58 protein-coding genes, 3 tRNA genes and 1 other annotated feature (2 of these 62 running past the window's edge) are annotated in these 55973 nt (G+C 57.2%); of the genes, 23 read left to right on the forward strand and 38 right to left on the reverse strand.

What is annotated here, in order from left to right; translation table 11 throughout:
- Window positions 1-1250: the 3' portion of an alanine/glycine:cation symporter family protein gene (locus tag GO007_RS22720; RefSeq protein ID WP_095103899.1), read on the forward strand. Its footprint begins 181 nt before the window's first position; only the last 1250 of its 1431 coding nucleotides appear in the window; its start codon lies beyond the left edge, outside the window; it ends in the stop codon at window positions 1248-1250.
- Window positions 1251-1327: 77 nt separating this feature from the next.
- Complete coding sequence (gene yaaA, locus GO007_RS22725) at window positions 1328-2101, forward strand: peroxide stress protein YaaA (RefSeq protein ID WP_095103901.1); 774 nt, start codon at window positions 1328-1330, stop codon at window positions 2099-2101.
- Window positions 2102-2141: 40 nt separating this feature from the next.
- Here the strand turns inward: yaaA and GO007_RS22730 are convergent, their stop codons facing one another.
- The 7 genes from GO007_RS22730 to yjjY all read right to left on the reverse strand — a co-directional run bounded on the left by GO007_RS22730 (window position 2142) and on the right by yjjY (window position 8909).
- A complete protein-coding gene (locus GO007_RS22730) occupies window positions 2142-2435 on the reverse strand; it encodes a DUF2502 domain-containing protein (protein WP_095103903.1) in 294 nt (97 codons plus the stop codon).
- A 203-nt stretch (window positions 2436-2638) separates the two neighbouring features.
- Window positions 2639-3925 carry a threonine synthase gene (thrC, locus tag GO007_RS22735; RefSeq protein WP_095103905.1) on the reverse strand — a complete coding sequence of 429 codons (1287 nt, stop codon included), beginning with the start codon at window positions 3923-3925 and terminating at the stop codon, window positions 2639-2641.
- Window positions 3926-3928: 3 nt separating this feature from the next.
- Window positions 3929-4858 carry a homoserine kinase gene (thrB, locus tag GO007_RS22740; protein WP_041143968.1) on the reverse strand — a complete coding sequence of 310 codons (930 nt, stop codon included), beginning with the start codon at window positions 4856-4858 and terminating at the stop codon, window positions 3929-3931.
- A 1-nt stretch (window position 4859) separates the two neighbouring features.
- The gene (thrA, locus tag GO007_RS22745; protein WP_095103907.1) at window positions 4860-7322 is read right to left on the reverse strand and encodes a bifunctional aspartate kinase/homoserine dehydrogenase I; all 2463 of its coding nucleotides are present in this window, start codon (window positions 7320-7322) and stop codon (window positions 4860-4862) included.
- Between the two features lie 25 nt (window positions 7323-7347).
- Window positions 7348-7465, reverse strand: a sequence feature (Thr leader region).
- A complete protein-coding gene (thrL, locus tag GO007_RS22750) occupies window positions 7404-7472 on the reverse strand; it encodes a thr operon leader peptide (RefSeq protein WP_071845000.1) in 69 nt (22 codons plus the stop codon). (Overlaps the previous feature by 62 nt.)
- A 212-nt stretch (window positions 7473-7684) precedes the next feature.
- Window positions 7685-8371, reverse strand: a complete 687-nt coding sequence (locus GO007_RS22755; RefSeq protein WP_095103909.1) for a tRNA/rRNA methyltransferase — start codon at window positions 8369-8371, stop codon at window positions 7685-7687.
- Window positions 8372-8768: 397 nt separating this feature from the next.
- Window positions 8769-8909, reverse strand: a complete 141-nt coding sequence (gene yjjY / locus GO007_RS22760; protein WP_049268126.1) for a YjjY family protein — start codon at window positions 8907-8909, stop codon at window positions 8769-8771.
- Window positions 8910-9004: 95 nt separating this feature from the next.
- On the opposite strand from yjjY, the gene arcA reads away from it, so the two are divergent.
- The gene (arcA, locus tag GO007_RS22765) at window positions 9005-9721 is read left to right on the forward strand and encodes a two-component system response regulator ArcA (RefSeq protein ID WP_002887843.1); all 717 of its coding nucleotides are present in this window, start codon (window positions 9005-9007) and stop codon (window positions 9719-9721) included.
- 283 nt (window positions 9722-10004) lie between these two features.
- On the opposite strand, the gene creA is transcribed toward arcA, so the two are convergent.
- Window positions 10005-10478, reverse strand: a complete 474-nt coding sequence (gene creA / locus GO007_RS22770) for a protein CreA (RefSeq protein ID WP_095103911.1) — start codon at window positions 10476-10478, stop codon at window positions 10005-10007.
- A 208-nt stretch (window positions 10479-10686) separates the two neighbouring features.
- Here creA and robA point away from each other — a divergent pair, with 208 nt between their 5' ends.
- Window positions 10687-11556: an MDR efflux pump AcrAB transcriptional activator RobA gene (gene robA, locus GO007_RS22775; RefSeq protein ID WP_095103913.1), complete on the forward strand. Its 870-nt coding sequence runs from the start codon at window positions 10687-10689 to the stop codon at window positions 11554-11556.
- Here the strand turns inward: robA and gpmB are convergent.
- A complete protein-coding gene (gpmB, locus tag GO007_RS22780) occupies window positions 11553-12200 on the reverse strand; it encodes a 2,3-diphosphoglycerate-dependent phosphoglycerate mutase GpmB (protein ID WP_095103915.1) in 648 nt (215 codons plus the stop codon). The two genes, robA and gpmB, sit on opposite strands and share 4 nt — an antisense overlap.
- A gap of 113 nt (window positions 12201-12313) precedes the next feature.
- On the opposite strand from gpmB, the gene yjjX reads away from it, so the two are divergent.
- Complete coding sequence (gene yjjX, locus GO007_RS22785; protein ID WP_095103917.1) at window positions 12314-12829, forward strand: inosine/xanthosine triphosphatase; 516 nt, start codon at window positions 12314-12316, stop codon at window positions 12827-12829.
- Here yjjX and trpR read toward each other — a convergent pair.
- Both trpR and sltY read right to left on the reverse strand, forming a co-directional pair.
- Window positions 12816-13148: a trp operon repressor gene (trpR, locus tag GO007_RS22790; protein WP_095103919.1), complete on the reverse strand. Its 333-nt coding sequence runs from the start codon at window positions 13146-13148 to the stop codon at window positions 12816-12818. The genes yjjX and trpR overlap by 14 nt on opposite strands.
- Window positions 13149-13293: 145 nt before the next feature.
- A complete protein-coding gene (gene sltY, locus GO007_RS22795; protein ID WP_095103921.1) occupies window positions 13294-15231 on the reverse strand; it encodes a murein transglycosylase in 1938 nt (645 codons plus the stop codon).
- A 269-nt stretch (window positions 15232-15500) separates the two neighbouring features.
- On the opposite strand from sltY, the gene ettA reads away from it, so the two are divergent.
- Window positions 15501-17168, forward strand: coding sequence for an energy-dependent translational throttle protein EttA (ettA, locus tag GO007_RS22800; RefSeq protein ID WP_041143956.1), 1668 nt, complete (start codon window positions 15501-15503; stop codon window positions 17166-17168).
- A 66-nt stretch (window positions 17169-17234) separates the two neighbouring features.
- Here the strand turns inward: ettA and nadR are convergent, their stop codons facing one another.
- The 3 genes from nadR to serB form a co-directional block, all read right to left on the reverse strand.
- A complete protein-coding gene (gene nadR, locus GO007_RS22805; protein WP_095103923.1) occupies window positions 17235-18467 on the reverse strand; it encodes a multifunctional transcriptional regulator/nicotinamide-nucleotide adenylyltransferase/ribosylnicotinamide kinase NadR in 1233 nt (410 codons plus the stop codon).
- A 115-nt stretch (window positions 18468-18582) separates the two neighbouring features.
- Window positions 18583-19965 (reverse strand): DNA repair protein RadA, encoded by a 1383-nt coding sequence (radA, locus tag GO007_RS22810; protein ID WP_095103925.1) that lies wholly within the window; start codon window positions 19963-19965, stop codon window positions 18583-18585.
- A gap of 9 nt (window positions 19966-19974) precedes the next feature.
- The gene (gene serB, locus GO007_RS22815) at window positions 19975-20946 is read right to left on the reverse strand and encodes a phosphoserine phosphatase (RefSeq protein WP_095103927.1); all 972 of its coding nucleotides are present in this window, start codon (window positions 20944-20946) and stop codon (window positions 19975-19977) included.
- Window positions 20947-21049: 103 nt separating this feature from the next.
- Between serB and GO007_RS22820 the strand changes: the two genes are divergently transcribed.
- Together GO007_RS22820 and lplA are read left to right on the forward strand one after the other, a co-directional pair.
- Window positions 21050-21697, forward strand: a complete 648-nt coding sequence (locus GO007_RS22820; RefSeq protein ID WP_095103929.1) for a YtjB family periplasmic protein — start codon at window positions 21050-21052, stop codon at window positions 21695-21697.
- Entirely contained in the window at window positions 21697-22713 is a 1017-nt protein-coding gene (gene lplA / locus GO007_RS22825; protein ID WP_095103931.1) for a lipoate--protein ligase LplA, read from the forward strand. The genes GO007_RS22820 and lplA overlap by 1 nt, the downstream gene beginning before the upstream one ends.
- 85 nt (window positions 22714-22798) lie before the next feature.
- On the opposite strand, the gene deoD is transcribed toward lplA, so the two are convergent.
- The 12 genes from deoD to GO007_RS22885 form a co-directional block, all read right to left on the reverse strand.
- Window positions 22799-23518, reverse strand: a complete 720-nt coding sequence (gene deoD, locus GO007_RS22830) for a purine-nucleoside phosphorylase (protein WP_041143950.1) — start codon at window positions 23516-23518, stop codon at window positions 22799-22801.
- Window positions 23519-23575: 57 nt separating this feature from the next.
- On the reverse strand, window positions 23576-24799 hold the full coding sequence (gene deoB / locus GO007_RS22835; protein WP_095103933.1) for a phosphopentomutase: 1224 nt from the start codon (window positions 24797-24799) through the stop codon (window positions 23576-23578).
- 52 nt (window positions 24800-24851) lie between these two features.
- Window positions 24852-26174, reverse strand: coding sequence for a thymidine phosphorylase (gene deoA, locus GO007_RS22840; protein WP_095103935.1), 1323 nt, complete (start codon window positions 26172-26174; stop codon window positions 24852-24854).
- A gap of 156 nt (window positions 26175-26330) precedes the next feature.
- Window positions 26331-27110 (reverse strand): deoxyribose-phosphate aldolase, encoded by a 780-nt coding sequence (gene deoC / locus GO007_RS22845; protein WP_095104113.1) that lies wholly within the window; start codon window positions 27108-27110, stop codon window positions 26331-26333.
- 437 nt (window positions 27111-27547) lie between these two features.
- Complete coding sequence (locus tag GO007_RS22850; protein ID WP_095103937.1) at window positions 27548-28327, reverse strand: TatD family hydrolase; 780 nt, start codon at window positions 28325-28327, stop codon at window positions 27548-27550.
- A complete protein-coding gene (locus GO007_RS22855) occupies window positions 28324-29397 on the reverse strand; it encodes a patatin-like phospholipase family protein (protein ID WP_095103939.1) in 1074 nt (357 codons plus the stop codon). The genes GO007_RS22850 and GO007_RS22855 overlap by 4 nt, the downstream gene beginning before the upstream one ends.
- 142 nt (window positions 29398-29539) lie before the next feature.
- Window positions 29540-29701, reverse strand: coding sequence for a DUF1328 domain-containing protein (locus tag GO007_RS22860; protein WP_004857650.1), 162 nt, complete (start codon window positions 29699-29701; stop codon window positions 29540-29542).
- Window positions 29702-29823: 122 nt separating this feature from the next.
- Window positions 29824-30435: a molecular chaperone OsmY gene (osmY, locus tag GO007_RS22865; RefSeq protein ID WP_095103941.1), complete on the reverse strand. Its 612-nt coding sequence runs from the start codon at window positions 30433-30435 to the stop codon at window positions 29824-29826.
- Window positions 30436-30653: 218 nt separating this feature from the next.
- On the reverse strand, window positions 30654-32243 hold the full coding sequence (prfC, locus tag GO007_RS22870; RefSeq protein ID WP_095103943.1) for a peptide chain release factor 3: 1590 nt from the start codon (window positions 32241-32243) through the stop codon (window positions 30654-30656).
- 91 nt (window positions 32244-32334) lie between these two features.
- Window positions 32335-33012, reverse strand: a complete 678-nt coding sequence (yjjG, locus tag GO007_RS22875) for a pyrimidine 5'-nucleotidase (protein WP_095103945.1) — start codon at window positions 33010-33012, stop codon at window positions 32335-32337.
- 14 nt (window positions 33013-33026) lie between these two features.
- Window positions 33027-33473 (reverse strand): ribosomal protein S18-alanine N-acetyltransferase, encoded by a 447-nt coding sequence (rimI, locus tag GO007_RS22880; protein WP_095103947.1) that lies wholly within the window; start codon window positions 33471-33473, stop codon window positions 33027-33029.
- Entirely contained in the window at window positions 33442-33855 is a 414-nt protein-coding gene (locus GO007_RS22885) for a DNA polymerase III subunit psi (protein ID WP_095103949.1), read from the reverse strand. The genes rimI and GO007_RS22885 overlap by 32 nt, the downstream gene beginning before the upstream one ends.
- Window positions 33856-34030: 175 nt before the next feature.
- Here GO007_RS22885 and rsmC point away from each other — a divergent pair, with 175 nt between their 5' ends.
- The 4 genes from rsmC to GO007_RS22905 all read left to right on the forward strand — a co-directional run bounded on the left by rsmC (window position 34031) and on the right by GO007_RS22905 (window position 35548).
- Window positions 34031-35059, forward strand: a complete 1029-nt coding sequence (gene rsmC / locus GO007_RS22890) for a 16S rRNA (guanine(1207)-N(2))-methyltransferase RsmC (protein WP_095103951.1) — start codon at window positions 34031-34033, stop codon at window positions 35057-35059.
- A 170-nt stretch (window positions 35060-35229) separates the two neighbouring features.
- Window positions 35230-35316, forward strand: a tRNA-Leu gene (locus GO007_RS22895).
- Window positions 35317-35344: 28 nt separating this feature from the next.
- Window positions 35345-35431, forward strand: a tRNA-Leu gene (locus tag GO007_RS22900).
- Window positions 35432-35461: 30 nt separating this feature from the next.
- Window positions 35462-35548 (forward strand) — tRNA-Leu (locus GO007_RS22905).
- A 22-nt stretch (window positions 35549-35570) separates the two neighbouring features.
- Here the strand turns inward: GO007_RS22905 and GO007_RS22910 are convergent.
- Window positions 35571-35810 carry a DUF1435 domain-containing protein gene (locus tag GO007_RS22910; RefSeq protein ID WP_095104115.1) on the reverse strand — a complete coding sequence of 80 codons (240 nt, stop codon included), beginning with the start codon at window positions 35808-35810 and terminating at the stop codon, window positions 35571-35573.
- Between the two features lie 262 nt (window positions 35811-36072).
- On the opposite strand from GO007_RS22910, the gene GO007_RS22915 reads away from it, so the two are divergent.
- Entirely contained in the window at window positions 36073-37119 is a 1047-nt protein-coding gene (locus GO007_RS22915) for a GGDEF domain-containing protein (RefSeq protein ID WP_095103953.1), read from the forward strand.
- A 112-nt stretch (window positions 37120-37231) separates the two neighbouring features.
- Window positions 37232-38020, forward strand: a complete 789-nt coding sequence (fhuF, locus tag GO007_RS22920) for a siderophore-iron reductase FhuF (RefSeq protein WP_095103955.1) — start codon at window positions 37232-37234, stop codon at window positions 38018-38020.
- 43 nt (window positions 38021-38063) lie between these two features.
- On the opposite strand, the gene GO007_RS22925 is transcribed toward fhuF, so the two are convergent.
- On the reverse strand, window positions 38064-39407 hold the full coding sequence (locus GO007_RS22925; RefSeq protein WP_045860100.1) for a PTS sugar transporter subunit IIC: 1344 nt from the start codon (window positions 39405-39407) through the stop codon (window positions 38064-38066).
- 339 nt (window positions 39408-39746) lie between these two features.
- On the opposite strand from GO007_RS22925, the gene GO007_RS22930 reads away from it, so the two are divergent.
- The gene (locus GO007_RS22930) at window positions 39747-40205 is read left to right on the forward strand and encodes a YbaK/EbsC family protein (protein ID WP_095103957.1); all 459 of its coding nucleotides are present in this window, start codon (window positions 39747-39749) and stop codon (window positions 40203-40205) included.
- Between the two features lie 15 nt (window positions 40206-40220).
- Here GO007_RS22930 and bglJ read toward each other — a convergent pair whose 3' ends face one another.
- The 4 genes from bglJ to pobA all read right to left on the reverse strand — a co-directional run bounded on the left by bglJ (window position 40221) and on the right by pobA (window position 43884).
- Window positions 40221-40898 (reverse strand): DNA-binding transcriptional activator BglJ, encoded by a 678-nt coding sequence (bglJ, locus tag GO007_RS22935; RefSeq protein ID WP_095103959.1) that lies wholly within the window; start codon window positions 40896-40898, stop codon window positions 40221-40223.
- Complete coding sequence (locus GO007_RS22940) at window positions 40859-41581, reverse strand: helix-turn-helix domain-containing protein (protein WP_095104117.1); 723 nt, start codon at window positions 41579-41581, stop codon at window positions 40859-40861. Before GO007_RS22940 ends, bglJ begins: the two co-directional genes overlap by 40 nt.
- Before the next feature lie 225 nt (window positions 41582-41806).
- Window positions 41807-42676 carry a helix-turn-helix domain-containing protein gene (locus GO007_RS22945; protein ID WP_095103961.1) on the reverse strand — a complete coding sequence of 290 codons (870 nt, stop codon included), beginning with the start codon at window positions 42674-42676 and terminating at the stop codon, window positions 41807-41809.
- Window positions 42677-42699: 23 nt separating this feature from the next.
- Window positions 42700-43884, reverse strand: a complete 1185-nt coding sequence (gene pobA, locus GO007_RS22950; RefSeq protein ID WP_095103963.1) for a 4-hydroxybenzoate 3-monooxygenase — start codon at window positions 43882-43884, stop codon at window positions 42700-42702.
- Between the two features lie 288 nt (window positions 43885-44172).
- On the opposite strand from pobA, the gene GO007_RS22955 reads away from it, so the two are divergent.
- The 6 genes from GO007_RS22955 to opgB all read left to right on the forward strand — a co-directional run bounded on the left by GO007_RS22955 (window position 44173) and on the right by opgB (window position 49908).
- Complete coding sequence (locus GO007_RS22955) at window positions 44173-44949, forward strand: threonine/serine exporter family protein (protein ID WP_095103965.1); 777 nt, start codon at window positions 44173-44175, stop codon at window positions 44947-44949.
- Window positions 44940-45413, forward strand: a complete 474-nt coding sequence (locus GO007_RS22960) for a threonine/serine exporter (protein ID WP_095103967.1) — start codon at window positions 44940-44942, stop codon at window positions 45411-45413. The genes GO007_RS22955 and GO007_RS22960 overlap by 10 nt, the downstream gene beginning before the upstream one ends.
- Window positions 45414-45519: 106 nt before the next feature.
- Window positions 45520-46059 carry a primosomal protein DnaT gene (dnaT, locus tag GO007_RS22965; protein ID WP_095103969.1) on the forward strand — a complete coding sequence of 180 codons (540 nt, stop codon included), beginning with the start codon at window positions 45520-45522 and terminating at the stop codon, window positions 46057-46059.
- A gap of 2 nt (window positions 46060-46061) precedes the next feature.
- The gene (dnaC, locus tag GO007_RS22970) at window positions 46062-46799 is read left to right on the forward strand and encodes a DNA replication protein DnaC (protein ID WP_095103971.1); all 738 of its coding nucleotides are present in this window, start codon (window positions 46062-46064) and stop codon (window positions 46797-46799) included.
- A 65-nt stretch (window positions 46800-46864) separates the two neighbouring features.
- A complete protein-coding gene (locus tag GO007_RS22975; protein WP_095104119.1) occupies window positions 46865-47359 on the forward strand; it encodes a YjjA family protein in 495 nt (164 codons plus the stop codon).
- A gap of 257 nt (window positions 47360-47616) precedes the next feature.
- Entirely contained in the window at window positions 47617-49908 is a 2292-nt protein-coding gene (gene opgB / locus GO007_RS22980; RefSeq protein WP_095103973.1) for a phosphatidylglycerol--membrane-oligosaccharide glycerophosphotransferase, read from the forward strand.
- A gap of 62 nt (window positions 49909-49970) precedes the next feature.
- Here the strand turns inward: opgB and GO007_RS22985 are convergent, their stop codons facing one another.
- Window positions 49971-50807: a GNAT family N-acetyltransferase gene (locus GO007_RS22985; RefSeq protein ID WP_095103975.1), complete on the reverse strand. Its 837-nt coding sequence runs from the start codon at window positions 50805-50807 to the stop codon at window positions 49971-49973.
- A 31-nt stretch (window positions 50808-50838) separates the two neighbouring features.
- Between GO007_RS22985 and GO007_RS22990 the strand changes: the two genes are divergently transcribed.
- Window positions 50839-51372 carry a GNAT family N-acetyltransferase gene (locus GO007_RS22990; protein WP_095103977.1) on the forward strand — a complete coding sequence of 178 codons (534 nt, stop codon included), beginning with the start codon at window positions 50839-50841 and terminating at the stop codon, window positions 51370-51372.
- A gap of 82 nt (window positions 51373-51454) precedes the next feature.
- Complete coding sequence (locus GO007_RS22995; protein WP_045860118.1) at window positions 51455-52318, forward strand: MurR/RpiR family transcriptional regulator; 864 nt, start codon at window positions 51455-51457, stop codon at window positions 52316-52318.
- On the opposite strand, the gene GO007_RS23000 is transcribed toward GO007_RS22995, so the two are convergent.
- From GO007_RS23000 to GO007_RS23020, 5 genes are all read right to left on the reverse strand, one after another.
- Window positions 52307-52915: a 2-dehydro-3-deoxy-6-phosphogalactonate aldolase gene (locus tag GO007_RS23000; protein WP_095103979.1), complete on the reverse strand. Its 609-nt coding sequence runs from the start codon at window positions 52913-52915 to the stop codon at window positions 52307-52309. The genes GO007_RS22995 and GO007_RS23000 overlap by 12 nt on opposite strands.
- The gene (locus GO007_RS23005; protein ID WP_095103981.1) at window positions 52902-53771 is read right to left on the reverse strand and encodes a 2-dehydro-3-deoxygalactonokinase; all 870 of its coding nucleotides are present in this window, start codon (window positions 53769-53771) and stop codon (window positions 52902-52904) included. Before GO007_RS23005 ends, GO007_RS23000 begins: the two co-directional genes overlap by 14 nt.
- A 10-nt stretch (window positions 53772-53781) precedes the next feature.
- Complete coding sequence (locus GO007_RS23010) at window positions 53782-55269, reverse strand: sodium:solute symporter family protein (RefSeq protein ID WP_095103983.1); 1488 nt, start codon at window positions 55267-55269, stop codon at window positions 53782-53784.
- A gap of 173 nt (window positions 55270-55442) precedes the next feature.
- Window positions 55443-55835 (reverse strand): RidA family protein, encoded by a 393-nt coding sequence (locus tag GO007_RS23015; protein ID WP_095103985.1) that lies wholly within the window; start codon window positions 55833-55835, stop codon window positions 55443-55445.
- A 10-nt stretch (window positions 55836-55845) separates the two neighbouring features.
- Window positions 55846-55973, reverse strand: partial view of an N-acyl-D-amino-acid deacylase family protein gene (locus GO007_RS23020; RefSeq protein WP_095103987.1) — the 3' end only. Its footprint extends 1312 nt past the window's final position; only the last 128 of its 1440 coding nucleotides appear in the window; its start codon lies off the right edge, out of view; its stop codon occupies window positions 55846-55848.

The raw sequence follows: 55973 nt of genomic DNA on the forward strand, positions 1-55973 counted from the left end.
TTCAGGCCCTGTGCACCAGCCTGGCCGCCCGCATCGGTAGCGGTAACCTGGCCGGCGTGGCGCTGGCTATCACCGCCGGCGGGCCGGGCGCCATATTCTGGATGTGGGTCTCTGCGCTGCTCGGTATGGCCAGCAGCTTCGCCGAATGCTCCCTTGCCCAGCTCTACAAAGAACGCGATGCGCAGGGGCAATTTCGCGGCGGCCCGGCGTGGTATATGACCCGAGGCTTAGGGATGCGCTGGATGGGCGTGCTGTTTTCAATCCTGCTGCTGCTCGCCTATGGCGTCATTTTTAACACCGTTCAGGCCAACTCGGTGGCGCATGCGATGGCCTATGCGTTCGATCTGCCCGGCGTTATCACCGGCGGCGTGCTGGCCGTGATCACCCTGCTGGTTATCGTTCGCGGCTTGCGCAACGTGGCAAAGATCCTGCAATGGTTCGTCCCGCTGATGGCCGTGCTGTGGGTCGCCGCCAGCCTGCTAATCGGCCTGTGGCACATCACCGCCCTGCCGGCAATTTTTAATACCATTTTCCGCTGCGCATTCGGCTGGCAGGAAGCCGCCGCCGGCGCGGTGGGTTATACCATCAGCCAGGCATTGACCAGCGGTTTTCAGCGCGGGATGTTCTCTAACGAAGCGGGAATGGGCTCAACGCCTAACGCCGCCGCAGCCGCCGCCTCCTGGCCTCCTCACCCGGCGGCTCAGGGGATAGTCCAGATGCTTGGCGTTTTTATCGATACCGTGGTTATCTGCACCGCCAGCGCGGTGATTATCATGCTGGCGCCGCGCGGAGGCGGAGAGGACGCCGCTAACGGTATCCAGGCCATTCAGTATGCGATGAACGGGCTCGTCGGCGGCTGGGGCGCCAGCTTTGTCGCCGTCATCGTGCTGCTTTTTGCCTTTAGCTCCATCGTGGCAAACTACATTTACGCTGAAAATAACCTTATTTTTCTGCGTTTTAATAGCCCAACCTGCATCTGGGCGCTGCGGACTATCACCATCCTGATGGTCTTAACGGGAACGATGATGAGCCTCCCCGTCGTCTGGCGACTGGCGGATATTATTATGGCGCTGATGGCCATTACCAACCTGACGGCAATCCTCCTGCTGTCGCCCACTGTGCGGATCCTTGCCAGCGACTATCTCCACCAGCGGCGGCTGGGAGTGCAGCCCACGTTCGATGCCGCACGCTACCCGGAAATTCGTCAGCAGCTGGCGCCGGGAACCTGGGACGGACCGCCGCGCGAATAGCGCAGCAATCGCAGCCATCGATCCCTCCGCGGTCTTTTTTTGCTAAAATCGCGGAAAATCTCCTGCAAGGACTGGATATGCTGATTCTGATTTCACCTGCTAAAACGCTCGATTATCAAAGCCCGCTGGCGACGACGCGCTACACCCAGCCTGAGCTGCTGGAGTATTCTCAACAGCTTATCGGCGTGGCGCGCCAGCTTTCGGCGCCGCAGATAGGCAAGCTGATGGGCATCAGCGATAAGCTGGCGGATCTGAACGCAACCCGTTTTCACGACTGGCATCCCGAGTTCACGCCGAAAAATGCCCGCCAGGCAATTCTGGCCTTTAAGGGTGACGTCTACACCGGGCTGCAGGCGGAAACCTTCGGCGAGGCGGATTTCGATTTCGCTCAGCAGCATTTGCGCATGCTCTCCGGCCTGTACGGCGTGCTGCGCCCGCTGGATCTGATGCAGCCCTATCGTCTGGAGATGGGAATTAAGCTGGAAAACGCCAAAGGCAAGGATCTCTATCAGTTCTGGGGGGAGACGATTACCGATACGCTGAATCAGGCGCTGAAGGCGCAGGGTGACGATGTGGTGATTAACCTTGCCTCCGACGAATACTTCCGGTCGGTCAAAACAAAACGGCTGCAGGGTCAGATTATTAAGCCGGTGTTCCTCGATGAGAAAAACGGCCAGTTTAAGGTGATCAGCTTCTACGCCAAGAAAGCGCGCGGCTTGATGAGCCGCTATATCATTGAGAACCGCTTAACCCAGCCGGAGCAGCTCGCGCGTTTCGACAGCGATGGGTACTTCTTTGACGCCGACGCTTCCGATAAAGGCGAGATGGTCTTTAAACGTCACGAGCGCTAACCCGCTTCCCGGCCGCCAGCCTGCCGGCCGGGAACGTCGCTTAGCGGTGGTGCCAGTCGCGATCCGGACCGTGGTCGCGATCGTCGCGATCGCGTTCGCGCTGGTGATAACGGCGATCGTCATGCGGATGCCAGCGATCGTCGCGCCAGTCGTAATGGCGTCCCCACCACTCACGATCGCGCCAGTGGCCACCGTCCCAATAGTTGCCGGAGTTATCGCGATCGCCGATCTGCAGTTTTACGGCCGGAATCAGCGTAATTTCAGCGGCGTGGACGGCCGCAGGAGCCACCAGCAGCATCGAAAGCGCAAGGATCACAGATTTCAGCTTTGACATAGGTTTCCCCTTTGTTAACAGTGCCCGTGATGGGTCGATAGCCAAAGGTTAACCCTGCGCAACGGCGCTTGTTATTCTCCGCAATCCTATTCTTCAGCCCCCGGCATTTATTGATAATTCATGCATAATTTCTCCTTTTTTGGCCATAAAAAAACCGGGCGCCCTGGCCCGGTTTGAGAAATAAACAACGTCTGTAGCCGCCGTTACGCTTTCGCCATCATCAGCTCGCGCAGCGCCGCATAGTCCGCAGGCAGGTTATGCGACAGCAGCGGCAGGTCGGCGCGATCGGCCAGCTCTTTCGGCAGCGGCAGCGTCTCCTGCAGGATCTCTTCAACGCTCTCCTTGAACTTCGCCGGATGCGCGGTACCGAGGAACAGGCCGTATTCGCCCGGCTGCAGCTGGTCGCGCAGCGCGCGCCAGGCGATAGCCGCATGCGGCTCCGAGGTGTAGCCGATGGCTTTCAGCTCGCGCATCGCCTCTTTGGTCGTCTCGTCGTCCACGGTCGCGTATCCCAGCTCGTTCAGACGCCAGGTTTTACGGCGGAACAGCTCTTCCACACGCGGCCAGTTGTTTGGCTGGCTGACGTCCATAGCGTTGGACAGCGTCGCCTGAGTGACCTTCGGCGCCCAGTTGCCATCCTGCAGGAAGCGAGGAACGGTATCGTTGGCGTTGGTGGCCGCGATAAAGCGCTTAACCGGCAGGCCCAAAGACTTCGCCAGCAGGCCGGCGGTCAGGTCGCCGAAGTTGCCGCTGGGGACCGAAATCACCAGCTGATTACGCGCTTCCTGAGGCAGCTGCGCGATCGCTTCGAAGTAGTAGCAAATCTGCGCCAGAAGACGGCTGATGTTAATCGAGTTGGCGGAGTTCAGGCCCAGCGCAGCTTTCAGCTCTTCGTCGTCAAAGGCCTGTTTAACCAGCGCCTGGCAGGCGTCAAAGTCGCCGTCGATGGCCACGGTTTCAATGTTGCCGCCCAGGGTGCAGAACAGCTTCTCCTGCAGCGGGCTAATCTTGCCGCGCGGATAGAGAATCACCACCTTCACGTTTGGCAGACCGTAGAACGCGTGGGCTACCGCCGCGCCGGTATCGCCGGACGTCGCCGTCAGGATAGTCACCGGTTTGTCGCCTGCGATATGGGTCAGCATCTGGGCCATGAAACGGCCGCCGAAGTCTTTAAACGCCAGCGTCGGGCCGTGGAACAGCTCGAGGCAGCCGATGTCATCCTGCACCTTGCTGACCGGCGCCGGAAAGGTGAAGGCCGCGCCGATACGCTCCTGCAGGACCGCCTGCGGGATCTCATCGGCAATAAATGCCGACAGGATCTTAGCGCTGCGGGTGACAAAATCCAGCGCCAGCATGTCATCGATTTCCGTCAGGCTAAATTCCGGCAGATCGTGCGGGAAGAACAGCCCCTGATGCTTGCCAAGCCCCTGCGTTACGGCCTGCGCAAAGCTGACCTGTTCGTTATGATCTTTTAAGTTATAGAGTTTCATTGGTTATCCCACTACTCGTGCGCCCGCCGTGTCCAGCCGGCAAATATGAACAAAGCCTTCGTGATTCTGCAGATAATGCGTACCCAGCCAGTCGGCGACGCGCTGCGCGGTTTCCGGCTTATCGCACAACGCAAACAGCGTCGGACCAGAGCCGGAGATCCCACAGGCCTGCGCGCCAATCTCCATTGCCGCCTGCCGCGCTTCGCTGAAGCCCGGCAGCAGTTTGGTGCGATAGGGTTCGGCAATCACATCTTTCATCAGTTTCGCTGCCAGCTGCGGCTGGCGGGTATAGCAGGCGTGAATAAAGCCCGCCAGATGACGGCCGTGAGCAATACAGTCCTGCCGGCGATACTGGGCCGGCAGGATGGCGCGCGCTTCCGCCGTCGAGACTTTAATGCCAGGGTAGGCCAGTACCCACAGCCACTCGTCAAAACCGGGCACCTGCTGGCTGATGATGTCGTTTTCTTCGATCATCAGCTGCATTCCGCCCAGATAGCACGGCGCGACGTTGTCATAGTGAATGCTGCCGGAGATGCGCCCTTCCATCTCACCCATTAGCGCCAGCATCCGCGTTTCGTTCAGCGGCTTGCCGCAGAATTCATTCATCGCCACCAGCGCCGCCACCACCGAACAGGCGCTGGAGCCGAGGCCGGAGCCAATCGGCATATTTTTTTCCAGCACCATCGCCACCGGAACCTTCCGGCCAATTTCTTCGCAGAAACGCTCCCAGCACTGATAAACGATATTTTCCTGCGCCGCCGCCGGCAGTTTGCTGGCAAAGCGACCCACGTTTTGCAGGCTGAAGCTTGCGGCAGCCTCAACCGAGACGTTGTCCCCCAGCAGCGTACCGTCAACCGGCGTGACCGCCGCGCCCAGGACATCAAACCCGACGCTCATATTGGCACTGGAAGCCGGGGCATATACTTTGACCATCTTAAACTCCTAACTTCCATGACAGGGTACGCAGCAGGTCGGCAAATACGCCGGCAGCCGTCACATCGTTACCCGCGCCATAGCCGCGCAGCACCAGTGGCAGCGGCTGATAATAGTGGCTGTAAAAAGCCAGCGCGTTCTCACCGTTTTTCACTTTAAACAGCGGATCGTTCCCGTCAACCGCGGCGATTTTCACGCGGCAGGTTCCATCCTCTTCGATATTGCCGACGTAACGCAAGACTTTACCTTCATCGCGCGCTTTCGCCACCCGGGAAGCAAATTCGTTATCCAGCGTTGGCAGACGCGCCATAAAGCTCTCAACGTCGCCGCTGGCATCAAACCCTTCAGGCAGAGCCGACTCAACGATAATGTCCGACAGCTCCAGCTCACGTCCGGTCTCACGGGCCAGGATCAGCAGCTTGCGGGCAACGTCGACGCCGGAGAGATCGTCGCGAGGATCCGGTTCGGTATAGCCCATATCCCGCGCCAGCGTCGTCGCCGCAGAGAGCGTCATCCCCTCGTCCAGCTTGCCGAAGATAAACGACAGCGAACCGGAGAGGATGCCGGAGAAGTGCAGCAGTTCGTCGCCGGCATTGAGCAGGTTCTGCAGGTTCTCGATAACCGGCAGGCCGGCGCCGACGTTGGTGTCGTAGAGGAATTTACGTCTTGAGCTGCTCGCCGCGTGGCGCAGCTGGTGATAGTAATCCAGCGACGAGGTGTTCGCCTTTTTATTCGGCGTCACCACGTGGAAACCTTCGCGCAGGAAATCGGCATACTGATCGGCGACCGCCTGGCTGGAGGTACAGTCAACGATCACCGGGTTCAGCAGATGATACTCTTTCACCAGGCGGATCAGGCGGCCCAGGTTAAGCGACTCTTTCGCTTCGGCCAGCTCAGCGCGCCAGTTTTCCAGATTCAGACCGTGCACGTTGGTCAGCAGAGCCTGGGAATTTGCGACGCCGCACACCCGCAGGTCGATATGCTTGTTCTTCAGCCAGCCCTGCTGACGCTTGATTTGCTCGATCAGCGCGCCGCCAACGCCGCCAACGCCGATAACGAACACCTCGATGACCTGGTCGGTGTTGAACAGCATCTGGTGGGTTACGCGTACCCCGGTGGTGGCATCGTCATTGCTGACCACCACGGAAATGGAGCGTTCGGAAGAGCCCTGGGCAATCGCCACGATATTGATATTGGCGCGAGCCAGCGCCGCGAAGAACTTGGCTGAAATACCGCGCAGGGTGCGCATACCGTCGCCGACAACGGAAATGATAGCCAGGCGATCCATGATCGACAGCGGCTCCAGCTGCCCCTCTTTCAGCTCCAGATAAAACTCCTCCTCCATCACCCGTTTTGCCCGGGCGCAGTCGCTTTGCGGCACGCAGAAGCTGATGCTGTACTCGGAAGAGGACTGGGTGATCAGGACCACCGAAATGCCGGCGCGTGACATGGTGGCGAAGACGCGGGCGGCCATGCCGACCATCCCCTTCATCCCCGGACCGGAGACGTTGAACATCGCCATATTATTAAGGTTAGAGATCCCCTTAACCGGCAGGCCGTCTTCATCAAGGCTGGCGCCGATAAGCGTACCCGGCGCCTGCGGATTGCCGGTATTTTTAATCAGGCAGGGGATCTGGAACTGAGCGATAGGCGCAATGGTGCGCGGGTGCAGAACCTTGGCGCCGAAGTAGGAGAGCTCCATCGCTTCCTGATAAGACATCGACTTCAGCAGGCGAGCATCCGGTACCTGGCGCGGATCGCAGGTGTAAACGCCGTCGACGTCGGTCCAGATTTCACAACAGTCGGCGCGCAGGCAGGCGGCGAGTACGGCGGCAGAATAGTCGGAGCCGTTACGGCCGAGAACCACCAGCTCGCCCTTTTCGTTACCGGCAGTAAAACCGGCCATCAGCACCATATGGTCTGCAGGAATCTGGCTGGCGGTAATGCGGCGGGTAGATTCGGCGATATCGACGGTGGATTCCAGATAATGACCCACGGCCAGCAGTTTTTCGACGGGATTAATCACGCTGACCTTATGACCACGCGCTTCGAGAAGGCCGGCCATAATCGCGATGGAGAGCTTTTCTCCGCGGCAAATCAGCGCAGCGTTGACGCTATCCGGGCACTGGCCAAGCAGGCTGATGCCGTGCAGCACGTGCTTTATCTGGGCAAACTCCTGCTCGACGAAGGTTTTCAACTGCGCCAGCGCAAAACCCGGCTGAGCATCGGCGAGACCCTGCAGCAGTTCGGCAAAAATGCGTTCAGCATCAGCGATATTGGTGAGCGCGTCCTGACCGCCGATGGTTTTTTCAATCATCGCGACCAGATGGTTGGTAATTTTCGCCGGGGCAGACAGTACGGTCGCTACCTGCCCCTGCCTGGCATTGCTCTCCAGAATATCGGCAACACGCAGAAAACGTTCTGCATTTGCCACTGATGTACCGCCGAACTTCAACACGCGCATGGTTGTTACCCCTAGATTTTTTGTCGAAAAAAAAGCCCGCACTGTTCAGGTGCGGGCTTTTTTCTGTGTTTCCTGTACGCGTCAGCCCGCACCGTTACCTGTGGTAATAGTGGTGGTGATAATCGTTGTAATCATGCCGATGCGTTTCATGGATGTTGTGTACTCTGTAATTTTTATCTGTCTGTGTCCTGTGCCTATATTGGTTAAAGTATCTGCCGGCTTAAGTCAATGAATTTCTGCTTTTCGCCGGTTTTGACGCACCTGGACAATGCGCCAAAATGCACCGGTCATTCATCCCTGTTCGCACAGTCTCGCGCCTTCAATCAGCAGAAAAAACCATACCTAAAACTTATGACAGAACTTTACTCCGGAAGGTTTTTTTCAATATCGTGCAGCAAACGATGGAGCATCGCCGTATCACGCTGCTGCAAAAGTCCAATCCGCTGCTGTAGCCAATCGGTGAGTTTTACGTCTTCTGCAACGCCAAGTCGGGTCAACAGATCCAGGGTCCGCAATCGCAGCGCCTGCAGCTGGTTTTCATCGACGCTCGCGCAAACGGCGGACGCCTGCTGAACCAGGGAGGTCAGCTGATAGCAGTAGACCATCACCGACTGGCCGAGATTGAGCGACGGGTAGTCGGCGACCATCGGCACGCCGGTCAAAACGTCGGCAAGGGCCAGCTCCTCGTTGGTCAAGCCGGAATCTTCCCGGCCAAACACCAGCGCCGCGTGGTTCATCCACTGCGCCTTTTCCTCCATCAGCGGCAGGAGCTGCTGCGGGGTGGCGTAGTAATGGAAGCGCGCCCGGCTGCGGGCCGTGGTGGCGACCGTAAAATCGACATCGTGCAGCGCCTGCTCCAGCGTTGAATAAGTGCTTATATTATCGAGAATATCTCCTGAACCATGGGCGACCCAGCGCGCCGCAGGCTGCAAATGGGCATCGCTTTCAACGATCCGCATATCGCTAAAACCCATCGTTTTCATCGCTCGCGCGGCCGCGCCAACGTTCTCTGCCCGAGCCGGGGATACTAATACAATAGATACGCGCATTGTGCTTCTCTTCTACTCTCTCAGGGGGCGAAAATGAAAGCTACCCTTCATTTTACGCGGCGAAAATTTACAAATTTGCAACAAATATCACTAAAATTGCGTTCGATCACCCATAAAAAAAACTAAACTATTTCCAACCAACCGCGACACGAGGTATGTTAACAGAACGCTTTTATCCATATGTTTGCCAATGATATTTCGCGTCGGATACCGTTTCAGGCATTGGATTCAGCATATTTATCAGTTTCTCCACGCAACCATTTGAGCTGTGTAAGATTTGTAACTATAAATAGCATTTCAATACGATGATTTCACAAGACTGTTAACGTGCTACAATTGAACTTGATATATGTCAACGAAGCGTAGTTTTATTGGGTGTTCAGCCTCTCTTAGCCTGTTATATTGCTGTTAAAATGGTTAGGATGACAGCCGTTTTTGACACCGTCGGGTCCAGAGGGAAAGTACCCACGACCAAGCTAATGATGTTGTTGACGTTGATGGAAAGTGCATCAAGAACGCAATTACGTACTTTAGTCATGTTACGCCGGACATGTTAATTTGCGACATGTACCAGGCAGGTCAGGGACTTTGGTACTTCCTGTTTCGATTTAGTTGGCAATTTAGGTAGCAAACATGCAGACCCCGCACATTCTTATCGTTGAAGACGAGTTGGTAACACGCAACACGTTAAAAAGTATTTTCGAAGCAGAAGGTTATGATGTGTTCGAAGCGACCGATGGCGCGGAAATGCATCAGATCCTGTCTGAAAATGATATCAACCTGGTAATCATGGATATTAACCTGCCGGGTAAAAATGGTCTCCTGCTGGCGCGTGAACTGCGCGAACAGGCGGACGTCGCGCTGATGTTCCTTACCGGCCGCGATAATGAAGTTGATAAGATTTTGGGCCTCGAAATTGGCGCAGATGACTATATCACCAAGCCATTCAACCCACGTGAACTGACTATTCGCGCGCGCAACCTGCTCTCCCGTACCATGAATCTGGGTACCGTAAGCGAAGAACGTCGCAGCGTAGAAAGCTACAAGTTCAACGGCTGGGAACTGGATATCAACAGCCGTTCTCTGGTTAGCCCGAACGGTGAGCAGTACAAGCTGCCGCGCAGTGAATTCCGCGCAATGCTGCACTTCTGCGAAAACCCGGGCAAAATCCAGTCGCGTGCTGAACTGCTGAAGAAAATGACCGGCCGTGAGCTTAAGCCGCACGACCGTACCGTAGACGTGACCATCCGTCGCATTCGTAAGCACTTTGAATCTACTCCGGATACGCCGGAAATCATCGCTACCATTCACGGTGAAGGTTACCGCTTCTGTGGCGATCTGCAGGAATAATTAAGTATTCCCGCAGCAATAACGTAAAACGGCGCTCAAGGCGCCGTTTTTTTATTTCCAGATCCTGAGATTATCGTCACTCTCACCGTCCGGTTGCTCCGCTTTTTTCGGCTTCTGAGACGATAGCGCCTACCGGTCAAGGCGGCGGGCCAGGAGCATCAACGCACTTCACGCCAGCAGCAATGCTGCATCTTCCATCAGCGAAATACGCGTCCAGGCTAGTGCAGCAGCGTGTTGATTCATCGCGAAGGCTAACGGCGCCATGTAGCCAGTGCCTTCCCTGCTATTTATTCCACGGCATGATCGGCACGGCGCTGAGCGCATTCTTCGGCGATCCGTCGACGACCTTATCCGAATAGCTCATGTAGATCAGGGCATTGCGCTTGCTATCGTAAAAACGGACAACCTGCAGTTTTTTAAACACCAGCGAGGTGCGTTTCTGGAACACGACTTCGCCCTGAGACTTGCCGTTTTTGATTTTATCGGTCAGTTCAATCGGCCCGACCTGCTGGCAGGAGATCGCCGCGTCAGAGGTGTCTTCAGCAAGCCCCAGACCGCCCTTAATGCCGCCGGTTTTCGCCCGGCTGATATAGCAGGTGACGTTCTGCACGTCCGGATCGTCGAAGGCTTCAACGACGATCTTATGGTCCGGGCCAAAGAATTTGAAGACGGTATCCACCGAACCAATCTGTTCCGCCTGAGCCGCCTGGCAGCCGGCCAGTAAAAGCAGTCCGATCATTAACTTCTTGTATTTCATATTGTTACCATTTTTTAGATTTTCCCCGAGCGATGATTATTGGCTCAATGGAAAAGGTTTATAGATCACAGCTTTACAAAAATAGCAGGAGTGTTCGCTGACACATCGCATTTAAAGGCAAAAAAAACACTGAATGCTAAAACATCAAAAAATGCTATTATCCGCTACCTTAGTAGCAGGCACCTAAGTTTAAGGATGAGGACATTTTATGGATCAAGCAGGGATTATTCGCGATCTCCTTAGCTGGCTGGAAGGTCACCTGGATCAGCCGCTGTCATTGGACAATGTGGCTGCGAAGGCCGGTTATTCCAAGTGGCATTTGCAAAGAATGTTCAAAGACGTGACCGGCCATGCTATAGGTGCCTATATCCGCGCGCGCCGTTTATCAAAATCGGCGGTGGCGCTGCGCCTGACCGCGCGTCCGATCCTCGACATCGCGTTACAGTACCGCTTCGACTCCCAGCAGACGTTTACCCGAGCGTTTAAAAAACAGTTCTCTGTGACGCCTGCGCTCTACCGCCGCTCCCCTGACTGGAGCGCTTACGGTATGCGTCCTCCGCTGCGTCTGGGCGAATTCACCATGCCGCAGCATGAGTTTATCACCCTGAGCAATACGCCGCTGATTGGCGTGACCCAGAGCTATACCTGTAAGCTGGAGGAGATCTCTGACTTCCGTAACCAGATGCGCGTGCAGTTCTGGCGAGACTTCCTCGGCAACTCGCCGTCGATTCCGCCCACGCTCTACGGCCTGCATGAACCGCGTCCAAGTCTTGAGAAAGATGACGAGCAGGAGGTCTTCTATACCACCGCCGTGACGCCGGAGATGGCCAACGGTCACCTGCATAATTCGCATCCAATCGCCCTGGAAGGCGGTGAATATGTGATGTTCACCTATGAAGGATTAGGGACCGGGCTGCAGGAGTTTATCCTGACGGTTTACGGCACCTGCATGCCGATGCTGAACCTCACCCGCCGCAAGGGCCTGGATATCGAACGCTTCTTCCCTGAGGATGAAAGCCGGGATCAGGATACGCCGATTCAGCTACGCTGCGAGTACCTGATCCCAATCCGCCGCTAGCGCTGCAGCTCATCCATCGCGGGGGCATCAAGATGCGAAATATCCCCCGCGGTTTCAACCACCCAGCCTGAAGCCAGCCACGGGCTTTGCTGATAATCAACGCGCGAAATTGAACAGTTACGCAGGCGCAGCCGCCGCTCGGCGTGCGCAGGCAGGCCAAGAATCGTGCTGACCAGACAGCCCAACGCCATGCCGTGACTCACCAGCAGCGGACGGCTCCCTTCAGGCAGCTCCAGGCAGGATGCCAGGGCCGCGTGCATACGCTGGCTAAGCTCCTCCATCGACTCGCCTTGCGGAATACGCCCGTCCGGGGTGCCGTTAACCAGCTGACGACGCCAGTCCTCCTCCTCCGCGCTCAGCGAATCGATATGGCGTTTCTCAAGAACCCCCATATCCAGCTCGCGCAGGCGTGAATCAAGGATGACGCTACAGCCGCAGGCTTCCGCGATAATTTCTGCCGTTCGGCGCGTACGCCCTAAATCGCTGGCAATAATATGCGTAATGTCCAGCGTTCTGGCGCGTTCGCCAACCTGCCAGGCCTGACGCTCACCGTGGGCGGTTAGCGGACTGTCGGACTGGCCCTGAATACGTCGCTCGGCGTTCCACTGCGTTTCACCGTGGCGAACAAGGTGTACCTGTAACATGCTTTTTATCCGTTCTGTGCTCTTCACAATTTCGGCTACCGGGCCGGTGCCCTGCAGCGAAAACGATTTGGAGTATACTGCGATGACGTTAATTTATTCTGAGTTGTTTGATTATGCACCATGTTGTCTCAGCTACCACTAATCCCGCCAAAATTCAGGCAATTCTGCAGGCTTTTAACGAGATCTTCGGCGAAGGATCCTGCCACATTGAGTCCGTCTCCGTCGAGAGCGGCGTGCCGGAACAGCCGTTTGGTAACGACGAAACGCGCGCTGGCGCACGAAATCGGGTCACGAATGCGCGGGCTGCGCGCCCGGATGCCGATTTCTGGGTCGCCATCGAGGCTGGAATCGATGACGGCAGTACGTTTAGCTGGGTCGTCATCGAAAATAGCCTGCAGCGCGGTGAAGCGCGATCGGCCACTCTGCCGCTGCCGGCGGCGATCCTCGAACAGGTCCGCGCCGGCGCAGCCTTAGGGCCGGTGATGTCACAGCATACCGGCATCGATGAAATTGGCCGCAAGGAGGGGGCTATCGGCATCTTTACCGCCGGTAAACTTACGCGCAGCAGCGTTTATCATCAGGCGGTAGTGCTGGCGCTTAGTCCGTTTCATAACGCTATTTATCGTTAACGTTCAGCAGCGCCTGTTCCAGCCACTGTCGCAGCTCGGCGGGCGCAGATTTCAGGCTGTTAGAGCCGCGGGTGATGGTGGCAATCCCGGCGCCGAGCTCGCTTTTCAGCTCGCGCTGGCTCATCTCCCCGCGCAAAAGCTCTTCAATAATCCGCACGCGGGTGCCCAGCGCTTCGCGCTCGTCGGGCGTCAGCATCAGCTGCAGCAGCGGCAGGTGCAGATCGTCGGCGTACGCCTGCTGAAGTAAGGCCACGAAGCGAAGCCACTCCTGATGACGTTGTTCGGCCACCGCCGCTGAATAAGGGGATTGTTGGGTCATGTTGCGCCGCCATGTTAAGGCCGGCGGCCCGAGCCGCCGATCGTTTGTACTCATTAACGAGTACAAAGCATAGCATACTCCGGTCAATACTCTATGGATTTCGGGCGGCATAGCAAAATGCTATGTCGCCCGCAGACCGCTCGCGTTAGTAACGCTGCTGCCACTCCGCATCGCTGAGCATTCCCGCTTTCTCTCCCATGAAGTAGCGATAGTAAGCGTCATAGGAGAGCACGTTCTTCACGTAGCCGCGCGTTTCCGAGAACGGGATGCTCTCGATAAACGCCACCGCGTCGATCCGCCCGGCGCTATTGCTCCGCCAGGTGCGCACCCGTCCAGGCCCGGCGTTATAGGCGGCGGAAGCGTAAATACGGTTATTGCCGAACTGCTGATAAACGTACTGCAGATAGCTGGTGCCAATATTGATATTGGTTTCCGGATCCAGCAGCTGCGATGGGCCGCCGTAGCCGGCAATATTAAACATCCCAACCGTATGGGTGGCGGTGCCCGGCATAATCTGCATCAGGCCGCTGGCGCCAACCGGCGAGCGGACCTTCGGGTTCCAGGCGCTCTCCTGACGGGCAATCGCCATGGCGTAGCTTTGCGTAATATCCTTGCCGCTGATATAGCGGGAGAAAAGATCGTTGTAGGCCAACGGGAAGCGCTCTTCCAGCTGATCCCACAGCTTCCCGGCGATCGTCGCCTGGACGCTAAGATCCCACCAGTGCTGGTTGAAGGCATAGCGCGCCAGCTGGGCCTGCTGATCTTTGGTCCGGCTGGTCACCAGGTTGGCCCACTCGCTGCGCGCGGTGTTGTCCATATTCCAGTACATCAGCTCGCGTACCCTGGCCATTTCCGGCCCCGAGGTCAGCGCCGAATCGAGGGTTGCGGGCGCCTTATCGATCCGGAAGGTGAACTCTTCGCCCAGCCGCTGGGCGGCAATCATCGGGTAGAAACCGCGCTGCTGCATCAGCGAACGGAGGATGGCTTTCGCTTCATCATCACGCCCGCGCTCCAGCAGCAAATCCGCCTGCCAGTAGCGCCACTCGTCTTTCTCTTTGGCCTCCATCGGCAGGCGCGCCAGCCAGGTGTTCAGGCCGTGGCGATCGCCGGTTCCCAGCGCCATGCGCACGCGTCGCTCCACCAGCGGCGTGGACTGAGAACGCATAATTGCGTCATCACGCCAGACCGCCTGCTCGTCGGTAACGTCGGTGCCCATCAGGCGCCAGGCCACGATATCCCGCAGCGCCTGGGTTTGATCGTCATTGAGCTGCTGTGCCTGGACCAACGACGGGATCATCAGCCGGGCGTTTTCGACGTCCTGACGCGCCACGCTCTCAAAGGCCACCGCCGCCATCTGACGGGTGAAATCGGTAGCCCCGGTGGTGCGGGCAAAATTCATCACGGTATTCGGATCGTTGGCCAGCGCCACAATCGCGGAAGAGATGGTCTGATACTCAGGCGGCATCTGCTGCGCCAGCGATCGCACCAGGCTGGTGTTGCCCGCCTTCATCGCCAGACGGATGCGTTCGAGCCAGGCCAGCGGGTCCTGCTGGCCGGAAGCGCGCCAGGCGCTAAACAGCGCATCGCACGCGTTGGGCTGACTTTTACCGGTGAGCCACAGCGTTTTTGCGCCGTCCCAGGCCTCCTGCGCCTGACCCACGCTCAGCTTCGCATAGTAATAATTACACTGCGCTTCGGTGCTGGTCGGCTTGTCGGGGCTAAACGCCAGCAGCCCTTGCCAGTCGCTGCGACGGGCCAGTTCATTGACGAAGCGCGATTTCAGGGAGCGGGCGGGCGGAAGCGTGGGGTTAGCCTCAATAAAATTTTTCACCACCAGCGCCGGCTGGTTCATCAGATCATCGGTTATCTGCCGGTACTGGAGGTACGGGTATAACGGATAGGTCGACAGCGTGGGCATCAGCTCATCGACGACCGACATCTGCCGGCCGTCCCACGCCTGCTTAATTTGGGCATAGCGGCTGCGCTGTTCATCCAGTGAATCCGCATGCGCCAGCTGGCTAAGCGTCAGCAGACTTACGCCGGCAGCCAGAAGGCGCCACGCCGTAGTTTTGGCCTTTTCCACAAGCTATTCCCCTATTTAAGTCCATCAGAGCAGCATCGTGCCGCTTTTAAAATATTCCGGTATCGCTTTAGATATGCTAACCAGACAACGCCAAACGCGCCACGTCCTGAACATTTTTTTACTCTTCTGTGAATCCCATCGCCTCTCTGGGATTAAAGCGCGAAAAAGGCTACACTTCGCCTTTGAAAACTATTCACTACCCTACTCAAAATCATTCCGGCTGAGGCAGCCTGAAGGGTGAAGAGTATATAAAAGAGGCGAAGTCCAACGTGGCTCAATTCGTTTATACCATGCATCGTGTCGGCAAAGTGGTTCCGCCGAAACGTCATATTTTGAAAAATATCTCCCTGAGCTTCTTCCCTGGGGCGAAGATCGGCGTTCTCGGCCTGAACGGCGCCGGTAAGTCCACCCTGCTGCGCATTATGGCCGGTATCGATACCGATATCGAAGGCGAAGCCCGCCCGCAGCCGGGCCTTAAGATTGGCTACCTGCCGCAGGAGCCGAAGCTTAACCCGGAGCAGACCGTTCGCGAGTCCGTGGAAGAAGCGGTTGCCGAAGTGGTTAACGCGCTGAAAGGCCTCGATGAGGTGTACGCTAAGTACGCTGAGCCGGATGCCGACTTCGATAAACTCGCCGCCCAGCAGGGCAAGTTTGAGGAGATTATCCAGGCGCACGACGGCCACAACCTGAACGTGCAGCTCGAGCGTGCGGCCGACGCCCTGCGCCTGCCGGACTGGGATGCCAAAATCGCTAACCTGTCCGGTGGTGAACGCCGCCGCGTGGCTCTGTGCCGCCTGCTGCTGGAAAAGCCGGACATGCTGCTGCTCGACGAACCGACCAACCACCTGGATGCCGAATCCGTGGCCTGGCTGGAACGCTTCCTGCACGACTTCGAAGGAACCGTTGTGGCCATTACCCACGACCGTTACTTCCTTGATAACGTTGCCGGCTGGATCCTCGAGCTCGACCGCGGTGAAGGCATTCCGTGGGAAGGCAACTACTCCTCCTGGCTGGAGCAGAAAGATCAGCGCCTGGCCCAGGAAGCCTCTCAGGAAGCGGCGCGCCGCAAGTCCATTGAGAAAGAGCTGGAGTGGGTCCGCCAGGGCGCGAAAGGCCGTCAGTCTAAGGGCAAAGCCCGTCTGGCGCGCTTCGAAGAGCTTAACAGCGTTGAATACCAGAAACGTAACGAAACTAACGAACTGTTTATTCCGCCTGGAGCACGTCTGGGGGATAAAGTCGTTGAAGTCACCAACCTGCGTAAATCCTACGGCGATCGCCTGCTGATTGACGACCTGAACTTCTCGGTACCGAAAGGAGCCATCGTCGGGATCATCGGGCCAAACGGCGCGGGTAAATCCACCCTGTTCCGCATGATGTCGGGTCAGGAACAGCCTGATGCCGGTTCTATCACCCTGGGTGATACCGTTAAGCTGGCCTCCGTCGATCAGTTCCGTGACGCTATGGATAACAGCAAAACCGTTTGGGAAGAGGTTTCCGGCGGGCTGGATATCATGAAGATCGGCAACACCGAGATGCCGAGCCGCGCCTACGTTGGCCGCTTTAACTTCAAAGGTGTCGATCAGGGCAAACGCGTCGGCGAGCTGTCCGGCGGTGAGCGCGGTCGTCTGCACCTGGCGAAACTGCTGCAGGTTGGCGGTAACGTTCTGCTGCTCGATGAACCAACCAACGACCTGGATATCGAAACCCTGCGCGCGTTAGAAAACGCCCTGCTGGAGTTCCCGGGCTGCGCGATGGTTATCTCGCACGACCGCTGGTTCCTTGACCGCGTAGCGACCCACATTCTGGACTACCAGGATGAAGGTAAGGTGGAGTTCTTCGAAGGTAACTTTACCGAATACGAAGAGTACAAGAAGCGCACCCTCGGCGCCGATGCGCTGGAACCGAAGCGCATCAAGTACAAACGTATCGCCAAGTAATAAGAACAGGTAATAAAAAACGGGTGGCCAGGCCACCCGTTTTTCTATCCCACGCCATCGCGGTCGTTAGCCCGGCTCGCCCATCAGCTGTTTCACCAGCTCGACGCAGCGCAGAAAGCGCGTATCGTAGTCCGCCTCTTTCACGTGCACGAAGTTTATTTCGTTCTCTTTAAGCAACGACACCAGCAGGGTCTGGAACTCCGTACGATCCACCGAGCTTCCCAGACTGCGTAAACCGTCGGCCACCCACGGCGTATTGTTCTCCAGCAGGATAACCAGGTCGAAACGGTACTCGTCGATCAGCGCCTGGACGAAGGGATGCTCGCGGCCTTCATACTTCAGACAAAATGCCTGGGTACTGACGAAATCGGTATCGATGAACGCCACTTTATTGGCATATTTCACAGCGAAATCAATGTACTGAGCGTGTCCGAGCGCAATTTTATCATAGTCAGAATACTGCAGCGCCATCTCGTCGCCGCCCAGATGCGAGAAGACGTAGTCCCGACCGTACTCCCAGGCGCTGGTGGTATTGAAGATGTTGGCCAGCTTATTGACCAGCGTCGATTTACCGCTCGATTCGCCGCCGAGGATCGCCACCGTGCGCACGAAGAACGGCTTCACTTCGGTGGGGATATATTCCCAGTAGCGGAACGGGTTTTCACGAATCTGCCCGCCGCTGATGTTCATAAAGGTTCGCTTAGGATCGATCAGTACCGTTTCGATCCCCAGCTGCTCCAGATACTGCGGCGCGTCGGACTCTTCTGAGGAATAGATCCAGTTTGGCTGAATGCCCTTCTCGTCCATAAAGGCGCGGATCCCTCGGCTCCAGACGTCCCAGCCGTGCGGATAAGGCTCCATCCCCTCTTCATTAAAGGCGTGAATGCGGATGTTTTTCTGATACTTGAACGTTTGCAGCAGCCAGCGCAGACGGTCGGGCACCGTCGGCTGCTGCGACATGGCGCTCTCTTCAAACAGCTGGCGGTCGCGGGTATCGTCATAGCCCATGATGATATGCAGCTCGTCTACCTGACTGCAGGCGCGCTGGATCAAATAGATATGGCCGGTATGCAGCGGGTAAAACTTACCAAACACCACGCCGACGCTTTTCTGCCGACGCGGGAACTCAAGGCCGAGAAAGCGGTGCAGAGCTTCCAGCTTCTGCGCGCTCGGGCTTTTAATTTTCGCATTCAGCAACTGGCTCAGATAGCCTTTGGTCATCCCGCTGGCTTCAGCCACCTGCTGCAGCGTGCAGCCTTTTTGCTTAATCGCGGTTTTGAGATAGTCGAACGATGACACAAGAGCCTCCTGCTTTAGCAATACTGAAAAAATATCCTGTGGGTTTCTGGTGGCAGGAAGGCGGCAAGCGAACGCCGCCAACACACCTGCCGCCGGAAAGACGACGGATATTTAATTATAAGTCGTCAAAAACGCTTAGCGCATCCGCAAGCTTTTTCACGCCAAAGATTTGCATCCCTTCCGGTACTTTTTTCGGCACGTTGGCGGCCGGGACGATGGCGCGGCGGAACCCGTGCTTGGCCGCCTCGGAGATGCGCTCCTGGCCGCTGGGCACCGGGCGGATCTCGCCGGACAGGCCCACTTCGCCAAACACCACCAGATCGTGCGGCAGCGGACGATCCCGCAGGCTCGACACCATCGCCAGCAGCAGCGCGAGGTCCGCGCTGGTTTCCGCCACCTTCACCCCGCCAACGACGTTGACGAAGACGTCCTGGTCGGACATCTGCAGGCCGCCGTGACGGTGCAGCACCGCCAGCAGTATCGCCAGCCGGTTCTGCTCCAGCCCCACGGCCACCCGGCGCGGGTTGGACATCATCGAGTGATCGACCAGCGCCTGAATCTCCACCAGCAGCGGACGGGTGCCTTCCCAGACCACCATCACCGAACTACCGGAAGTGACCTCATCGCCGCGGCTGAGGAAAATAGCCGAAGGGTTGCTGATTTCGCGCAGCCCCTGCTCGGTCATCGCGAAGACCCCCAGCTCATTCACCGCACCGAAGCGGTTTTTATGGCTGCGCAGGGTGCGAAAGCGGGAATCGGCGTCGCCATCCAGCAGTACCGAGCAGTCAATACAGTGTTCGAGCACCTTCGGCCCGGCCAGCGAGCCGTCTTTGGTGACGTGACCCACCATAACAATCGCCACGTCGCGGGTTTTCGCAAACCGCGTCAGGTAAGCGGCGGTCTCACGCACCTGGGCCACGCTGCCCGGCGAGGACTGGACGTCGGCCATATGCATCACCTGGATGGAGTCGATAACCATCAGCTGCGGCTTTTCTTCGTCGGCGATCTGGCAAATTTGCTCAATGCTGGTTTCGGAGAGCATGTTGAGATTGGCCGTTGGCAGCCCCAGACGATGCGCGCGCATCGCCACCTGCTGCAGCGACTCTTCCCCGGTGACGTACAGCGTTTTCATTCCTTCCGCCAGCCGGCACAGCGTCTGGAGCAGCAGCGTCGATTTCCCCGCACCCGGGCTGCCGCCAATCAGAATCGCGCTCCCCGGCACCACGCCGCCGCCAAGCACGCGGTCAAACTCTTTAAAGCCGGTGGAAAAGCGCGGCAGCGCCTCAAGGCTGATCTCCGACAGCTTTTGCACCTTCGACACGCCGGCATTACCGGCATAGCCCGTCAGGCGTTCGTTTCTCGCCACCTGCGGCGAAGCGGCAATACGCACCTCGGTGATGGTATTCCAGGCATGGCAGGCGCTGCACTGCCCCTGCCAGCGGGGGTAATCCGCACCACATTCATTACAGACAAATGCGCGTTTTGGAGCTTTCGCCACGTTAACCTCTTACTTTTGGTTCATGCTGCCCGAGAGAATACAGAATACCCCCATCAGGTCAGCGTGGCGGATCGTTACTTCCGCCAGCTCGTTCACTTTCGGTTTCGCATGATAGGCGATACCGAGGCCCGCGGCCTTGATCATCGGCAGATCGTTGGCGCCGTCGCCGATCGCCACGGTTTGCGCCGGCGGAATTTCATATTTTTCCGCCAGCTTGCGCAGCGTCGCGGCTTTGTATTTAGCATCGACGATATCACCAATCACGTTGCCGGTTAGCCTGCCGTCCATGATTTCCAGCTCATTAGCGAACACGGCGTCAAGATGCAGCTTGTCGCGCAGGTATTCCGCAAAGAACGTGAAGCCGCCGGAGGCGATAGCCACCTTCCAGCCCAGCGCTTCCAGCTTCAGCACCAGCTGAGTCAGCCCCGGCATCAGCGGCAGCGCTTCACGCACCTGCAGCAAAATATTGGCATCGGCATCTTTCAGCGTCGCCACCCGCTGGCGCAGGCTGGCGGTAAAGTCCAGCTCACCGCGCATCGCGCGTTCGGTCACTTCCGATACCAGCTCGCCGGTTCCCGCGAGCTTCGCAATTTCATCGATACACTCAATCTGAATGGCGGTGGAGTCCATATCCATCACCAGCAGCCCCGGCGAGCGCAGGTGCGGGATCTTACCCAGCGGCGCGACGTCCAGCCCGGCTTCGTGCGCCAGTCGGGTCGCGCGCAGGGTCAGAGAGCCGGCCAGACGAATAACCTGATAGTCTTCAACGACCCAGGAGGCGACGATAACCAGCGCCGCGCCCAGCTCACGCTGCCAGTCCGTTAAACGGCGCTTATCAAGGCCCCGGCCGTAGAGCAGCCAGCCGCTGCGTCCGGCATGATAATCCAGCGGCATGACCTCATCACCGCTCAGCGAAAGCGGTAATCCAGGCCACAGGGAAACATCTTCGGGCAGATCGCACCAGGTCAAACTGTTTGGCATTACGGCTCCAGATTTCTTCATTCAGGCGAGGAAAATAACGCATGAGGCTACCTTGTAACCAGCGCTTCTGGCAACATTAAGCTGCAAATATTAAAGGTGGAATATGGTACGCGCAAAACTGAAATTCCGACTGCATCGCGCCGTCATCGTTCTGATCTGTCTGGCGCTTCTCGTCGCCCTGATGCAGGGAGCCTCGTGGTTCAGCCAGAACAGCCAAAAACAGCGTAACCCGCAGCTGGAAGAACTGGCACGCACGCTTGCCCAGCAGGTTTCGCTAAATCTTGCGCCGATGATGCGCAGCGAAACGCCCGATGAGAAGCGCATCAGTCAGCTGCTGGAGCAGCTTACGCAACGCAGCCGCATCCTGGATGCCGGCGTCTATGACGACCAGGGCGACCTGGTGGCGCGCTCCGGCGAAGGCGTCAACGTCCGCGACAGGCTCGCCCTCGACGGTAAAAAGGCCGGCGGCTACTTTAATCAGCAAATCGTCGAACCTATCCAGGGGAAAAACGGTCCGCTCGGCTACCTGCGCCTGACGCTGGATACCCATACGTTAGCGACCGAGGCAAAACAGGTGGATAATACCACCAATATTCTCCGCCTGATGCTGCTGCTGTCGCTGGCTATTGGCGTCGTGCTGACCCGCACCCTGCTGCAGGGTAAACGCACCCGCTGGCAGCAGTCGCCATTCCTGCTTACCGCCAATAAGCCGGTGGAAGATGAAGAAGAAGATAAAAAAGGAACCCCCTGATGCCGACGCTACGCCTGCTGCTCTCCGACTCCTACGATCCGTGGTTCAACCTCGCGGTTGAGGAGTCTATTTTCCGCCAGATGCCGGCAACCCAGAGAGTGCTGTTCCTGTGGCGCAACGCCGATACGGTGGTTATTGGCCGGGCGCAAAACCCGTGGAAAGAGTGCAACACCCGCCGGATGGAGGAGGACAACGTGCGTCTGGCCCGCCGCAGCAGCGGCGGCGGCGCCGTTTTTCACGATCTGGGCAACACCTGCTTTACCTTTATGGCGGGCAAGCCCGAGTACGATAAAACCGTCTCCACGCGTATCGTCCTCGAGGCGCTTAACGCGCTGGGCGTCGCGGCGGAAGCCTCCGGGCGCAACGATCTGGTGGTGAAAACCGCCGAAGGCGATCGCAAGGTCTCCGGCTCCGCCTACCGTGAAACGATGGATCGCGGCTTTCATCACGGCACGCTGCTGCTGAACGCCGATTTAAGCCGTCTCGCCAACTACCTCAATCCGGACCAAAAAAAGCTGCAGGCCAAGGGGATAACCTCGGTACGCGGCCGGGTTGCCAATCTGGTGGAGCTGCTGCCTGGCATTACGCACCGTCAGGTTTGCGCCGCCATTGAAGAGGCTTTTTTCAAACATTACGGCGAGCGCGTGGAAGCCGAAGTCATTTCGCCGGATAAAACCCCCGATCTGCCGAACTTTGCCGAAACCTTCGCTCGCCAGAGCAGCTGGGAGTGGAATTTTGGCCAGGCGCCGGCCTTCTCTCACCTGCTGGATGAGCGCTTTCGCTGGGGAGGCGTCGAGCTGCATTTTGACGTCGAGAAGGGGCATATCACCCGCACGCAGGTGTTTACCGACAGCCTGAACCCGGCGCCGCTGGAAGCGCTGGCCGCGCGGCTGCAGGGCTGTGCGTATCGCGCCGAGGCGCTGCAGCAGGCGTGCGAGGCGTTACGGGTCGATTTCCCCGAGCAGGAACAGGAGCTAGGTGAGCTGTCCGCATGGATAGCGGGTGCGGTGCGCTAATGGCCGGAGGTTGGCATCCGGCCGCGGCGTTCGTGCCTTAGCCGGAAACTGCGGCCCTCCCCGCATCGGGGGAGAGCCGCTCATCTTACTCTTGATCGCCCAGCAGAACGGATTCCAGCGCGATTTTGATCATATCGTTGAAGGTGGTCTGACGCTCGGCAGCGGTGGTCTGCTCGTGCGTACGGATATGATCGGACACGGTACAGATGGTCAGCGCTTTTGCACCGAACTCCGCCGCCACGCCGTAGATACCGGCCGCTTCCATTTCCACGCCCAGAATGCCGTATTTTTCCATCACGTCAAACATGGACGGGTCCGGCGTATAGAACAGATCGGCGGAGAAGATGTTACCGACGCGCGCGTCAACGCCCAGCGCTTTCGCGGCATCAACGGCGTTGCGCACCATGCCGAAGTCAGCAATAGCGGCAAAGTCATGGTCTTTAAAACGCAGACGGTTCACTTTGGAATCGGTGCAGGCGCCCATACCGATAACCACGTCACGCAGCTTCACGTCAGCGCGTACCGCGCCGCAGGAACCGACGCGAATGATTTTCTTCACGCCGAAATCGGTGATCAGCTCTTTGGTATAGATGGAGCAGGATGGGATACCCATACCGTGGCCCATAACGGAGATTTTGCGGCCTTTGTAGGTCCCGGTGAAGCCCAGCATGCCGCGCACGTTGTTAACTTCACGCACATCTTCAAGGAAGGTTTCCGCAATGTGCTTCGCGCGCAGCGGGTCGCCCGGCATCAGAACAACATCAGCGAAATCACCCATCTCGGCGTTAATATGTGGAGTTGCCATCATTTTATCCTTTTATATTTAAATGCATGAAGGGCGGGAAGTTCCCGCCCAAATCCATCAGAACATAGCTTTGCCGTAGTCCATCGCGGAAGTGCCGAAGTAGCTCGCCAGCGTTTGGCCGATATCCGCGAAGGTTTCGCGGTGGCCAAGCGAACCTGGTTTAACCTTCGGACCGTAAACCAGTACCGGAATATGTTCCCGGGTATGGTCGGTGCCCTGCCAGCTTGGGTCACAGCCGTGGTCGGCGGTCAGGATCAGAATGTCATCTTCCCCGACCAGCGCCATCAGTTCAGGCAGACGGCGGTCGAACAGCTCCAGACCCGCGGCGTAGCCGGCGATATCGCGACGGTGGCCCCATGAAGAGTCGAAATCGACGAAGTTGGTGAAGACGATTGTCTTGTCGCCCGCTTCTTTCATCTCTTTGATGGTCGCGTCAAACAGCGCGTCCAGGCCGGTCGCCTTCACTTTTTTAGTGATCCCGCAGTTCGCATAGATGTCGGCGATTTTACCCACCGACACCACGTGGCCGTCTTTCTCATCCACCAGCTTCTGCAACACGGTGGCGGCAGGCGGCTCAACGGCGAGGTCATGACGGTTACCGGTGCGCTGGAAGCTACCCGCCTTGTCGCCGATAAACGGACGCGCAATCACGCGGCCGATGTTGTAACCGCCTTCAGTCAGCTCTTCGCGCGCGATTTCGCACAGCTCATACAGCTTATCGAGACCATAGGTTTCTTCATGACAGGCAATCTGGAACACCGAGTCAGCGGAGGTATAGAAAATCGGCTTGCCGGTTTTCATATGCTCTTCGCCGAGCTGATCCAGAATGACGGTACCGGAAGAGTGGCAGTTGCCGAGGTAGCCCGGCAGGTTTGCGCGTTTAACCAGCTTGTCCAGCAGCTCCTGCGGGAAGCTGTTCTCGTGTTCCGGGAAGTAGCCCCAGTCGAACAGCACCGGCACGCCGGCGATTTCCCAGTGGCCTGACGGCGTATCTTTACCGGAAGAGAGTTCGTGCGCCCACGCATAGGCGCCGACAACTTCCGCATTTCCATCCATTCCTGCCGCGATGGAACCCGTAGAACCTTCATGCGCTTTTACCAGACCGAGACGGGTCAGGTTTGGCAAATTCAGCGGGCCTTTGCGGCCGGTGTCGGCTTCCCCGTTTGCGCACGCTTGCGCAATGTGTCCGAGGGTGTCTGCGCCAACGTCGCCAAAGCGAGCAGCATCTTCAGTCGCACCGATGCCGAAGGAGTCCAGCACCATAATAAATGCACGTTTCATATTATTCTCCGTACCTTTTGCGCTGCAAAAAAGCGATCAGATCAGTATACAGCTATTCAGTAATGCGACGATAGACCGTCGGCGTTTCTTTCGGTGCGGTATCGTCCAGTTTAATTGCCGCTTTCACGGCTTTGGCGGCGTCCTGCCAGCTGGATTCATCTTTCGCATGAATCACCGCCAGCGGCCGCTGCCCGTCAACGCTATCGCCCAGGCGAGCCATATCGGTAAAGCCGACGCTATAGTCAATCGGGTCGGATGCCTGGCGACGGCCGCCGCCCATCGACACCACCGCCATACCCAGCGCCCGGGTGTCCATTTCAGCGACAAAGCCTTCGCCATCAGCGTAGACCGCTTTGCTCAACATCGCGGTCGGCAGATATTTATCATAGTTTTCAACGAAATCGTTCGGGCCTTTCTGCGCAGCTACCATTCGGCCAAAGACCTCGGCCGCTTTACCGTTATCCAGCACCGCCTGCAGCTTCGCCCGCGCGTCGGCGTCGTCCTGGGCCAGCTTGCCGGAAATCAGCATTTCGACGCACAGCGCCATCGTCACGTCAAACAGACGCGGATTGCGGTATTCGCCGGTCAGGAACTGCACCGCTTCGCGGACCTCCACGGCGTTACCGGCGCTGGAAGCCAGCACCTGATTCATATCGGTCAGCAGCGCGGTGGTACGCACGCCCGCGCCGTTGGAGACACCAACGATCGCTTCGGCCAGCGCCGCAGAGAGCTCGTAGGTAGGCATAAAGGCGCCGCTGCCGACTTTCACGTCCATCACCAGCGCATCCAGGCCTTCAGCCAGCTTTTTCGCCAGAATAGAGGCGGTGATCAGCGGAATCGAGTCCACCGTAGCGGTAATATCGCGGGTGGCGTAGAAGCGCTTGTCGGCAGGCGCCAGCGAGCTGGTCTGTCCGATGATAGCCACGCCGACATCCTTAATGATGTCGCGGAAACGGCCGTCATCCGGGAAAATATCGAAGCCTGGGATCGCTTCCAGCTTGTCGAGCGTTCCGCCGGTATGCCCCAGTCCACGACCGGAGATCATCGGCACATAGCCGCCGCATGCGGCGACCATCGGGCCAAGCATCAGCGACGTGACGTCGCCCACGCCGCCGGTGGAGTGCTTATCCACGATCGGCCCGTTAAGATTGAGGCTTTTCCAGTTCAGTACGGTTCCTGAATCCCGCATCGCCATCGTCAGCGAAACGCGTTCTGGCATAGTCATATCGTGGAAAAAAATGGTCATCGCCAGCGCGGCTATCTGCCCTTCGGAAACGGTATTATCGCGAATACCGTTGATGAAAAAGCGAATTTCATCATCGCTCAGCGCGTGACCATCACGTTTTTTACGAATAATTTCTTGTGCGAGAAACAAGGTAACCCCCTGAGGAATAAGGTCAAACACGACGGGCGGCGTTATCTGCGCCCGTGCTAAAATCCTGAAGCCCGGCCGCACCTCGCGGCGCCGGGGATCTCCCGGCGTCGGCGCTGCCGCGCCTCGTCCGGGATACGGTTATGTCACCGTTACGTCTTAGTAGCTGCTGGCGCTCTTACCGTCGCCGTGACCCAGCGCTTTCAGCAGGCTAGCCAGCAGGCTTGACGCGCCAAAACGGTAGTGACGCGAGTCAGCCCACTGTGCGCCGAACAGCTTATCGGCAATCGCCAGGAACTGCTGTGCGTCTTCCGCGCTGCGTACGCCGCCCGCTGGCTTAAAGCCTACGGTTTCCTGTACGCCCATATCGCGGATAACTTCCAGCATGATGCGCGCGCTTTCAGGCGTGGCGTTTACCGGCACTTTCCCCGTCGAGGTTTTGATGAAATCCGCGCCCGCTTTGATCGCGATTTCGGAGGCTTTGCGGATCAGCGCTTCTTCTTTCAGCTCGCCGGTTTCGATGATCACTTTGAGCAGAACGTTAGCCGCCGCACAGGCCTCTTTGCAGGCTTTAACCAGGTCGAATCCAACCTGCTCATTGCCGGCAATCAGCGCCCGGTACGGGAATACCACGTCAACTTCATCGGCGCCGTAGGCGATCGCGGCGCGGGTTTCCGCCAGGGCGATATCGATATCGTCATTACCGTGCGGGAAGTTGGTCACCGTGGCGATATGGATATCCGGAGTGCCTTGCTCTTTCAAGGTTTTACGAGCAATCGGAATAAAGCGAGGGTAGATGCAGATAGCGGCCGTGTTACCTACCGGCGTTTTTGCCTGATGACACAGCGCAATCACCTTCTCATTGGTGTCGTCGTCATTCAGGGTGGTCAGGTCCATCAGTTTCAATGCGCGCAGGCTGCTTGCAGATAAATCAGTCATTTCATACTCCGACGGCTTATTGCCGGTTGAATAGTTTGTCACCTTGCGAGTCTGTTACTATTGTAACATCACCTCGCCGCTACACTTCGACATCCATCACAGTTAATGAAAACTAATTACTAACTTGCATAACCATAATGAGATGTAAATCACATAAAAATGCCAGTACTCACCATCTCAGCGACAAGTTTTCTTTAAGCATAATCAGAATTCCTCATCGTGCGATAATGTTATTATTATAACATATCAGCGCTGAATAACTCGACCGCAGCGCGCACATATTGTGCTCAAGAAAGGTGAATTTATAGTTATCCATTGAAAAATAGATACTTTATTTAACGTTAGGGAATGATGGAATTTTCACAAAAAAGGGGCGGTAGCGTACGTTTTGCCACGGCGGCGGCGGAGAGGACAGGTTTAGGCTGTTTAGCGAGGATTTACAGCGTGCCGAACAACGCTTTGGTGTTGCTCAGAAGAGCGTGCGCGATAACATCAGCCGGCTCCTGGCGCAGCTCGCACAGCGTGGCAAAAACCCGAGCCGCCTGCTCCGGGCGATTTGGCTGTCCCTGAAAACCGTTTAGCGGCATATCCGGGGCATCCGTTTCCAGCAGCAGCGCCGATAGCGGCAGACGCGACATGACCTCGCGCGTTTTGCTGGCGCGGGGATAGGTGATGGTTCCGCCAACGCCAATTTTGTATCCTGACTGCACGAAACGCTCCGCCTGCTGAAGGCTGCCGGCAAAACCATGCACCACGCCGGTACGCGCCAGAGCATGCTTTTTCAGCAGCATCGCCAGCTTATCGTGCGTGCGTCGCGAATGGAGGATCACCGGCAAATCATAGCGTTTTGCCAGCCGCAGCTGCGCCTCAAGCAGCGCCTGCTGCCGATCAAACTGCGGGTCCTCGCGATAGAGATCGAGGCCAATTTCACCAATTGCCACCACCTTCGCGCTGCGCTGCTGCAGGCAGGCTTCAAGCCGCTGAAGGCTGCTCTCGTCATGACGCTCAATAACTATCGGATGCAAGCCCAGCGCGGCATACAGCGCATCATGCTGCGAGGCCAGGGCCAGCACGCGGGGAAAATTATCCGCCTCGGTGGCGGGGACAATAATCTGCGTCACGCCTTCACGCGCGGCCCGGGCAATGCTCTCCACTTCATCATGCGCAAACGGTGGAAAATCGAAATGACAGTGGGTATCAATAAATTGCAGCATCACGCCAGGTCCTCATTATCGAAGCTGGCATCGTTGGCCTGGGCGGCGTCGATCAGGGTTGCCTGATGCGCATCGTTGGCAACGGAAGCCGGCGGCACCACCACCGGCGCAGGCACCGCGAGACGCGGCATATGGCGCAGCAGCGGCGGACGATCGGCCAGCAGCCTGCCCACCGTTGCCAGAAAATAGCGGCCGCACTGGCGCCCGGTTTTATAGTCCTCCAGCAGCGCCGGCAGCCGGCTCCCCAGGGCCATACTTTTTAACGGCTTCTGCGGGAAAATTTCGAGGATCCGCAGCTTACCCGGCGGCTTCTCAATAAACTGCTGGGTCGCGCGGTAGGTGGCCTCATGGTGCTGGACCAGATTCACAAACGGCTGCAGGCTGCTTTCACCGAGCCAGCGCTCCATACGTTTGAACCACTGCGGGGTATAGTACATCTGCGACGGGACCGTGCGGATCACCACAATCGTCTGCGCGCCGCGTTTTGCCGCCTCCTGCACCGGAATCGCATCGCTGACGCCGCCGTCGAGATAGCTGATGCCGTCAAGCATCACGCCGCTGCGATAAAAACCGGGGATCGCGCTGGAGGCGCGGATCTGATCGAGCCACGTGGACTGCGTCGGGGAAAAGTAGTTTGGCGTATAGTCATCGCCGCGGCAGGCGCACATCCACAGCTCTTTGCCCTGTGAAAATCGCTCTTCGGCATAGCTCATCGCCAGAGGCATTTTTTGCGCCGTGGTTCCCACCAGCCAGTCGAGATCGATAAGATTCCCGCCGCGCACGAAACGCATCGGGTCAAAAAACTCGCGGGAGGTGGTATAACGCGTGATGACCTTACGCGCGTAGCCCTGCTGGTTGCACATATAGGCTGACAGATTTTGCGCCCCGGCGGAGGTACCGAGCATAATGTCAAAAGGGTTGAATCCGGCGCGCATAAACTCATCCAGCACCCCGGCGGTAAAGATCCCCCTTTGTCCACCCCCCTCGCACACCAGACCAAGCTTGCCCGGCTGAAAAGGTTTAACCGATAACGGCGCAATATTGCCAAGCGTTACGGGAATTCGATGCCCCACTCTGCTTTCCTGTTTGCTTATTCTATAACAACAAAGTAACGCAAGTTTTATACCCCTGATACAGCAAAAGCCAGTCATATAGACTGGCTTTATGTAAAACACTATTTCATCAATGCGCTTAAGGCCGTTCTGGCCTTTGCATCTATGGGCGTCGACGCCCGGTAAACAGACTGACCAGGAACAGAATAATACCGACGACAAAGACAATTTTCGCCGCCCAGGCTGCCGTACCCGCCAGGCTACCGAATCCTAAAGCGGCGGCAATTAAGGCGATGACCAGAAAAATAATGCCCCATCGAAACATAATGCTCTCCTTACCATAGTGGATAACGGTCGCTTTTCTACGCGCTCAGGTCGCGCAGGCACCAACCCTGTCGTGCTCTGATTCAACGGCAGTAGCCGAAAAAATGTGTTTAGTGAACGGTGTTATTGAACTTTGAGGTCGTTTTTTACGGTTTTTACGCCAGTCACGGCTTTAGCGATCCCGGCGGCGCGATCCGCCTGCTGACGAGACCCAACCGTCCCGGACAGACGCACGGTGCCGGAGCTGGTTTCAACCGTCACCTTCCGCGAAGGGACAATATCATCGGCCAGCAGCTTGGCTTTAATTTCGCTGGTAATTGCCGTATCGCCAGCGTAGCCCTTCAGGCTTGCGGGCTGCTGATTGGCCACGCTCAGCTCATCGTTAACCGCCGAGACGCCCTTAATCTCTTTGGCTATCCTGACCGCCTGCTCTTTCTGCCCGGAGCTCTCCACCGAGCCGCTCAGGGTGACCGCTTTATTCTCGGTTTTCACCGAGATATCCGTACTGCGGATACTTTTATCATCGATTAGCGCCGCCTTAACTCTGGCAGTAATCGTGCTGTCGTCCATAAAGTCGCCGACTTTATTCATCGAGCTATCGACAGCCTGCCCGGCGCTGTTAGCAACGGACTTTGCGCTGTCCGTCGTTGAGTTATCCGCATATGCCGAGGCGCTGATCATGGCCGAGCCTAAGAAGAGCGCCAGCAGCGTGCTGGTATTCTTTAGTCTTGTCATGGTGATCTCCTCGTTATTTCTATATCGGTAAAGCAAAATAAGTAGTTTATTAAGCCAGCGTTTTGAAAATTGCTTATTAAATATAGTAGAAGGTCGCAAGGAGGGCGGGAAATATGTATAAAAAAACGGGACAACAGAAAAATTTAAGAACTTTCTTTAGCGGCGGGAACGGCGGGAAAATTGAGTAGAGCGCGGCTAAAGCCGCGCTCCAGAAGGAATTAGTGCTCGCGTGTTTTACGGAACATGACCTCAGGATAACGCTCCTGAGTCAGGTTGAGATTTACCATCGTCGGGGCGATATAGGTCAAATTATCACCACCGTCGAGGGCCAGCTGAATTTCGTTTTTACGCTTAAACTCTTCGAATTTCTTCACGTCGGTCGACTCGACCCAGCGGGCGGTCGCCACGTTTACCGATTCGTAAATCGCTTCCACGTTATATTCGCTCTTCAGGCGCGCAACCACCACGTCAAACTGCAGCACCCCAACGGCACCAACGATCAGATCGTTATTGGCGATCGGACGGAAGACCTGTACCGCGCCCTCTTCAGAGAGCTGAACCAGCCCTTTAAGCAGCTGTTTCTGCTTCAGCGGATCCTTCAGGCGGATACGACGGAACAGCTCCGGCGCGAAGTTCGGAATGCCGGTGAACTTCATCATCTCGCCTTGGGTAAAGGTATCGCCAATCTGAATGGTACCGTGGTTATGTAAACCGATAATATCGCCGGGATAGGCTTCTTCAACGTGTGAACGGTCGCCGGCCATAAAGGTTAGCGCGTCGGAAATCACCACGTCTTTGCCAATCCGCACCTGACGCAGCTTCATGCCCTTTTCGTACTGCCCGGAAACCACGCGCATAAAGGCGACGCGGTCGCGGTGTTTCGGGTCCATGTTGGCCTGAATTTTAAACACAAAGCCGGTGAACTTCTCTTCTTCCGCGCGAACTTCGCGCGTATCGGTCTTACGCGGCATCGGCGCTGGCGCCCACTCCACCAGACCATCCAGCATATGATCGACGCCGAAGTTACCTAAAGCCGTTCCGAAGAAGACCGGGGTAATTTCCCCTGCCAGGAACAGATCTTTATCGAATTCGTTAGAAGCGCCCTGCACCAGCTCCAGCTCATCGCGCAGCTGCTGCGCGAGGTCTTCACCGACCGCGCTGTCGAGATCCGGGTTATTCAGGCCCTTAATAATGCGGACTTCCTGAATGGTGTGGCCCTTACCGGTCTGATAGAGATACGTCTCATCTTTATAGAGATGATACACGCCCTTAAACAGCTTCCCGCAGCCAATCGGCCAGGTGATCGGCGCGCAGGCGATGCGCAGCTCGTTTTCAACTTCGTCCAGCAGCTCCATCGGATCGCGAATATCGCGGTCGAGCTTGTTCATAAACGTCAGGATCGGCGTGTCGCGCAGACGGGTAACTTCCATCAGCTTACGGGTACGATCTTCGACGCCTTTGGCCGCATCGATAACCATCAGGCAGCAGTCCACCGCCGTCAGCGTACGATAGGTATCTTCGGAGAAGTCTTCGTGGCCCGGGGTATCCAGCAGGTTAACCAGGCTACCGTGATACGGGAACTGCATCACCGACGTGGTAATAGAGATACCACGCTGCTTTTCCATCTCCATCCAGTCCGATTTGGCGTGCTGGTTGGAGCCGCGGCCCTTAACGGTACCGGCGGTTTGAATCGCCTGTCCGAACAGCAACACCTTTTCGGTGATGGTAGTTTTACCGGCATCCGGGTGAGAAATAATGGCAAAAGTGCGGCGCTTCGCCACCTCTTGCAGATAAGGAGACAACGTCATAATTGAATCTTCTTAGTAAACGCGGCAACCGGCCACGCATGTTAAATACGAAAAATTGCGGCTATTTTACCCATCAACGGGGGGGAGGCAATCAGTGTTTACACAGGAGCTGCTCCAGTTCGCTTAACGAGGTTACCGTCCAGTCCGGCCGGAGATCCGCAGGCAGCTCGCGCTGATGGGCGTTGAGCCAGCAGGTCGCAAGGCCGGCGTTGACGCCGCCGCGGATATCAGACTCCGCGGTGTCCCCCACCATCAGCACGCGGGAACGATCCGCAACGCCCGCCTGCGCCAGCGCGTAATCAAAGATCCGCGCATCCGGTTTTGCGACGCCCACTTCTTCAGAAATAATCAATAAATCAAAGTGATCGCGCAAACCGGTTCGTTCCAGACGGATCTGCTGCAGCGAAGTGAAGCCGTTGGTAATAATCCCCATCTTCACCTTGCCCTGCAGCGCATTCAGCAGCGATACCGCACCAGGAAGCGGCGAACAAATCTCGGCCATCGCGTTCATGAACGCATCGTTAAGCTCGCCCGGCGGCACGCTCAGGCGGCTGGCCCAGCTATCAAAACGCTGGTGCTGCAGCTGAAGCGAGGTGATAGCGCCGTTTTGATAATCCACCCACAGCGGTTTATTCACGGCCTGATAGTCCTGAAAATCTTCAGCGGTAAACGTCACGCTATAGTCGAGGAACATCCGCTGTAAACCGGTGAAGGAGTCAAACGTAAACAGCGTTTCATCGGCATCAAAGAAAATCCAGTCCCACTTCATCGTATCACCTTGTCTTACATGCTTAGCGGTAGAGCCATAATGATTGCATCCTCACGACCGTCGGCCGTGGGGTAGTAGTTGCGGCGGATGGTCGCCTCGTTAAAGCCTAAGCTTTCATACAGCGCAATGGCCGCAGCGTTAGACGCGCGAACCTCCAGCCACAGCGTGACGACGCCGCGTTGTTCGACCTCGTCAATAACCCGCTCCAGCAGCTCTCGCCCGAGGCCGCGCCGCTGGAAAGCCGGATCGACGGCGATGTTAAACAGGGTCGCCTCGTCCAGCACAATTTGCGTAATGGCAAAGGCCGCCATTTTACCATCGACCGCCAGCTGGAGATTCAGGTAGCGTTCGCCCTGATTGCTGGCGAAGGTTTGCTCACTCCACGGAAAAGCGTGGGCGAGAGTTTCTATTTGCCAGGCTCGGGGCAAATCAGCCGCGTTGAGGGTAGAAATCGTGTTCATGTGCGCAGATTTGTTGCCAGAGCGCCATACGGGCAGGCGCGCTGGTCTGGAGTTCATCGAAAGCGGGCGAAGTTACCTGTGCGCCCGCCAGCAGCAACGGTGCGTCTGTGCCTAACCGCCAGCTGTTACAGCGGCTGTTCGGCGGCAGCATGGCCACGCGGTCTGGGGTCAGCTGCAGCACCTGATCCGGCGTCAGCGCCAGCGCGCGTAGAACATCGCCGATTAGCGGTTCGCTGAGCGGCGGCAGATTCTCCGCCACCATCACCAGACGAATATGCCCGGCCAGTGAGATAGCGATTTCGCCCTGCAACGCCCCGGGGCGACGCAGCGACCACTGGGTAATGCCCAGTTGCTGTAATTGCCAGTCTCGTCGGGATGTCATAGCGAAACACTCCTGTTAATCAAGCGCGCAATATAGCAAATCCGTCGTATTTGCGCCAACAAACTCCGCCCCCGTCGACGGCAGAATACGGCGATGCGCGCAGGGGAAGCCAACAAAGAGGCAGCGCTAAGGATAACGTGTATAATCGGCGCCAGTCTTAATGAAGGAGTGTTTCATGTCTGCTTTTACCCCGGCAAGTGAAGTCTTGCTGCGCCACAGTGATGATTTCGAGTCCGCCCGCGTTCTGTTTGCCGGTGACCTGCAGGATGACCTGCCCGCACGCCTGGAGACCGCATCCAGCCGCGTCCACACCCAGCAGTTTCACCACTGGCAGGTGCTGAGCCGCCAGATGGGCGATAATGCCAGCTTTGGCCTGGTGGCGCAGGCCAGCGACGTCGCCGATTGCGATACGCTGATTTACTACTGGCCAAAGAACAAGCCGGAAGCCCAGTTCCAGCTGATGAACCTGCTTTCGCTGCTGCCGACCGGTATCGATATTTTCGTGGTCGGTGAAAACCGCAGCGGCGTACGCAGCGCCGAGCAGATGCTGGCCGACTACGCGCCGCTGAACAAAGTCGACAGCGCCCGCCGCTGTGGGCTGTATCACGGCCGTCTGGAAAAACAGCCAACCTTCGATCCAGAGCAGTACTGGGGCGAATATCCGCTGGAAAATCTGACGATTAAAACCCTGCCTGGCGTATTCAGCCGCGATGGGCTTGACGTCGGTAGCCAGCTGCTGCTCTCAACGCTGACGCCGCATACCAAGGGCAAAGTGCTCGACGTCGGCTGCGGCGCGGGCGTGCTGGCGACCGTACTGGCAAGCCACTCGCCGAAGGTGCGCTTAACCCTCTGTGACGTCAGCGCCCCGGCGGTAGAAGCCAGCCGCGCAACCCTCGCCGCCAACGGCATCGAAGGTGAAGTGTTCGCCAGCAACGTCTTCTCCGAAGTTAACGGCCGGTTTGACATGATCATTTCCAACCCGCCGTTCCATGACGGCCTGCAGACCAGCCAGGAAGCGGCGCAAACTCTGATTCGCGGGGCGGTACGTCACCTCGGCAGCGGCGGCGAGCTGCGCATTGTCGCTAACGCCTTCCTGCCCTATCCGGACGTGCTTGACGAAGTCTTCGGCTTCCACGAAGTCCTCGCTCAGACCGGTCGCTTTAAGGTCTACCGCACCGTGATGACCCGTCAGGCGAAGAAATAGCTCCTCGCTACCGTCCGGCGACGAAACCGCGCGTCGCCGGCGTTTTACCGCTGCCCGGCGCGCATTTTTGCAACAATCAATTCAGCCCGGACAATTAACTATTGACGAATAGCTGAAAACCACTAGAATGCGCCTCCGTGGTAACGATACTTTCATAGTGTCGATGGTATGCGAAGGTGGCGGAATTGGTAGACGCGCTAGCTTCAGGTGTTAGTGTCCTTACGGACGTGGGGGTTCAAGTCCCCCCCCTCGCACCATAAACCACGCAGATATCGCTCGCACTGTGCGAAGGTGGCGGAATTGGTAGACGCGCTAGCTTCAGGTGTTAGTGTTCTTACGGACGTGGGGGTTCAAGTCCCCCCCCTCGCACCAACGAGGCGATATCAAAATTAAGAATACTGTGCGAAGGTGGCGGAATTGGTAGACGCGCTAGCTTCAGGTGTTAGTGTCCTTACGGACGTGGGGGTTCAAGTCCCCCCCCTCGCACCAATATTCTTAACTCCTCCCTGAATCACCCTATCAGCCTTAAATTCAAAGTCATCAGCATAATCCCGCTGACCAATGCCACGCATGACGGTAGTAAAACGAAATGACGCAGCTGTCGGTGCCAGATCATCACCGCAGACATCAGCAGCCCCAGGGTCACCAACCCGCGCCAGGCATCCAGCGACAAATCAGCAAATCCAAGAGCAGCAATGACTGCGCCAGGAAGCAGTACGCCCCACCCGCTGCCTAAAGTCCGCTGCAACATGTTTTCACCTCTCATAACGATAATGATAACCAATATCATATGATAGCTTTTATCATTTGTCATGTTAACCATAGCGGTAACTTTATTCTTTACGTTTGCGGTAATGACATACATTCATGAAGGTGATAAATTAAGCGCGAAACGCTTATATATTAAAACATTTGATTATTTCGCAAAAACCTTATATTGCGCATTGCTTTTTATTGTTCATTTTTGGCAGCCATCATTTTGAAATTTAACGACTAATAATGATATCCCCCATATGACTGCACAATCCTGGCGAGCTCATTACGAAAAAAAATATCAGTATTCCTTACGGCTTTTTTTAGTCCTTAATTTGATTTCAGCATTCTTATCCCTGGTTAGCCCACTCTTTGCTATCGTGAGCTTTACCCTGCCCTGCGCCCTGATCTTCGCCGGCAGCACCGTTTTATTGCTATGGCACTGGAGATTCTCGCATCGCATAATAAATATTTCCTTTATTTCTCTGATATTTGGCCTTCTGTGGGCGTGGCACGTTTGCGAAAAATCATTAATGATGCCGCCACCGCATTTTAACTTTCTGGTGATCGCCCTGTTAAGCGTGCTGTTTATTGGCGCGATCGCTTTTTCCAATAATATCATTGCCTTTACCCTGCACTCCTTCCCCACTTTTGCTGCCTGCCTGATCCTTGCTGAAGGCGAGCAGTGGCTGCGTATGCTCTACTGCTTTGTGCTTCCCATTGTGGGCATCACGATACAAAACCTGATTCAGAAACGCAGCGATACCTTTACCCAAGGCCTGATGGATAAGCTGTTGAAGGAGCGAAATACGCTCAATGACCTGAGTATGCTCGACCCTCTTACCGGGCTGTACAATCGCCGCGGATTGCAAAACCGGCTGGATACCCTGCTGGCTTTGGATAGTAATGGCCATCATGTGCTGCTGCTGGATATCGATCACTTCAAAGCCTACAACGATCACTACGGGCATATGATGGGTGACCAGGCGCTGATTCAGGTTTCCGCCGCGATCCGCAACGCCGTTCGCTCACGCGATATTGTGGCCCGTTTTGGCGGAGAGGAGTTTATGGTGCTGCTGACCAACAGCACGGCGGAGACCGCTCAACAGGCAGCAGAACGTATCCGCCAGCGGGTCTACGATTTGAAAATCGCCCATATGTTTAATGAAAGCGTCGCCACCAACGTCACGATCAGCATCGGGATGACGCCGCTGATCGATGCCGATATCGACGGAGCCCTGAAACGAGCCGACAGCGCGCTCTACGAAGCGAAAAACCTCGGCCGTAATATTATTCTCGCCAGCTAATCCCATCGCCGCGCCGCCAGGGAAGCGCTGCGCGGACAAAAATCTTGCCATCCTTTACGCAAGCAACTAGTATCAGAAATCATTATCATTTAGATTTGTATCTGGCGCTCTGATGGCTTACCGTTCAATCCCATTCAGCAACGACGTTATCTGGCAGGCCCCGTTTCAGCCGGCTAAGCATGCGCTGGCGGATGCAATACGGGAAAAAATCACCGCCTTGCGTCCGCATCTGCTGGATTTTCTTCGTCTGGATGAAGAAGCCCCGTCCTGCGCGCTGACGCTTGCCGAGTGGTCCTCGCCGGTTACGCTGAGCTCCCTGCTGGCCACCTACTCCGATCATATCTACCGCAATCAGCCAACGCTGCCGCGCGAGCAAAAACCGCTGCTCTCGCTGTGGGCACAATGGTATATCGGCCTGCTGGTACCGCCTCTGATGCTGGCCCTGTTAAGCGAAGAGCAAACCATCAGCCTGGCGCCGGAACATTTCCGCGTAGAGTTCCATGAAACCGGCCGCGCGGCCTGCTTTTGGATCGACGTCCACTCTGCCGCCGCCAGCAGTGGCCAGTCGCCGCAGTCGCGGATCGAAACGCTGGTCAATGATGCCCTGCAGCCGGTGATTCAGGCGCTGGAAGCGACCGGCGATATCAACGCGAAGCTTATCTGGAGCAATACCGGCTATTTGATTAACTGGTATCTGGGTGAGATGAAGACGCTGCTGGGAGAGGAACGGGCGGCGGCTCTGCGCCAGCACTGTTTCTTTGAAAAGCAGTTTGCCGATGGCCGGGATAACCCGCTGTGGCGTACGGTCGTTGTACGTGAAGGAGCGCTGGTGCGGCGTACCTGCTGCCAGCGCTACCGCCTGCCGGATGTCCAGCAGTGCGGAGACTGCACGCTAAAATAATCCGCTTTTTCACGCGGGCGGCCCTAACGCCGCCCGCCTGCTTTTATGCCGTTTGCTGGCTCTCTTCAGCCACGCGCTGGGCCTCTTCCGCCTCCTGCTCTAACAGCTGTTTCTCGTATACCTTAAAGAACGGGAAATAGATGATGGCTGAAACGCAGGCCAGAAGAATCACCAGGATCGCCGCCCGGAAATCCCAGCCCAGCGCCCATGCGGCACCAATTGGCGCCGGAGCCGTCCAGGGTACCACTGAGATAACCCGGCCAATCAGATCCAGCTTCATTGCCGCCCAGGCGAGCACGGCGTTAACCATCGGTGACAGCAGGAACGGAATAAAGAATACCGGGTTCATAACGATTGGCGTGCCGAAAATGACCGGTTCGTTAATGTTAAACAGGCTCGGTACCACGCTCAGACGGCCAATAGACCGCAGGTGGGCTGAGCGGCTGCGCAGGTAGCAGATAACCAGCCCCATCGTGGCGCCAGACCCGCCTATCACAATGAAGAACGTCCAGAACGCCTCCATAAAGATGTGCGGTAACGGTGCGCCCTGTGCCAGAGCCTGCTGGTTCATGCCCAGGTTGGTCAGCCAGAACATCTGCAGCATACCGGAGACGATTGCCGCCCCGTGGATCCCTGCGAACCACAGCAGATGGCCAATCAGTACCGCCAGTAAAATTGCCGGCAATGAATCAGCGGCGGAAACCAGCGGTTTAAAGACGGACATAATGGCCTGCGGAATAAGCATGTCAAACTGATGCTGAATGAACAGGCTGAGCGGATAGAGCGTCAGCACCACCACCAGCACCGGGATCAGCAGGTCAAACGAGTTTTTAATCATCGGTGGAACCTGATCCGGCAGGCGGATCCCGATGTTATGCGCCTTCAGAAAGCGCATCATCTCAACGCAATAGATCGCGACCAGGATCGCGGTGAAGATCCCCGTCCCGCCCAGGCTATCCACCGGTAAAGTCCCGCTAGTTTTCGGGGCCGCCACCAGCAGAAAAGCCATAATTGACAGCATGCTGCACATAAAGGGATCGAGCTGGTGGGATTTTACGTAATGCTTGCCGAGGTTATAAGAAATCGCGGCACAGATATAGATAGACATGATGCCCATCGTCATATCGAACGGCGTCAGAATTCGCCCTTCAAACTCTTTTGCTAAATCCAGCCAGGTACGCGCGAACCCCCAGGTGGTATCCGGGGAAAACGGCGGGTAGGCAAAAACCAGAAGAAATGAACCGACGATCATAAACGGCATGGCCGAGATAAAGCCGTCACGAATAGCCATAACGTGGCGCTGCGACGAGATTCGCCCGGCGACAGGGCTAATATAATTTTCTACAAAGCGGAATATCAGATTAAACGCAGCATGGTTAGCAGACATAGCAGCCCTCCTGACAGGCTATAGAAACAGGCCCAACAACGATTATCTTGCCGTTGTGATGAAACATGTTCTGTGAGCGAAAAACCACATCAGCCATTCGCCCAGCTATACTGCTCAAGTCAGCACGATTCATACACGGCTCTTTGTTATAAGTGACGCAGGGAAGTTACCCATTCAGTATTCATCTGAGCGACCGTAACCGCAACCGGTTACAGTAACCGGTTGCGGTGATTGTGAAGAAGATCCAGAAATTGGAAAAATTCTCGATTATCAGCCGGCAATATTTACACTCCGCCAGGCTTATGCCAGATTAAAACGGGCATTAATCAGGAGATCCTAATGAGTCTGCAGTCCGTACGGCAGTTTTTTGCCGAACACGCCCCCGATATCGAAATCATCGAGCTCGCTCAAAGCACCGCAACCGTGGCTCTCGCCGCCGCGGCGCATCACGTTGAACCGGGACAAATCGCCAGAACCCTGTCGTTAAAGGTAAAAGACCGGGTGATACTCGTCGTCTCTCGTGGCGATGTGCGTCTGGATAATAAAAAGCTGAAGGAAGCGTTTGGGGCGAAGGCCCGTATGCTAAGCAGCGATGAGGTCGTCACGCTAACCGGGCATCCCGTTGGCGGCGTATGCCCTTTCGGCCTGGAAAACCCGCTGACGGTCTATTGCGATATTTCACTGAAGCAGTATCAGGAAGTCCTGCCTGCAGCCGGCGCCATCCACAGCGCGGTTCGCATTTCTCCTGACCGGATGGCCCAGCTCACCGATGCAACCTGGGTTGACGTTTGCCTGTAAAAACTTGCAGCAGGGTTACTCAAGGCACTCCTCCGCCGCATCTTCGTCGAGGGCCGATAAATGCATCAGGATATCGGCCGCGCTCAGCAGGCCGATATCTGAACTGACACCGAGTTTAGTCATGGCGTTGAATTTATGGGCGCGGATGGTTTTGATATTACGATCCAGCTGAGCGGCTATTTCTGGCAACGAATAGCCGTAGGTCATATAGCGAAGAATATGCTGTTCCGTTGGGCTCAGAATTTGGCTGCCGAGGCCAGAATTTGGGTTGAGCGGCGCCTCGTCCGCCTGCAGCGTCTGGTTAACCAGCTGAATGAGCTGTTCCTGCAACCGTACGCGGCAGATCGATTTATTCAGCACGCCGTGCAGGTTGGACGGCGTCAGCTGGCTGACCAAACACGCTTCAGCGCTATTATTCGCTAAAACGATGCGCCGTATCTCAGGACTGGAACAGGCGATTTCATGAAGAAAAAGCAGGCTTTCCATGCGAAAGAGGCGATTGCTAAAAAGTGAAAAAATAACGGCAATCACTTTTTTAGACTGCAGCATCCGGCGCAGCGATTGGGTATCTTTAAAAAACCGCACAATATAATTACCCGCTCCCGCGCTGGTTAATATATGACGCAGCGCCAGCTCGGTCAGCATGCATTTTTCTACGACAGCGACATATCGAGGTGAGTTGTTTTTTTCCATTGCTTTTGTTCTCCAAAAGCGGCATAGATATTCAGCTCCTTCATTCCCTGAGCGCTATTAATCCAGGCGTACATTTCCGCATTGCTGCGCAAAGAGAGGCGACGCATAGCGCTATTTTTCTGCGCGCTAATTGTTTTATTACTCTTTTTCAACAGCGCGGCAATTTGGTTAATTCCCCAGCCTTTCGCCAGCAAACGTAAAACCTTACGTTCAGATAGCGTCAGAAAAATCGCCGTTGGCTGATTCTCTTCGCTATTCCCTAACGCGGAGGATAATAGCGTCTGGCTTATTCTCTCCCGCGCCGTAGCGTCCGCGTGGATAACCTCAACCAGATGTTTTAGCGACTCATGGCTGGAAATGAGCGTGCTTTCCGCACAGACTAATATCTCCATAGTCTGGAGATCGCAGGAATGGCCAATCATATAGACCCAATGAATGTCTCTATATTGGATCATCAACGAGTGATAGTCCTCACACACCTCACGGGGCTGATGGATTTCGTCTGATAAATCAGCGACCACCAGCACCGCCTGCCGCAGCTGAAGCAGAGTCAGCTCCTCCAGAGAGCCGCAGACGCAGAAGGCATATTCGGGGAGATGCTCCTCGGCTATCGCCTTCAGTCCATGCTGCATAACCGGTATTTTACTGATAATAATGCCGTATTTACCCTGTCCCGGTAACATAAACCCTCCGCTTCCCATCGAAGACTCGCGCCTTTAATAATAAAGATGAATAATTTGGCGGTAGCTATATTACTGTGCCAGATAAATCTTTATTGGTCTGGCGAGGAATTTAGCCTGACCTTGCCAACCATGAACGCTAACACAGGCAATAACGCTCAATAAGTTAGAAAAATTTAAAATGAAATTTAGGAAAAATAATTTATTGCGGGACAGAATAACGGTATCTCATTTGATGCTGTTCCTGAATGCCTTTGGCGACACGCCGCTATAGCGCCGGAAAAATCGGGAGAAGTAGGTGGAATCGGAAAAACCCAAATAATCAGACAGTTGGGCTACCGTCATCCGGGTATACTGCAGATTCCGCCGCGCTTCAAGCATCAGCCGGTGGTGCAAAACCCCTAACGCGCTGCGGCCGTGGAATTCACGACACAAATAGTTAAGGTGCGTAGCCGAAATACCCACCCGCCTGGCGTACTCCGCCAGCGGGATATGTTCGCGATAGTGGCTCTCAATAAGACGAGAAAAGTGACGCATAGCGCTGCGCTTCCTTTCCGCTCTGTCTGCCGTTACCGGTGCCGGAAGGCAGCGTCGGTTCAGCCATACCAGCAGCGCGCCAAGCAGCGAATGGAGCATCATTTCGCGCGCATCAAGCTCTTCGCAGTACTCCTCGCGCAACGCCGTAAACAGCGCCCGAACATGGCCTCGGGAGCGCCTGACCGGCACGCACTGCGGCTGGCTGAGCACATCGAGCTGGCGGCCAAACTGGTTTTCAAAACGGCTGAGCAGCGGTAGCGCCAGCGAGAGCACGTACCCTTGAGTGCCCGGTGAAAAGCGAAATCCGTGAACGCACAGCGCCGGTACCACCTGGATGCAGGCTTCCGTCATCACGGTCGTCACACCCTCAATCTCGATCTCAGCTCTTCCCTTATGGAGATACAGCAGCTGCACCAGCTCGGCGTGCTGATGCATGCGGATATGCCACTCGTACAGGCTGCTGCGCTGCAAAATCGACTCGCAGTGCAGGAGATCCGGCGTCGGCCAGTCTCGTTCTTCCCCATATAGCTTAAACACGGGAACGCTATTCGCTGCCTGCATGACGACTCCTGCCGTTTTCAACGCTACGCCACGCGCTCCATTGGCAGACCGACATAGTTTTCCGCAATGGTGGTCAGCCCGGCACGTGAGCCAAGATAATAGCGGCGATCGGCCGCCTGCATTTTTTTATCAAACTCGCTCTGCTGCGGGAAATCATGCAGCAGGCGGGTCATAAACCAGCTGAATCGTTCGCCTTTCCACACCCGATCCAGCGCGAAACGCGAGTAGCTCGCCAGCAGGTCGGCGCGATTATGGTGATAATATTCGCGCAGGATCCGCCATAAATAGTTCACGTCAGAGGCGGCCAGGTTCAGCCCTTTCGCCCCGGTTGGCGGCACGATATGCGCCGCGTCCCCGACCAGGAAAAGCCTTCCGTACTGCATCGGCTCCACCACGTAGCTGCGCAGAGGTGCGATGCTTTTCTCAAGTGAGTGACCAGTCACTAACTTTGTAGATAGCTCATCCGGCAGGCGGTTCTTCAGCTCTTCCCAGAAACGCGCATCCGACCACTGCTCCACCTTATCGCTAAGCGGTACCTGTAAATAGTAGCGGCTACGAGTTAGTGAGCGCTGACTACAGAGAACAAATCCGCGTTCATGATGGGCATAAATCAGCTCGGGATTAACCGGCGGCGTATCGGCCAGCATCCCCAACCAGCCAAACGGCCAGACGCTTTCATACTCTTTAAGGAGCTCACGCGGAATGCTTTGCCGCGACACGCCGTGAAAGCCATCGCAGCCGGCGATGAAATCACAGCTGAGGCGGTGCGTTTCCCCGCCGCTGACGAAGGTGATTGCCGGCCGATCGCTTTTTGCATCGTGAATTACCACGTCGCTGACGCCGTAAACGATCGGCGCCCCGCCGCTGGCGCGGGCCGCCATTAAATCCCGGGTCACCTCGGTCTGGCCGTACACCATCACGCTTTTCCCCCCGCTAAGCTCCGTAAGGGCGACCGGGACGCGCTGCCCCTCAAACAAAAACTCAACGCCGTGATGCACCAGCCCCTCTGCGTCCATCCGCTGCGCCACGCCCGCCTCACGGAGCAGATCGACGGTGCCGCTTTCAAGAATACCTGCCCGGATGCGCCCGAGGACGTATTCAGGCGTCTGTCGTTCGAGGATAACGGTCCGAATCCCCGCATTATGCAACAGCTGCCCCAGCAGCAGCCCTGAGGGACCAGCACCGATTATCGCGACCTGAGTTTTCATAGGGCTATCTCGCTCTCGAATGGTTAATTATTTGTTTGTTTTTTGTTTATTAAAAGTTCTCAGGTGCATTTTTGATAAGTCAGGTGGGAAAAAGAAGGCAATAACGGCGGCAAAAACTGCACTTTTCAACAGTTTTATAAAAGTGTGGTGCGGTTCAAAATTTATCCATCCGGCCGGGAGGCGGCTTTTTGCACATTATTTGATCCCGACCCCCTCAGGCAAATCGAGAGTTCAGGTTAAAGTAGCGACGGACACTACGGCATCGGGCGTTACTGACAGCAGGTATTTATGCAAGCAGATCGGACAGTTCAGCGCACAATTACGCGATTGTGCATTCAGTGTGGTCTTTTCTTACTGCAACACGGGGCGGAAAGCGCGCTGGTTGAGGAGCTTTCTACTCGCCTGGGGCGGGCGTTAGGCATGGACAGCGTGGAAAGCGCCATTTCATCGAATGCGATTGTCCTCACCACCATCAAAGACGGCGAATGCCTGACCTCCACGCGTAAGAATATCGATCGCGGAATTAATATGCATGTGGTGACCGAAGTGCAGCATATAGTGATCCTTGCCGAGCATAAGCTGCTGGATTATAAAGATGTGGAAAAGCGCTTTACCCAGATTAAGCCGCTGCGCTACCCGCGCTGGCTGCTGGTGCTGATGGTTGGGCTCTCCTGCGCCTGCTTTTGCAAATTAAACAACGGCGGCTGGGATGGCGCGCTGGTCACCTTCTGCGCCAGCACCATCGCAATGTATATCCGCCAGCTGCTGACTCACCGCTCGATGCATCCGCAGATCAACTTTTGCATTACCGCCTTTGTCGCCACCACCATCTCCGGGCTGATGCTACGTTTACCGGCATTTGCCAGCACGCCAACCGTCGCGATGGCCGCCAGCGTGCTGCTGCTGGTACCCGGTTTTCCGCTGATAAACGCCGTGGCGGATATGTTCAAAGGACATATTAACACCGGCCTTGCGCGCTGGGCGCTCGCCAGCCTGCTGACCCTTGCCACCTGCATTGGCGTGGTGATGGCGATGACCATGTGGGGGCTACGCGGATGGGCATAATCACGTATCTGTTTGCTCTGGCTCAGGACATGGCGCTGGCGGCCATCCCTGCCGTTGGGTTCGCGATGGTATTTAACGTCCCGCAGCGGGCGTTGCGCTGGTGCGCGCTGCTGGGCGCCATTGGCCACGGTTCACGTATGGTGATGATGACGGCGGGCTTTAATATCGAGTGGGCAACCTTCCTTGCCGCCCTGCTGATTGGCAGTATCGGCATTCAGTGGTCCCGCTGGTACCTGGCCCACCCGAAGATCTTTACCGTTGCCGCAGTGATCCCCATGTTCCCGGGCATCTCCGCCTATACGGCGATGATCTCGGCGGTAAAAATCAGTCATTTTGGTTATTCTGAAGAGATGATGATTATGCTGTTAAGCAACTTTTTAAAGGCATCGTCTATCGTTGGTGCGCTATCTATCGGTCTTTCTATTCCTGGCCTGTGGCTGTACCGCAAGCGTCCGCGGGTATAGCGAGCCGCGCCGCCGGGATCGGTCAGTCGCTCCATCCCGGCCGGGCGCTGTGCTACTATGTGTGCTATTCCCCCACTCTATCGTTGTTCAGAGCTGAGATAGTGTTATGTCTTCGCGAATTTTAACTACCGATTTTAGCGGCCTGGATGATTTCATTCAGGATCCTGCGGCCATTCTCGCAAAATCGGCCAACGGTGCCGTTGCCGTTTTTGCCAACAATACTCCTGCCTTCTATGCGCTGACGCCGGAACGTCTGGCCCAGCTGCTTGAGCTGGAGAGTAAACTGGCACGCCCCGGCAGCGACATCGCGCTTGATACGCAGTTCTTTGACGAGCCGGCCGCCGCGCCAGCCGCGATCCCTATGGGAAAATTCGCCATGTACGCCGACTGGCAGCCGGACGCGGATTTTCAGCGCCTCGCGGCGCTGTGGGGTATCGCCCTGAGCCAGGCGGTCACGCCGGAAGAGCTGGCGGCATTCGTTGCCTACTGGCAGGCGGAAGGCAAAGTCTTTCATCACGTGCAGTGGCAGCAAAAGCTGGCGCGTAGCGTGCAAATCGGTCGCGCCAGCAACGGCGGCCAGCCGCGTCGTGATGTGAATACGGTCAGCGAGCCGGATAACCATATTCCACGAGGGTTCAGAGGATGAGCATGAAAAACGTTGGCGAACTGATGAAGCGCCTGCAAAAGATGATGCCTGCTCATATCGAACCGGCGTTTAAAACCGGTGAAGAGCTGCTGGCATGGCAGAAAGAGCAGGGCAAGCTGCGTTCTGAAGCCCTTGAGCGGGAGAACCGGGCGATGAAAATGCAGCGGACGTTTAACCGCTCCGGCATCCGCCCGCTGCACCAGAACTGCTCGTTTGAGAACTACCGGGTTGAGTGCGAAGGCCAGATGAACGCGCTGTCCAGAGCGCGCCAGTACGTTGAAGAGTTCGACGGCAACATCGCCAGCTTTATCTTTTCCGGCAAGCCCGGCACCGGTAAAAACCACCTTGCGGCCGCCATTTGTAACGAGCTGCTGCTGCGCGGTAAATCGGTGCTGATCATAACCGTCGCCGACATCATGTCGGCAATGAAAGACACCTTCGGCAACCGGGAAATCAGCGAAGAGCAGCTGCTGAACGATCTCAGCCGGGTCGATCTGCTGGTGATCGATGAGATCGGCATGCAAACCGAATCCCGCTATGAAAAAGTGATCATCAATCAGATCGTCGATCGCCGCTCCTCATCAAAGCGCCCGACCGGAATGTTAACCAACAGCAACATGGACGAGATGAACAAGCTGCTCGGCGAGCGCGTGATGGATCGTATGCGCCTCGGCAATAGCCTGTGGGTGATTTTCAACTGGGATAGCTATCGTCACCGGGTCACCGGCAAAGAGTATTAAGACATTTCCGAACTCAGGCGGGGTTATACTGCGGAAATACTTCAGTAACCACGATGAGTAAACTTATGAAATCTGCACAATCCTTGTTCCGCACTCTGATGATTGCCGGCGCCTTTTTCGCAGCCGGCGCACAGGCCGCCTCCTGGCAGGACTCCCTCTCCAGCGCCGCCAGCGAGCTCAGCAGCCAAAGCGGTTCGCAGCAAAGCGGCGCGCTGTCGCTCTCCTCGCTGACCGGCCTGCTGAACGGAGGGAGCCAGTCGCTGACCTCCAGCAGCATGAACAATGCCGCCGGCATTATGTCGTACTGCGCGAAACAAAAGCTCTCCTCGGTGACCAATACCGAAAACATCAAAAACCAGGTTCTGGATAAACTCGGCCTCGGCACCGCGGAAAAACAGAAAGAGGATACCGGCTATCTTGAAGGTTTACAGGGCCTGCTGAACAGCAATAACGGCCAGCAGCTGAACCTGACCACCCTCGGCAGCAGCCCGCTGGCGGAAAAAGTGAAAACCAAAGCCTGCGATCTGGTCCTCAAGCAGGGCGCGAAATTCCTATCCTGATCCTCTCCCCAGATGCCGCGTTTAGCGCCTTAGCCTGGACAACGCGGCCGCAACGCCGTTTTTTAACATTGATGGTCTCATTTTTCCCCGCCGGGAAGGATGAGACGTCGATCAAAAATGGCGACTTATAAACCAATTCTGAACCACAGCACAGTTTCATGACTCTACAATTGCAGCAATATGGCACTGCCATTACAGTATATCGTGGAAACCGATCTATTTTGCCAGCGGTCAGCTGGCGCTAATGAGGGTAAGCTGTGTCAGAGTTGTTATCCATCGCCCTGTTTCTCACCTCGGTGGTGATTTATGCCTTGAAAGCCGGTCGCAATACCTGGTGGTTTGCCGCTACGCTGACGGTACTGGGCCTGTTTGTCGTCCTGAACATCACCCTCTACGCCAGCGATTATTTCACCGGCGACGGCATTAATGACGCGGTGCTTTATACCCTGACCAACAGCCTGACCGGCGCGGGCGTCGGCAAATATATCCTGCCCGGCGCCGGAATTATCGTGGCGCTGGTGAGCGTTTTCAGCGCCCTTGGCTGGATACTGCGCCGACGCCGTCATCATCCACACCACTTTGGCTACAGCCTGCTGGCGCTGGTTCTCGCGCTGGCCTCCGTTGACGCCAGTCCGGCGTTCCGCCAAATTAGCGAGCTGGTGAAATCGCAGTCCCGCGACGGCGATCCGGATTTTGTCGCCTACTATAAAGAGCCGTCGAAAAGCATCGCCAACCCTCAACTCAACCTGGTCTATATCTACGGCGAAAGCCTTGAACGCACCTATTTTGATAACGACGCGTTTCCCGATCTGGCGCCCGAGCTTGGCAAACTGAAAAACGAAGGCCTCGATTTCAGCAACACCGCGCAGCTGCCGGGTACCGACTACACCATCGCCGGGATGGTCGCCTCGCAGTGCGGTATTCCCCTGTTTGCACCGTTTGAAGGCAACGCCTCGGCCTCGGTATCCAGCTTCTTCCCGCAGAATATCTGCCTCGGCGACATTCTGAAAAACTCCGGCTACGAAAACTATTTTGTGCAGGGCGCCAACCTGCGTTTCGCCGGGAAGGACGTGTTCCTGAAGTCCCACGGCTTCGATCATCTGTACGGCGCTGAAGAGCTGAAAACCACGGTGGCCGACCCCGCCTATCGCAACGACTGGGGCTTCTACGACGATACAGTGCTGGATGAAACCTGGAAAAAATTCGAACAGCTTTCGCAATCCGGTAAACGCTTCTCGCTCTTTGCGCTGACGGTGGATACCCACCATCCTGACGGCTTTATTTCCCGCACCTGCCAGCGAAAAAGCTATGAAATGGGCGGTAAAAAGAACCTCTCCTTTAGCGCGGTAAGCTGCAGCCAGGAGCATATCGCGGCGCTTATCGAGAAGATCAAAGCCTCGCCCTATTTCAAAAACACGGTGATCGTGGTCTCTTCCGATCACCTGGCGATGAAAAACACCGCCTGGGAATACCTGAACAAGCAGGATCGCAGCAACCTGTTCTTTGTGCTGCGCGGCGACCAGCCGCAGCAGGATACGCTGGCGGTGAAGCGTAATACTATGGACAACGGCGCCACGGTGCTGGATATCCTCGGCGGCGATAACTACATCGGCCTCGGCCGCAGCAGCCTCTCCGGGCAGTCGCTTTCCGGCATCTTCCTCAATATGAAAGATAAGGTGCTGGCCTGGAAGCCTGACGTCATCCGCCTGTGGAACTTCCCGAAAGAGATGAAAAACTTCACCGTGGACGCGCAGAAAAGCATGGTCTCCTTCTCCGGCAGCCACTTCCGTCTGCCGCTGCTGCTACGGGTCTCCGATAAACGCGTCGAGCCGCTGCCGGAGAGCGAATACTCCGCGCCGCTGCGCTACCAGCTGGCCGATTTTGCCCCGCGCGATAACTTTGTCTGGATCGACCGCTGCTACAAGATGGGTCAGCTATGGTCCAGCGAGCTGGCGCTCTCCACCGACTGGTGCGTATCGCAGGGCCAGCTCGGCGGCGAGCAGACCGTCCAGCGCGTCGATAAGGCCCAGTGGCAGGGGAAAACGGCGTTTAAAGATACCCTCATCGATATGGAGCGCTACAAAGGCAACGTCGACACGCTGAAAATTGTCGATAACGATATTCGCTACAAGGCCGACAGCTTCGTGTTTAACGTCGCCGGCGCGCCGGAGGAGGTCAGGCAGTTTAGCGGCATCTCCCGGCCGGAATCCTGGGGCCGCTGGTCCAACGCGCAGCTGGGGAGCGAAGTCAAAATCGAGTTTAAGAACCCGCTGCCGGAGAAATTCGATCTGGTGATCACCGCCAAAGCCTACGGGCCCAACGCCAACAAGCCGATCCCGGTTCGCGTTGGGGATAGCGAACAGACGCTGACGCTGGCGAATGACGTCTCCACCACCACGCTGCATTTCGACAACCCGTCGCGCAGCGATACGCTGATTATCGTTCCGCCGGACCCGCAGTCCACCAACGAAGGCAATATTCTCGGCCACGCGCCGCGCCAGCTGGGAATTGGCATGGTGGATATAAAAATCGTCAAACGCGAAGGCTAAACCCGCCCGTCCGGCTCTCTGCGGGCCGGACGGCGCGACGCAAGACCGCCTGATCCCCTATCTTACCGCCCGGCAGAAGTCGCGGCAGGGAACTCCACGCTCATTTCATACTGCTGCAGCGCCAGGGCCGCATACCCCGCCGCGCTGAACAGCGGCGTAAACGACTCCGGAACGGTGACCGAGGTGCCAAGACCGGGGAACTGCCGGGCAAGGGCAATAAGCAGCTCGCGCGCCAGGCCGCGGCCGCGGGCGGCAGGTTCGACCCACAGCAGCTGGAGCTGCGGCTTCGCGGTGAGCGTCGCCAGCACCGCGAACGCCTGCTGATTAAGCGTCAACGCGCGGCACGGCAGCGTATTGAAGGTCATTGGGTCCATCAGCCACGGCAGCCGACCGTTGATTTCCGCCCCCGCCCTGCGCGTCAGCGCCAGCACATCGCACTGCTCCAGCACCGGCGCGCTCTCGCCCTCCGGCCGCGAGCTCAGATAGCCGCAAAGCCCGTGACGAACGCTAAAGCCCAGCGATTGATACAGCGCAACCGCGGCATGATTATCGCGAATCACCTCCAGCCACATCCGACGCACGCCCTGGGCCTGTAGCGAGGCCATCAGCGATACCATCAGCGAGCGGCCGGTTCCTTTTCCCCGCCAGGCCGGCCGCACGGCAAACGCCGCCAGCCTGGCCGCATCGCCGCGACGGGTGATAATGGCGATTGCCGCCGGCGTGTCCCCCGCCAGCCAGACGCAAGAATCCAGCAGGCTCAGCCCTTCAGAGCTGAAGCGATGCACAAACACCTCTACCGACAGCGCAACGGGCACCAGGTAATCTTCGAAGCAGTCGCTGAGGATTGTCGTCAGCTGTTCGCTGCTAAAGCAGGTGGCGGGGACGGCGGTCAATTCCATATGTTTCTCCCAAAGGTGCTATGCTGAAGCGATGAAAAATAACACTATAACTGCCGAAGTGACATTGCGCCTGACCGAGGAGAGCGATATCCCTCGTCTGCCCGCCGTTGAGCGCTCGGCAGCGCAGGCTTTTCGTCAGATCCCCGCTCTCGCCTGGCTGGCAGATAGCGCCGTCATCAGCGCCCGGGAGCATTATCAGTATCTCGAAACGGACCACAGCCTGCTGGCCATCGGCGGCGGAGAGCCCGTTGGCTTCCTGCTGAGCGAACCGCTCGATGATGCGCTGTTTATCGTGGAAATCGCCGTCCGTCAGGAGTGGCAAGGGCGCGGAATTGGCCGGATGATGCTGGCGCAGGTTACCGACACCGCCCGCAGCATGGGCTATCCGGCGCTGACCCTCACCACCTTCCGCGAAGTTCCGTGGAACGCCCCGTTCTACACCCGCCTGGGATTCTGCATGCTCGATGAACAGCGCCTGCCATCCGGGCTGGCGGCTAAAAGGGAGCGGGAAACAAGCCACGGCCTGCTGCCGGAGACCCGCTGCGCCATGCGCCTCGCGCTGTAGCCCACATCGCCGCTTCGGCGCTGCTTTTTCTGCCCTGAATATGGTACAAAGTATCATTACACATTTAGCGACTGATACCCGTATGGCCTACTCGATTGATATCATCTCCTGCATCACCGATCGCTTCCTCGAGCTGACCGTTACCGAAAAGCGGATAGCCCAGTTTATTCTCGACGATGTCGCCGCAGCGGCCGAGCTGCCGATCGCCGAAATTGCCCGCCTGACCAGCACCAGCCAGGCCTCCGTCACCCGCTTTGCGCGGGCGCTGGGGTGCAAAGACGTCCGCGAACTGAAAATGAAGCTCGCGCAGTCGCTGGCCGTCGGGCAGCGCTTTATTCTGGATGTCCCGGATCTGGAGGGCGTACAGGGGATCTACGAGTCAATTATTGGCGTCCTGGAGACCAACCGCCGGGCGCTGGATATTAACGCGCTGAAGCGCGCCGTCTCCTGGCTTAGCGATGCCCGGCAAATACTGGCGCTCGGCATGGGCGGCGGCTCGACCATCTGCGCGCAGGAGATTCAGTATCGCCTGTTCCGCCTCGGCCTGCCGGTCGTCAGCCAGAACGACGGCCTGCTGGTGCGCATGATGAGCTCGGCCGTAACGCCGAAGGACGTGGTCATCGTGCTGTCGCTGGGGGGATATACCAAAGAGATCATTGAAAGCGCGGCTATCGCCAGGCAGTACGGGGCGAAGGTAATTGCCATCGCTCCGGCGGGTACGCCGCTGGCGGAGCAGGCGGATCTGCTGCTGCCGCTGCTGGTGCGCGAAAACGACTATATTTTCAAACCCAGCACCTCGCGTTACGCCATGCTGGCGATGGTCGATGTGCTGGCCACCGAACTGGCGATGGCCAACAAGCCGCAGGCGAAAGACCGCCTGCGGCGCATCAAGCTGGCGCTCGACAGCCACCGCGGCGGCGTCGACCGCCAGCCGCTAGGCGACTAGCTCCCGGCCGGCGGCAATAAAGCGCTCCGCCTGTTCGCGGGTGCGCGTCGGCGTCTGCCCGGCGCGGTACAGATCGCTCCCCAGCCCCGCGCCGGCGCATCCGGCCCGCACCCAGACGGCGAGGTTATCCGGCGTGACGCCCCCCACCGCCAGCACCGGCACCTCCGGGGGCAGCACCGCCTTCAGAGCCCGAATGTAGTCCGGGCCAAAAGCGGAGGAGGGAAAGATTTTCAGCCACTGCGCGCCGGCCTCCAGGGCGTTAAACGCCTCCGTCGCGGTGGCGCATCCGGCGCAGACCAGCATCCCCTGCGCCACCGCCCGGCGGATCACCGCCGGCTGGGTATTGGGCGTCACCACCAGCTTCGCCCCCGACGCGGCAAGAAAATCCACCTGTTCGACGTTAAGTACCGTCCCTGCGCCAATCACCGCCCGATCGGCAAAGCGGCTGACCATCTGCGGAATACTGTGCCGCCAGTCCGGTGAATTTAGCGGGATTTCAATATAGCGAAAACCGGCGCCAATCAGCGTCTCAACGTGTTCCGCCGCCTCTGCGGGGCCAATACCGCGCAAAATCGCGATCAGCTTAACTGCGTTCATCTATTATCCTCGCCATACCGCTCAAAAATGCCTCATCGCCGCCACAGCTCTGCACCACCCGACCTTGCGCCGACATCGCGCGTCGGTAGCGGGCAGTCAGCGCCGGGTCCCCCACCAGGGTGACGGCGGCGGTACGATAGCGATCGCAAAAGGCCGCAGCCTCCGCGCCAATCAGCAGCCCGGAGAGATAGTCGCTGACCGAAGCCGGCGCCAGCGCCCCCAGCAGCCGTGCTGCGCGGGCGCCGAACAGCTCGGCTGCCAACGGCGACGTCATGCCTTTTTCCAGGCCCAGCTCAAAAGCGGCGTCGTCCGGTCGCTGTTCAGGAAGATGCCTGCCAATCAGCGACTGGCTAAGCAGCAGGTGATGCAGCTCGCCGGTCATGGCGGTGGAGAAATGGCGTACGACTCCGCGCTCTACCTGCACCCACTTGCAGTGGGTGCCCGGCATGATGTAACAATCGGCGGGGGCAATTTGCCCGGCGCCCAGCAGCTGGGTCTCTTCACCGCGCATCACGCCGTAGTCCCCGGCCTGTTCGACCTTGAGACCGGGCACAATCCACACGTTTTCAGCGACGCTGAACAGCTGGCGGCCCGGCGCGTCGATGGCGACGGGGCAGGCCAGATACGGCACCGGGCACCAGCCGGCGTCGCTGCCGATCATCCCGGCCATCACCACCGGCAGCGCCCGATCGCCGCGCCAGGGCGCCAGATGCTGGCGGAATATATCCGCCGGCGCCTGCCCGTTAAGCCGGGAAATCCCCAACGGCAGCTGTTTCGTTTCAACGCACTCCCCGTCGCGTATCAGCCAGCCGCGCAGCTGCGTGGAGCCCCAGTCGACGGCAATATAGTCCTGCATCTGCGTCTCCTTAGCCCTGCGACGTATTGCGTTTGCCGATGGCCAGCGGCGGTGCCGCCGGGCGGCTTTCACGTTCGCGGGTAATCATCTCCAGCGCCTCTTCACGGCTCATGCTGCTCGCAGGAGTCAGTAGCGTGACGATCACCGAGGCCGCCAGGCTGGTGAGCACCGACGGGATACACGGATTGCCCCAGAACGCCAGCCAGTCGCTGTCCATCAGCACGGCGACCGATGCGCCGGCGCCGCCGGCCAGCGCGGCGACCGCTCCCTGCCAGTTAAAGCGCGTCCAGAAGCGGCCGAGCATGGTGCAGATAAACATCCCGGACATAATCATCGAGATCATTTTGGTGATGTAGCTAATGATGTCGTTGGAGGTCAGGGCGAACACCAGCGCCAGGGCGATAACCAGCACGAGGAACATCCGCGACAGGCGAATCGCCCTCTCCGGCGCGGGCATATGGCCGGTCACCAGGGTATAAAGGTCGCGCAGCATAATCGAGACGGCGGCGATGGCGTCGGAGCTGCCGGAGGACATGTTGGCCGACATCCCGGCGATCAGAATCGCCATCGCCAGCACCGGCGGCAGGACCTGGGTGGCAAACAGGAAGGCAAAGCCGCTGTTTTCGAGATTGGCGTTCATCGTCCACACCGCCATGCCGATAATCGCCGGCAGGAACGAAAAGCCGAGATAGAGCAGGCCGGTGATGGTGAACGACTGGCGCACGGAGGAGACGGTTTTTGCCGAGTAAATACGCTGGCGGTAGGACGGCGTTGCCAGAACCCCCACGCCAATCACCACCGCCAGAGAGAGCGCGGGAAGCACGCCGAGCTTATCGACGGCAAACAGGCTCTGGGCCGCCGGGTCAACCGCCTGCTGAATATGGCTCCAGCCGCCGACGTGATGGACCGCGAGGATCGCCATTAAAATAAAGCCGACGAACAGGACAATCGATTGAATGGTGTCGATCCACACCACCGCGGAGTAGCCGCCGATGCCGACGTAAACCACAAAAGCCAGCGCAATAATAATTTTGGCGACGTTGATATCAATTCCGCTGGCCCACGCCAGATATAGCCCGCCGCCTAATATATGGGCGCCGAGCCAGCCGATCGAGGCAATAAAAATAAGGATCGCTACCAGGTTTTTAATAATTTTACTGCCGCCGGTATAATACGACATCTCTTCGCTCATGGTCATAAAGCGAAATTTACGCACCGGGGCAAAGAGCCACGCCACCAGCAAAATACCGACCGCGCCGCCGAGGCCGTACAGCATCCCCGCCCAGCCGTTGCTGTAGCCAAAGCCCACGGCGCCTACGCTGGAGCCGGTGCCAACCATGGTGCCGACCGTCGACCCTAGCGTCAGGAACATCGGCAGGGAGCGCCCGCCCAGCAGGAAATCATCGCCGTTCTTTTGCTTGCGTGAAACGTACCAGCCTAAAGCGATCATCGCGCAGGCATAAACGGAAAACCAAATCAGGAATGACATATTATTCATTGCTCACATCCAGGCGTAATAAATAATATTCGTACCGCTGAATATTATGAGTTAATAGTAACGATGCCGAAAAAAGGCACAGCAATCCTGGTCGCGCTGGCCGACTTATTCGGCCTGACGCTACTCTCACATTGTTATGGGTCGCTCCCCGGCCAGCGGCGGGGAGCTATTATTTAGACGCGGGCAGCGTTATAACAGGTCACATCCACTTCAACTTTGCAGTCCACCACCAGATCGGCCACGCAGCAGATCCGCGCCGGCGGATTATCGCCAAAGAACTCGCGGAACACTTTGTTGAAAGACTGGAAATAGCGCGAGTCGGTGAGGATCACCTTCACGTGCACCACGTCGGCAAGGGTATAGCCTGCTTCATTCATGATATCGACGCAGTTCTGAATCGCCAGCCGCGACTGATCGACAATGCCACCCTCCACCACTTCGCCGTTTTTCATCGGCGTCTGGCCGGAAACATACAGCCAGCCGCCCGCTTCCACCGCGCGGGCAAACGGCAGATGCTGCCCGCCGGTGCCGGTTCCGCCTTCCACGCCGTAACGTTTAATGCTCATACTCAACTCCTTAGTCCATCCGGCGGCGCAGGAAACGCCCCGCGCGCCCGGTAATTTTTTTATCGCTGCCGTAGCTCATGACGCCGTTCACCATCACCGCCTCAATGCCGTCCGCCGGCCGCTTCGGGTCGGAGAAGC

It is taken from the genome of Klebsiella sp. 10-1, assembly GCF_009758445.1.
Taxonomy (GTDB): Bacteria; Pseudomonadota; Gammaproteobacteria; order Enterobacterales; family Enterobacteriaceae; genus Klebsiella; species Klebsiella scottii.

Coding starts and splice junctions, on each gene's coding strand:
- robA (WP_095103913.1), top strand. CDS start 10,687: ATGGATCAAGCAGGGATTATTCGCGATCTCCTTAGCTGGCTGGAAGGT.
- GO007_RS22910 (WP_095104115.1), bottom strand. CDS start 35,810: ATGTTGCAGCGGACTTTAGGCAGCGGGTGGGGCGTACTGCTTCCTGGC.
- GO007_RS22755 (WP_095103909.1), bottom strand. CDS start 8,371: ATGCGCGTATCTATTGTATTAGTATCCCCGGCTCGGGCAGAGAACGTT.
- osmY (WP_095103941.1), bottom strand. CDS start 30,435: ATGACAAGACTAAAGAATACCAGCACGCTGCTGGCGCTCTTCTTAGGC.
- dnaC (WP_095103971.1), top strand. CDS start 46,062: ATGAAAAACGTTGGCGAACTGATGAAGCGCCTGCAAAAGATGATGCCT.
- bglJ (WP_095103959.1), bottom strand. CDS start 40,898: ATGGAAAAAAACAACTCACCTCGATATGTCGCTGTCGTAGAAAAATGC.
- lplA (WP_095103931.1), top strand. CDS start 21,697: ATGCCGACGCTACGCCTGCTGCTCTCCGACTCCTACGATCCGTGGTTC.
- GO007_RS22960 (WP_095103967.1), top strand. CDS start 44,940: ATGGGCATAATCACGTATCTGTTTGCTCTGGCTCAGGACATGGCGCTG.
- yjjY (WP_049268126.1), bottom strand. CDS start 8,909: ATGACTAAAGTACGTAATTGCGTTCTTGATGCACTTTCCATCAACGTC.
- gpmB (WP_095103915.1), bottom strand. CDS start 12,200: ATGTTACAGGTACACCTTGTTCGCCACGGTGAAACGCAGTGGAACGCC.
- yaaA (WP_095103901.1), top strand. CDS start 1,328: ATGCTGATTCTGATTTCACCTGCTAAAACGCTCGATTATCAAAGCCCG.
- rsmC (WP_095103951.1), top strand. CDS start 34,031: ATGTCTGCTTTTACCCCGGCAAGTGAAGTCTTGCTGCGCCACAGTGAT.
- thrA (WP_095103907.1), bottom strand. CDS start 7,322: ATGCGCGTGTTGAAGTTCGGCGGTACATCAGTGGCAAATGCAGAACGT.
- yjjG (WP_095103945.1), bottom strand. CDS start 33,012: ATGAAGTGGGACTGGATTTTCTTTGATGCCGATGAAACGCTGTTTACG.
- deoC (WP_095104113.1), bottom strand. CDS start 27,110: ATGACTGATTTATCTGCAAGCAGCCTGCGCGCATTGAAACTGATGGAC.
- serB (WP_095103927.1), bottom strand. CDS start 20,946: ATGCCAAACAGTTTGACCTGGTGCGATCTGCCCGAAGATGTTTCCCTG.
- GO007_RS22730 (WP_095103903.1), bottom strand. CDS start 2,435: ATGTCAAAGCTGAAATCTGTGATCCTTGCGCTTTCGATGCTGCTGGTG.
- prfC (WP_095103943.1), bottom strand. CDS start 32,243: ATGACGTTGTCTCCTTATCTGCAAGAGGTGGCGAAGCGCCGCACTTTT.
- rimI (WP_095103947.1), bottom strand. CDS start 33,473: ATGAACACGATTTCTACCCTCAACGCGGCTGATTTGCCCCGAGCCTGG.
- GO007_RS22915 (WP_095103953.1), top strand. CDS start 36,073: ATGACTGCACAATCCTGGCGAGCTCATTACGAAAAAAAATATCAGTAT.
- GO007_RS22940 (WP_095104117.1), bottom strand. CDS start 41,581: ATGTTACCGGGACAGGGTAAATACGGCATTATTATCAGTAAAATACCG.
- creA (WP_095103911.1), bottom strand. CDS start 10,478: ATGAAATACAAGAAGTTAATGATCGGACTGCTTTTACTGGCCGGCTGC.
- GO007_RS22945 (WP_095103961.1), bottom strand. CDS start 42,676: ATGCAGGCAGCGAATAGCGTTCCCGTGTTTAAGCTATATGGGGAAGAA.
- GO007_RS22860 (WP_004857650.1), bottom strand. CDS start 29,701: ATGTTTCGATGGGGCATTATTTTTCTGGTCATCGCCTTAATTGCCGCC.
- GO007_RS23000 (WP_095103979.1), bottom strand. CDS start 52,915: ATGAACGCAGTTAAGCTGATCGCGATTTTGCGCGGTATTGGCCCCGCA.
- arcA (WP_002887843.1), top strand. CDS start 9,005: ATGCAGACCCCGCACATTCTTATCGTTGAAGACGAGTTGGTAACACGC.
- GO007_RS22955 (WP_095103965.1), top strand. CDS start 44,173: ATGCAAGCAGATCGGACAGTTCAGCGCACAATTACGCGATTGTGCATT.
- deoD (WP_041143950.1), bottom strand. CDS start 23,518: ATGGCAACTCCACATATTAACGCCGAGATGGGTGATTTCGCTGATGTT.
- GO007_RS22975 (WP_095104119.1), top strand. CDS start 46,865: ATGAAATCTGCACAATCCTTGTTCCGCACTCTGATGATTGCCGGCGCC.
- GO007_RS22885 (WP_095103949.1), bottom strand. CDS start 33,855: ATGACATCCCGACGAGACTGGCAATTACAGCAACTGGGCATTACCCAG.
- GO007_RS22990 (WP_095103977.1), top strand. CDS start 50,839: ATGAAAAATAACACTATAACTGCCGAAGTGACATTGCGCCTGACCGAG.
- thrB (WP_041143968.1), bottom strand. CDS start 4,858: ATGGTCAAAGTATATGCCCCGGCTTCCAGTGCCAATATGAGCGTCGGG.
- GO007_RS23005 (WP_095103981.1), bottom strand. CDS start 53,771: ATGCAGGACTATATTGCCGTCGACTGGGGCTCCACGCAGCTGCGCGGC.
- trpR (WP_095103919.1), bottom strand. CDS start 13,148: ATGACCCAACAATCCCCTTATTCAGCGGCGGTGGCCGAACAACGTCAT.
- deoB (WP_095103933.1), bottom strand. CDS start 24,799: ATGAAACGTGCATTTATTATGGTGCTGGACTCCTTCGGCATCGGTGCG.
- GO007_RS22985 (WP_095103975.1), bottom strand. CDS start 50,807: ATGGAATTGACCGCCGTCCCCGCCACCTGCTTTAGCAGCGAACAGCTG.
- GO007_RS22930 (WP_095103957.1), top strand. CDS start 39,747: ATGAGTCTGCAGTCCGTACGGCAGTTTTTTGCCGAACACGCCCCCGAT.
- yjjX (WP_095103917.1), top strand. CDS start 12,314: ATGCACCATGTTGTCTCAGCTACCACTAATCCCGCCAAAATTCAGGCA.
- fhuF (WP_095103955.1), top strand. CDS start 37,232: ATGGCTTACCGTTCAATCCCATTCAGCAACGACGTTATCTGGCAGGCC.
- GO007_RS22820 (WP_095103929.1), top strand. CDS start 21,050: ATGGTACGCGCAAAACTGAAATTCCGACTGCATCGCGCCGTCATCGTT.
- GO007_RS22995 (WP_045860118.1), top strand. CDS start 51,455: ATGGCCTACTCGATTGATATCATCTCCTGCATCACCGATCGCTTCCTC.
- dnaT (WP_095103969.1), top strand. CDS start 45,520: ATGTCTTCGCGAATTTTAACTACCGATTTTAGCGGCCTGGATGATTTC.
- GO007_RS23015 (WP_095103985.1), bottom strand. CDS start 55,835: ATGAGCATTAAACGTTACGGCGTGGAAGGCGGAACCGGCACCGGCGGG.
- pobA (WP_095103963.1), bottom strand. CDS start 43,884: ATGAAAACTCAGGTCGCGATAATCGGTGCTGGTCCCTCAGGGCTGCTG.
- GO007_RS23010 (WP_095103983.1), bottom strand. CDS start 55,269: ATGAATAATATGTCATTCCTGATTTGGTTTTCCGTTTATGCCTGCGCG.
- GO007_RS22925 (WP_045860100.1), bottom strand. CDS start 39,407: ATGTCTGCTAACCATGCTGCGTTTAATCTGATATTCCGCTTTGTAGAA.
- thrC (WP_095103905.1), bottom strand. CDS start 3,925: ATGAAACTCTATAACTTAAAAGATCATAACGAACAGGTCAGCTTTGCG.